44 protein-coding genes and 1 pseudogene are annotated in these 50,829 nt (G+C 75.6%); 37 read left to right on the forward strand and 8 right to left on the reverse strand.

Annotation, left to right across the window (positions count from 1 at the left end):
* Positions 1 to 69: 69 nt before the first annotated feature.
* The 3 genes from mshC (at position 70) to QNH85_RS20070 (ending at position 2,224) form a co-directional block, all read left to right on the forward strand.
* Complete coding sequence (gene mshC / locus QNH85_RS18130) at positions 70 to 1,323, forward strand: cysteine--1-D-myo-inosityl 2-amino-2-deoxy-alpha-D-glucopyranoside ligase (RefSeq protein WP_282948668.1); 1,254 nt, start codon at positions 70 to 72, stop codon at positions 1,321 to 1,323.
* A gap of 243 nt (positions 1,324 to 1,566) precedes the next feature.
* Positions 1,567 to 1,689, forward strand: a complete 123-nt coding sequence (locus tag QNH85_RS18135) for a hypothetical protein (RefSeq protein WP_282948669.1) — start codon at positions 1,567 to 1,569, stop codon at positions 1,687 to 1,689.
* Between the two features lie 217 nt (positions 1,690 to 1,906).
* Positions 1,907 to 2,224, forward strand: a complete 318-nt coding sequence (locus QNH85_RS20070) for an RNHCP domain-containing protein (protein ID WP_428830433.1) — start codon at positions 1,907 to 1,909, stop codon at positions 2,222 to 2,224.
* Positions 2,225 to 2,268: 44 nt separating this feature from the next.
* Here the strand turns inward: QNH85_RS20070 and QNH85_RS18140 are convergent, their stop codons facing one another.
* Complete coding sequence (locus tag QNH85_RS18140) at positions 2,269 to 3,132, reverse strand: PAC2 family protein (RefSeq protein WP_213283212.1); 864 nt, start codon at positions 3,130 to 3,132, stop codon at positions 2,269 to 2,271.
* 50 nt (positions 3,133 to 3,182) lie between these two features.
* Between QNH85_RS18140 and QNH85_RS18145 the strand changes: the two genes are divergently transcribed.
* The 4 genes from QNH85_RS18145 to QNH85_RS18160 are packed head-to-tail and all read left to right on the forward strand — an operon-like array spanning position 3,183 to position 7,524.
* On the forward strand, positions 3,183 to 4,886 hold the full coding sequence (locus QNH85_RS18145) for a bifunctional 3'-5' exonuclease/DNA polymerase (RefSeq protein ID WP_282948721.1): 1,704 nt from the start codon (positions 3,183 to 3,185) through the stop codon (positions 4,884 to 4,886).
* Between the two features lie 57 nt (positions 4,887 to 4,943).
* The gene (locus QNH85_RS18150) at positions 4,944 to 5,567 is read left to right on the forward strand and encodes a TetR/AcrR family transcriptional regulator (RefSeq protein ID WP_282948670.1); all 624 of its coding nucleotides are present in this window, start codon (positions 4,944 to 4,946) and stop codon (positions 5,565 to 5,567) included.
* Positions 5,564 to 6,622 carry a DMT family transporter gene (locus tag QNH85_RS18155; protein WP_282948671.1) on the forward strand — a complete coding sequence of 353 codons (1,059 nt, stop codon included), beginning with the start codon at positions 5,564 to 5,566 and terminating at the stop codon, positions 6,620 to 6,622. The genes QNH85_RS18150 and QNH85_RS18155 overlap by 4 nt, the downstream gene beginning before the upstream one ends.
* Positions 6,619 to 7,524, forward strand: a complete 906-nt coding sequence (locus QNH85_RS18160) for a 3-methyladenine DNA glycosylase (RefSeq protein WP_282948673.1) — start codon at positions 6,619 to 6,621, stop codon at positions 7,522 to 7,524. The genes QNH85_RS18155 and QNH85_RS18160 overlap by 4 nt, the downstream gene beginning before the upstream one ends.
* A 132-nt stretch (positions 7,525 to 7,656) precedes the next feature.
* Here QNH85_RS18160 and QNH85_RS18165 read toward each other — a convergent pair whose 3' ends face one another.
* Positions 7,657 to 8,850, reverse strand: coding sequence for an ROK family transcriptional regulator (locus QNH85_RS18165; protein ID WP_282948674.1), 1,194 nt, complete (start codon positions 8,848 to 8,850; stop codon positions 7,657 to 7,659).
* 117 nt (positions 8,851 to 8,967) lie between these two features.
* Between QNH85_RS18165 and QNH85_RS18170 the strand changes: the two genes are divergently transcribed.
* The 18 genes from QNH85_RS18170 to QNH85_RS18255 all read left to right on the forward strand — a co-directional run bounded on the left by QNH85_RS18170 (position 8,968) and on the right by QNH85_RS18255 (position 31,535).
* Positions 8,968 to 10,491, forward strand: a complete 1,524-nt coding sequence (locus QNH85_RS18170; RefSeq protein ID WP_282948675.1) for a sugar ABC transporter ATP-binding protein — start codon at positions 8,968 to 8,970, stop codon at positions 10,489 to 10,491.
* Between the two features lie 276 nt (positions 10,492 to 10,767).
* A complete protein-coding gene (locus QNH85_RS18175; protein WP_428830434.1) occupies positions 10,768 to 11,601 on the forward strand; it encodes an ABC transporter permease in 834 nt (277 codons plus the stop codon).
* 113 nt (positions 11,602 to 11,714) lie between these two features.
* Positions 11,715 to 12,770 (forward strand): substrate-binding domain-containing protein, encoded by a 1,056-nt coding sequence (locus QNH85_RS18180; protein WP_282948676.1) that lies wholly within the window; start codon positions 11,715 to 11,717, stop codon positions 12,768 to 12,770.
* Positions 12,771 to 12,873: 103 nt separating this feature from the next.
* Complete coding sequence (locus QNH85_RS18185; RefSeq protein ID WP_282948725.1) at positions 12,874 to 14,016, forward strand: Gfo/Idh/MocA family protein; 1,143 nt, start codon at positions 12,874 to 12,876, stop codon at positions 14,014 to 14,016.
* 233 nt (positions 14,017 to 14,249) lie between these two features.
* Complete coding sequence (locus tag QNH85_RS18190) at positions 14,250 to 17,648, forward strand: PQQ-dependent sugar dehydrogenase (RefSeq protein ID WP_282948677.1); 3,399 nt, start codon at positions 14,250 to 14,252, stop codon at positions 17,646 to 17,648.
* Between the two features lie 76 nt (positions 17,649 to 17,724).
* Positions 17,725 to 18,732: a sugar phosphate isomerase/epimerase family protein gene (locus QNH85_RS18195; protein WP_282948678.1), complete on the forward strand. Its 1,008-nt coding sequence runs from the start codon at positions 17,725 to 17,727 to the stop codon at positions 18,730 to 18,732.
* Positions 18,733 to 18,750: 18 nt separating this feature from the next.
* Positions 18,751 to 20,025: a hypothetical protein gene (locus QNH85_RS18200; protein ID WP_282948680.1), complete on the forward strand. Its 1,275-nt coding sequence runs from the start codon at positions 18,751 to 18,753 to the stop codon at positions 20,023 to 20,025.
* Positions 20,026 to 20,124: 99 nt separating this feature from the next.
* Positions 20,125 to 21,279, forward strand: coding sequence for a DUF916 domain-containing protein (locus tag QNH85_RS18205; RefSeq protein ID WP_282948681.1), 1,155 nt, complete (start codon positions 20,125 to 20,127; stop codon positions 21,277 to 21,279).
* A gap of 92 nt (positions 21,280 to 21,371) precedes the next feature.
* Positions 21,372 to 22,382, forward strand: a complete 1,011-nt coding sequence (locus QNH85_RS18210) for a sugar phosphate isomerase/epimerase family protein (protein WP_282948683.1) — start codon at positions 21,372 to 21,374, stop codon at positions 22,380 to 22,382.
* Positions 22,379 to 23,578, forward strand: coding sequence for an inositol-3-phosphate synthase (locus QNH85_RS18215; protein ID WP_282948685.1), 1,200 nt, complete (start codon positions 22,379 to 22,381; stop codon positions 23,576 to 23,578). The genes QNH85_RS18210 and QNH85_RS18215 overlap by 4 nt, the downstream gene beginning before the upstream one ends.
* Positions 23,575 to 24,507: an SCO3242 family prenyltransferase gene (locus QNH85_RS18220; RefSeq protein ID WP_282948687.1), complete on the forward strand. Its 933-nt coding sequence runs from the start codon at positions 23,575 to 23,577 to the stop codon at positions 24,505 to 24,507. Before QNH85_RS18215 ends, QNH85_RS18220 begins: the two co-directional genes overlap by 4 nt.
* The gene (locus tag QNH85_RS18225) at positions 24,504 to 25,403 is read left to right on the forward strand and encodes a sugar phosphate isomerase/epimerase family protein (protein WP_282948689.1); all 900 of its coding nucleotides are present in this window, start codon (positions 24,504 to 24,506) and stop codon (positions 25,401 to 25,403) included. The genes QNH85_RS18220 and QNH85_RS18225 overlap by 4 nt, the downstream gene beginning before the upstream one ends.
* Before the next feature lie 13 nt (positions 25,404 to 25,416).
* Positions 25,417 to 26,199, forward strand: coding sequence for an EboA domain-containing protein (locus QNH85_RS18230; RefSeq protein WP_282948690.1), 783 nt, complete (start codon positions 25,417 to 25,419; stop codon positions 26,197 to 26,199).
* Complete coding sequence (locus QNH85_RS18235; RefSeq protein WP_282948691.1) at positions 26,199 to 27,074, forward strand: TatD family hydrolase; 876 nt, start codon at positions 26,199 to 26,201, stop codon at positions 27,072 to 27,074. Before QNH85_RS18230 ends, QNH85_RS18235 begins: the two co-directional genes overlap by 1 nt.
* The gene (gene eboE / locus QNH85_RS18240) at positions 27,071 to 28,270 is read left to right on the forward strand and encodes a metabolite traffic protein EboE (protein ID WP_282948693.1); all 1,200 of its coding nucleotides are present in this window, start codon (positions 27,071 to 27,073) and stop codon (positions 28,268 to 28,270) included. The genes QNH85_RS18235 and eboE overlap by 4 nt, the downstream gene beginning before the upstream one ends.
* Positions 28,267 to 29,670: an alkaline phosphatase family protein gene (locus QNH85_RS18245; RefSeq protein ID WP_282948694.1), complete on the forward strand. Its 1,404-nt coding sequence runs from the start codon at positions 28,267 to 28,269 to the stop codon at positions 29,668 to 29,670. The genes eboE and QNH85_RS18245 overlap by 4 nt, the downstream gene beginning before the upstream one ends.
* Positions 29,671 to 29,725: 55 nt before the next feature.
* Positions 29,726 to 31,228, forward strand: a complete 1,503-nt coding sequence (locus QNH85_RS18250) for an RNB domain-containing ribonuclease (protein ID WP_346016343.1) — start codon at positions 29,726 to 29,728, stop codon at positions 31,226 to 31,228.
* A gap of 10 nt (positions 31,229 to 31,238) precedes the next feature.
* Positions 31,239 to 31,535, forward strand: coding sequence for a hypothetical protein (locus tag QNH85_RS18255; protein ID WP_213283688.1), 297 nt, complete (start codon positions 31,239 to 31,241; stop codon positions 31,533 to 31,535).
* Between the two features lie 34 nt (positions 31,536 to 31,569).
* Here the strand turns inward: QNH85_RS18255 and QNH85_RS19965 are convergent, their stop codons facing one another.
* The gene (locus QNH85_RS19965; protein WP_346016344.1) at positions 31,570 to 32,475 is read right to left on the reverse strand and encodes a nucleotidyltransferase domain-containing protein; all 906 of its coding nucleotides are present in this window, start codon (positions 32,473 to 32,475) and stop codon (positions 31,570 to 31,572) included.
* A 37-nt stretch (positions 32,476 to 32,512) separates the two neighbouring features.
* On the opposite strand from QNH85_RS19965, the gene pip reads away from it, so the two are divergent.
* Positions 32,513 to 33,457 (forward strand): prolyl aminopeptidase, encoded by a 945-nt coding sequence (pip, locus tag QNH85_RS18270; RefSeq protein ID WP_282948696.1) that lies wholly within the window; start codon positions 32,513 to 32,515, stop codon positions 33,455 to 33,457.
* 31 nt (positions 33,458 to 33,488) lie between these two features.
* On the opposite strand, the gene QNH85_RS18275 is transcribed toward pip, so the two are convergent.
* Both QNH85_RS18275 and QNH85_RS18280 read right to left on the reverse strand, forming a co-directional pair.
* On the reverse strand, positions 33,489 to 34,478 hold the full coding sequence (locus QNH85_RS18275; protein WP_282948698.1) for an aromatic acid exporter family protein: 990 nt from the start codon (positions 34,476 to 34,478) through the stop codon (positions 33,489 to 33,491).
* 196 nt (positions 34,479 to 34,674) lie between these two features.
* Positions 34,675 to 34,998 carry a hypothetical protein gene (locus tag QNH85_RS18280; RefSeq protein WP_282948700.1) on the reverse strand — a complete coding sequence of 108 codons (324 nt, stop codon included), beginning with the start codon at positions 34,996 to 34,998 and terminating at the stop codon, positions 34,675 to 34,677.
* 130 nt (positions 34,999 to 35,128) lie between these two features.
* On the opposite strand from QNH85_RS18280, the gene QNH85_RS18285 reads away from it, so the two are divergent.
* Genes QNH85_RS18285 through QNH85_RS18300 form a run of 4 tightly spaced genes read left to right on the forward strand, consistent with a single transcriptional unit; the run spans position 35,129 to position 38,771 of the window.
* Positions 35,129 to 35,833 carry a hypothetical protein gene (locus QNH85_RS18285; RefSeq protein WP_282948702.1) on the forward strand — a complete coding sequence of 235 codons (705 nt, stop codon included), beginning with the start codon at positions 35,129 to 35,131 and terminating at the stop codon, positions 35,831 to 35,833.
* Between the two features lie 2 nt (positions 35,834 to 35,835).
* Positions 35,836 to 36,681, forward strand: coding sequence for a bestrophin-like domain (locus QNH85_RS18290; protein WP_282948704.1), 846 nt, complete (start codon positions 35,836 to 35,838; stop codon positions 36,679 to 36,681).
* A gap of 50 nt (positions 36,682 to 36,731) precedes the next feature.
* Positions 36,732 to 38,102, forward strand: a complete 1,371-nt coding sequence (gene gad / locus QNH85_RS18295) for a glutamate decarboxylase (RefSeq protein WP_282948705.1) — start codon at positions 36,732 to 36,734, stop codon at positions 38,100 to 38,102.
* A gap of 30 nt (positions 38,103 to 38,132) precedes the next feature.
* Positions 38,133 to 38,771, forward strand: a complete 639-nt coding sequence (locus QNH85_RS18300; RefSeq protein ID WP_282948707.1) for a hypothetical protein — start codon at positions 38,133 to 38,135, stop codon at positions 38,769 to 38,771.
* Between the two features lie 305 nt (positions 38,772 to 39,076).
* Here the strand turns inward: QNH85_RS18300 and QNH85_RS18305 are convergent, their stop codons facing one another.
* On the reverse strand, positions 39,077 to 39,949 hold the full coding sequence (locus QNH85_RS18305; RefSeq protein ID WP_282948709.1) for a DUF2382 domain-containing protein: 873 nt from the start codon (positions 39,947 to 39,949) through the stop codon (positions 39,077 to 39,079).
* A 161-nt stretch (positions 39,950 to 40,110) separates the two neighbouring features.
* Positions 40,111 to 41,412 (reverse strand): cation:proton antiporter, encoded by a 1,302-nt coding sequence (locus QNH85_RS18310; protein WP_282948710.1) that lies wholly within the window; start codon positions 41,410 to 41,412, stop codon positions 40,111 to 40,113.
* 150 nt (positions 41,413 to 41,562) lie between these two features.
* Here QNH85_RS18310 and QNH85_RS18315 point away from each other — a divergent pair, with 150 nt between their 5' ends.
* On the forward strand, positions 41,563 to 42,276 hold the full coding sequence (locus tag QNH85_RS18315) for an HAD family hydrolase (RefSeq protein WP_282948712.1): 714 nt from the start codon (positions 41,563 to 41,565) through the stop codon (positions 42,274 to 42,276).
* Between the two features lie 75 nt (positions 42,277 to 42,351).
* Here QNH85_RS18315 and QNH85_RS18320 read toward each other — a convergent pair whose 3' ends face one another.
* The gene (locus QNH85_RS18320) at positions 42,352 to 43,293 is read right to left on the reverse strand and encodes a RecB family exonuclease (protein ID WP_428830435.1); all 942 of its coding nucleotides are present in this window, start codon (positions 43,291 to 43,293) and stop codon (positions 42,352 to 42,354) included.
* 73 nt (positions 43,294 to 43,366) lie between these two features.
* On the opposite strand from QNH85_RS18320, the gene QNH85_RS18325 reads away from it, so the two are divergent.
* The 6 genes and pseudogenes from QNH85_RS18325 to QNH85_RS18350 form a co-directional block, all read left to right on the forward strand.
* The gene (locus tag QNH85_RS18325) at positions 43,367 to 44,482 is read left to right on the forward strand and encodes a site-2 protease family protein (protein ID WP_282948714.1); all 1,116 of its coding nucleotides are present in this window, start codon (positions 43,367 to 43,369) and stop codon (positions 44,480 to 44,482) included.
* A 10-nt stretch (positions 44,483 to 44,492) separates the two neighbouring features.
* Complete coding sequence (locus QNH85_RS18330) at positions 44,493 to 45,554, forward strand: tRNA (adenine-N1)-methyltransferase (RefSeq protein WP_282948733.1); 1,062 nt, start codon at positions 44,493 to 44,495, stop codon at positions 45,552 to 45,554.
* Between the two features lie 133 nt (positions 45,555 to 45,687).
* A complete protein-coding gene (arc, locus tag QNH85_RS18335; protein ID WP_282948716.1) occupies positions 45,688 to 47,316 on the forward strand; it encodes a proteasome ATPase in 1,629 nt (542 codons plus the stop codon).
* Between the two features lie 111 nt (positions 47,317 to 47,427).
* A complete protein-coding gene (locus tag QNH85_RS18340) occupies positions 47,428 to 48,057 on the forward strand; it encodes a DUF4956 domain-containing protein (RefSeq protein WP_282948717.1) in 630 nt (209 codons plus the stop codon).
* On the forward strand, positions 48,054 to 48,821 hold the full coding sequence (locus QNH85_RS18345; protein ID WP_282948719.1) for a polyphosphate polymerase domain-containing protein: 768 nt from the start codon (positions 48,054 to 48,056) through the stop codon (positions 48,819 to 48,821). Before QNH85_RS18340 ends, QNH85_RS18345 begins: the two co-directional genes overlap by 4 nt.
* Positions 48,785 to 49,915 (forward strand): annotated as a pseudogene (locus QNH85_RS18350) (carbohydrate-binding domain-containing protein); the annotation flags it as partial. The gene QNH85_RS18345 and the pseudogene QNH85_RS18350, both read left to right, overlap by 37 nt.
* Positions 49,916 to 50,829 lie beyond the last annotated feature (914 nt).

Consider the following 50,829-nt stretch of genomic DNA (forward strand, 5'->3'; position numbering starts at 1 on the left):
GGCGTGGGGTCCGTCACGTGGGGTGGGCGGCGCGCGCCCGGCCCACGGGCAGCGGCTACGCTCGACGCCGTGCTCACCTGGCCCGCCCCGCAGATCCCGCAGCTCCCCGGCCAGGGAGGCCCCGTGCGGGTCCGGGACACGTCGACCGGTGAGCTCGTCGTCGCCGCACCGGGCCCGGACGCGACGGTCTACGTCTGCGGCATCACCCCGTACGACGCCACCCACATGGGGCACGCCGCCACGTACGTCGCGTTCGACCTGCTGGTCCGCGGCTGGCTCGACGAGGGCAAGCGCGTGCGGTACGCGTCCAACGTCACCGACGTCGACGACCCGCTGCTGGAGCGCGCCGAGGCGACCGGGGTGGACTGGCGGGAGCTCGCCGCCGACCAGACGGCGCTCTACCTGGAGGACATGACCGCGCTCGGGGTCGTGCCGCCGGACGTCTACACCGGCGCGGTCGAGTCCGTGCCCGACGTCGTGAAGGCCGTCGAGGCGATGCTCGCCGCCGGCGCCGCGTACGTCGTCGGCGTGCCCGACACCCACGGGGCCGGCACCGGCGACGTGTACGCCGACCTGTCCGCCGACCCCGGCTTCGGCGAGGTCGCCCGCCTGACCCGCCCCGAGATGGTGGACCTGTTCGCGGAGCGCGGCGGCGACCCGGCCCGGCCCGGCAAGCGCGACCCGCTGGACCCGCTGCTGTGGCGCGCGGCCCGCCCCGGCGAACCGTCCTGGGACGGCAACGACCTCGGCCCCGGGCGCCCCGGCTGGCACATCGAGTGCGCCGTGATCGCCCGCGACGGCATCGGCCTCCCGTTCGACGTGCAGGGCGGCGGGTCCGACCTGCGGTTCCCGCACCACGAGATGAGCACGTCGCACGCGCGGCTGCTCGGCGGCGGGCACGGAGCGCGCACCCACGTGCACACCGGCATGGTCGGGCTGCACGGGCAGAAGATGAGCAAGTCGCTCGGCAACCTCGTGCTCGTCTCCCGGTTGCGCGAGCAGGGCATCGACGCCATGGCCGTGCGGCTCGCGATCCTCGACCACCACTACGCGGCCGACTGGGAGTGGACCGACGAGGTCCTGCGCACCGCGCAGGCCCGGCTCGAGCGCTGGCGCGCGGCCGTGTCCGGCAACGGCGGGCCGGCCACCGAGGCGACCCTGGCGGAGATCCGGGACGCCGTCGCGACCGACCTGGACGCGCCGCGGGCGTTGCGGGCGGTCGACGCGTGGGCCGAGCGGTCGCTGGCCGGGGACGAGACAGAGGTCGGTGCCCCCGGCGTCGTCGCCCGCGCGGTGAACGCGCTGCTCGGGGTGCGGCTCTAGCGCATCGGCGCGGTCGAAGCGGGTCGCCACCCGCTTCGCGCTCGTGCACTCGCACGACCAGCGGCGCGCGGCGCGTGAAGCACCTCGCGGGCCACCACCGGGCGAGGAGCCGCCGCTCGTGCGAGTACGGACGTCCCTGACCAGTGTGGGACCTTCGTCCGCGGCGCACCTGCGATGCCCCGGTTCACTAGGCCACGAGCCGCTGCACAAAACCTGATTCAGGTGGAGTGATCGGAGCGTGCCGTGAGCAAGCGCAAGACCTTGACCCTGGAGGGGTCGATCGAGGACAACGCCGTCCGACCGATCGAGGACCCCGGCGACATCGACGTTCGTCGGTCCTCACCGCCTGAACCCGTCCACTTCTGAGCCGGGATCCACCTGGTGTAGACGGTGGACGCACGCGTGAAAGCGACCTGCGGATCCTTGAGGCGTTCTCGACGCCGCTCGCGGGGCGGGATGGGACTCGGCGTCGCGGCAACCGCCGTCATGTCGCCTCGAGTCGTTCTTCTCGGCGCGGCTCTCGGCATGATCGCGGGATCCCTTTGGTTCGCGACCCGCGGCGATCCCGACGTCGGGGGGTTCCGTGTCGAGGTCGACTGAGAACACCGCGTTCGACTGCGTGAACTGCGCGGCCGCTGTCGTCCCGCACCCGCTCGGCAGCTATCGAAATCACTGCAACCGGTGCTTGTTCTCGCTCCATGTGGACGGCTCGACGCCCGGGGACCGCAGTTCGCGGTGCGGAGGACTGATGGAGCCCGTCGGCATCGTGCATACCGGTCGGAAAGGCTTGATGGTGGTGCTCCGTTGCCGGGCGTGCGGCTTCGTGCGTCGCAACAGGACCGCCCCGGACGACGACATGGACGTCGTGTGCATGCTCATCGGGCGGCGAGTTGTCGGCTGAGTGCTCGCGCCATGTCGGTGGAGGCGTCGGCGCCCCGCAGGGGCTCAGCCGCCGATGCCCTTGTCCCGGCGGCGCAGGTAGCGCTCGAACTCCTGCGCGATCGCCTCGCCGCTCGCCTCCGGGAGCTCGGCGGTGTCCTTCGCCTCCTCGAGCTGGTGGACGTACTCCGCGATCTCGGTGTCCTCGCTGGCGAGCTCGTCCACGCCGTCCTGCCACGCCGCCGCGTCCTCGGGCAGGTCGCCCAGGGGGATCGGCTCGCCGGTCAGCTGCTCGATGCGGTGCAGCAGCGCGAGCGTGGCCTTCGGCGACGGCGGGTGCGCGACGTAGTGCGGCACCGCGGCCCACAGGGAGACGGTCTTCATGCCGCGCGCGGCGGCCTCGTGCTGCAGCACGCCGACGATGCCGGTGGGGCCCTCGTAGGAGTTGGCCTCGACGTCGAGCGCCTCCCGGACGTCGGCCTCCTCGCTGGTCGCCGTCACGGGGATGGGGCGCGTGTGCGGGACGTCCGCGAGCAGCGCGCCCAGGGTGATGACCGTGCCGACCCGCAGGCCCTGTGCGATGTCGAGCAGCTCGCCGCAGTACCGGCGCCAGCGCATCGACGGCTCGATGCCGTGGACCAGCACCACCTTGCGGCCGGCGCGCGGCGTCGTGGCCACGGCCACCGCGGTGGTCGGCCAGGTGATCTCGCGGCGGCCGTCCTCGCCGGCGCCGATCACGGGGCGGTTGACCTGGAAGTCGTGGTACTCCTCGGGGTCGAGCTCGTCGACCTGCTCCGCGCCCCAGACCTCGTGCAGGTGCTCGAGCGCCTGGCTGGCGGCCGACCCCGCGTCGTTCCAGCCCTCGAACGCCGCGAGCAGGATGGTCTCCTGCTCGGGGAGGGCCGCGGGGGTGTTCGCCTGCTCGGTCATCGGCCCAGCGTAGGACGTGCGGTGCCGCGGTGTCGGACCCGGCTGGGAGAATGGACGGCGTGCCGCTCGTCCTCGTCGCCGTCGACCCGGACCGACCCGGCGGTGCCGTGCTGCGCGAGGTCAGGGACGTCGCCGCCGCCGAGGCCGGCGAGGTCGCGCCGCCGGCCCGCGTCGCCGGTGCCGACCTGGCCGCCGCCGTCGCGGCGCGGGAGGCCGCCGGCGGGGCGCGCTGGGTGTGGGACGACACCGAGCACTGGTACCCGGACCTGCTCGCCGCCGGGGTGCGCGTGGAGCGCGCGCACGACCTGCGGCTGTGCCACACGATCCTGCGGCGCAGCACCCGGTGCGCCGGGACCGCCGTCGCCCGCGCCGCCGAGGGGCCGTGGGACCGGGCCGCCGCGGCGGGCGGGACCGGCCCGCACGAGCCGGACGAGCCGAGCCTGTTCGACGCCCTGCCGACGGCCGTGCCGGACGCCGCCCCCGACGTGCCGGCCGAGCTCCGGCGCCAGCTCGTGAGCCTGACCGAGGCCGGGGACGACGGGCGGCTGCGGCTGCTGCTGGCGGCCGAGTCCACCGGCGCGCTGATCGCCGCCGAGATGCGGCACGACGGCCTGCCGTTCCGGGCGGACGTGCACGACGCGCTGCTCGCCGGGCTGCTGGGACCGCGGCCGCACGAGGGCGCCCGGCCGGAGCGGCTGGCGGCGCTGGCGGAGCGGGTTGGCGCGGCGCTCGACCGGCCCGGCCTGAACCCCGACTCCCAGCCCGAGCTGCTGCGCGCCCTGCGGGCCGCGGGGCTGGACGTGCCGTCGACGCGCACGGCCGAGATCCGGGCGCTCGACCACCCGGTGCGCGAGCCGCTGCTGGAGTACAAGAAGCTCGCCCGGCTGCTGTCCGCGAACGGCTGGGCCTGGCTGGACCGGTGGGTGCACGACGGCCGGTTCCGGCCCGACTACGTCCCCGGCGGGGTCGTCACCGGGCGGTGGGCCAGCAGCGGCGGGGGCGCGCTCCAGCTGCCCGCGGTCATCCGCGACGCCGTGCGGTCCGACCCGGGCTGGCGGTTCGTCGTGGCGGACGCCGCCCAGCTCGAGCCGCGCGTGCTCGCCGCGATGTCCGGCGACGGCGCGATGGCCGCGGCGGGGCGGCACGCCGACCTGTACGCGGGGGTGGTCGAGGCGGGCATCGTCGCGGACCGCAAGCAGGCCAAGTACGCCATGCTCGGCGCGATCTACGGGGCCACCACCGGCGCGAGCGCGGTGCTGATGCCGCAGCTCGCGCGGGCGTACCCGCGGGCGGTCGCGCTGGTCGAGGAGGCCGCGCGCGCGGGGGAGCGCGGCGAGCAGGTCACCACGTGGCTCGGGCGGTCCTCCCCGCTGCCGAGCGGCGCGTGGCTCGCCGAGCGGCAGGCCGCCTCGGCGGAGGGGGCCGCGCCCGAGGACGTGCGGGCGGCGCGCCGGCGCTCGCGCGACTGGGGCCGGTTCACCCGGAACTTCGTCGTGCAGGGCACGGCGGCCGAGTGGGCGCTGTGCTGGATGGCCGTCCTGCGCCAGCGCGTGGCGGGCATGCCCGGCCGGCCGCACCTCGTGTTCTTCCTGCACGACGAGATCGTGGTGCACGCCCCCGCGGAGGTCGCCGAGGACGTCGCGACGGCCGTGCGGGAGGCGGCGGTCGAGGCCGGCCGGCTGCTGTTCGGGCCCACGCCGGTGGACTTCGCGCTCGACGTCTCGGTGGTGGACAGCTACGCCGACGCCGTGTGACGATCGGCGCAGTTGGGTAGACAGGTCTACCTAGTCAGGGGGCGCAGGATGCCGGGGATGACGACGGCGGCGGGTCCGACGACGACGGCGGGGACGACGAGCGCTGCTCGCCGGCGTCCCGCGCGCGAGCGGCTGCTCGCCGCCGCCGCGGACCGGTTCTACGCCGACGGCATCGCCGCGACCGGGATCGACACCATCACCGCCGACGCCGGCGTCGCGAAGATGAGCCTCTACAACAACTTCGCCTCCAAGGCGGACCTCGTCGCCGCGTACCTGGTGGCGCGGCACGCCGAGTGGCTGGACCTGTACGCGGCCCGGCTCGCCGCCGCGGGGGCCGACCCCCGCCGGCGGGTGCTCGCCGTGTTCGACGCCTACGCCGACCACGCCAACGCCGGGTACGCGCACGGGTTCCGGGGGTGCGGCCTGCTCAACGCCGCCGCGGAGCTGCCGGCCGGCGACCCCGGGCGCGCCGTCGTCCGGGCGCACAAGGAGGAGGTCGAGGGCCTGGTGGCCGGGCACCTGCGGGAGCTGCTGCCGGACGACCCCGCGCGCGTGGCCGAGCTCGCCGAGCACCTGGCCTTCCTGCTGGAGGGGTCCATGGCGCGCGCCGGGCTCGAGGGGGACGACCGGCGGCTGCGCCGCGCGCGCGACCTCGCGGCGGACCTGCTGGCCGCGGCATGACGGCGCCGTCCCCGGCGACCAGCACGGCGACCAGCACGGCGAGCGCGACGGCCACGACCGTGGCGGGGGGGCCGGGGCGACCGCACCCGACGCGCCCGGAGCGCGCCGTCGCCGCGGGGACGGCCGCGGTGCTCGCGGCGTCCGTGCTCTGGGGCACGACCGGCACCGCCGCCACGTTCGCCCCCGAGGTCGGACCGCTCGCGATCGGCGCGGCCGCGATGGGCGTCGGGGGACTGCTCCAGGCGGGGACCGCGCACCGGGCGATCGCCCGGCACCGCGCCGCCCTGGCGTCCCGGTGGCGGCTCGTCCTGCTCGGGGCGGTGGCCGTCGCGGTGTACCCGCTGGCGTTCTACACGTCGATGCACCTCGCCGGGGTCGCCGTCGGCACCGTCGTCTCGCTCGGGTCCGCGCCGCTGGCGTCGGCGATCATCGAGCGGGTGGTCGACCGGCGGCGGCTGTCCCGGCGGTGGGCCGCCGCGGCCGCGGTCGGCGTGGCGGGCATCGTGCTGCTGTGCGGGGCGCAGGCCCTCGGGGGCCCGGCGTCGGGGCCGGGTGCCGGTTCGGGTTCGGCTGTTGGCGCCGGGGTCGCCCTCGGGCTCGTGGCGGGCGCGACGTACGCCCTGTACTCCTGGGCCGCGCACCGGCTGATGCTCGGGGGCGTGCCGTCGCGCGCCGCGATGGGCGCCGTGTTCGGGGTCGGCGGGCTCCTGCTCCTGCCGGTGCTCGCGGCCACGGGCGCGCCGCTGCTCGCGTCCTGGGGGAACGCCGCGGTGGGCGGGTACATGGCGCTGGTCCCGATGTTCACCGGGTACGTGCTGTTCGGCTGGGGGCTCGCCCGGATCCCCGTCAGCACCGCCACCACGCTCACCCTGCTGGAGCCCGCGGTCGCGGCGGTGCTGGCCGTCGCGGTCGTGGGGGAGGGGCTGCCGGCCGTCGGGTGGGGCGGGGTGGCGCTGGTCGTCGTGTGCCTCGCCGTGCTGACGGTCCCCGGTCCGTCCGCGTCGCGGGCGGAGCGCCGGCTGTCGCGCCGGCGCCTCCTACGCTGGACCCCGTGACCGTCACCGTGCCGAGCCCGCCCGCGCCCCCCGGCGCGCCGGTGCTGCTGGACGAGGCGACGTGGCAGGCGCGGTCGGCCGAGCACGCCGCGCGCGCGGACGCGCTCACCACGGGGCACCGGGAACGCCGGGCCCGCGGCGAGCGGCACGCGGTCGAGGACTTCCTGTTCGAGTACTACCCGGCCAAGCCCGCGCAGCTCCGGCGGTGGCACCCCGGCGCCGGTGCCGCCCTCGCGCCCGGGGCCGAGCCGCCGCCGCACGCCGCCTGGCGCTGGTACCGCACCGCCGCCGACGGCACCGTCACGCTCGACGTGCCGGCGTTCCTCGCGGACCGGGGGAGCACCGCGCGCTACGTCCAGGGCCTGCTGTCCGCCACGGCGGCGCGCCCCGCGGCGACCGGGTGCTTCGGCCTGCACGAGTGGGCGATGGTGTACCGCGAGGGCGACGGCGAGCACCGGCACCGGCTGCCGCTGCGGCTCGGCGGCGCGGCGACGGACGCGGTGGTCGAGCGGCACCGGATCCGCTGCACCCACATCGACGCGTTCCGGTTCTTCACGCCCGACGCGGTGCCGCTGAACACGCTGCAGCCCACAAGGGACACCCAGGTCGCGATGGAGCAGCCCGGCTGCCTGCACGCGAACATGGACCTGTACAAGTGGGCGCTCAAGCTCGGGCCCGCCGTGCCCGGGGACCTGCTGCTCGACACGTTCGAGCTCGCGCGGGAGATCCGCGTGGTGGACATGCAGGCGTCGCCGTACGACGTCACGACCTACGGCCTCGAGCCCATCGCCATCGAGACCCCCGAGGGCAAGGCGGAGTACGTGCGCCGCCAGCGCGCCTTCGCCGCCCGGTCGCAGGCGCTCCGCACCCGCCTGCTGGCCGTCTGCGCGCGGCTGGTCTGACCCGCGGCGTCGGCGCCGCGCCGTCAGCACCGCGGCGCCGCGAGGTCGTCAGTCCTGCACGAGGTCGTCAGTCCTGCGGGACGACCTCGTGCGCGTGTGACGACCTCGCGGCCGGGCGACGGACCGGGCGGGTCAGGTCGTCCGCGCGTCCAGCAGCGCGTCGATCGCGGCCGGCGAGAGCACGTGGTCCACGGCCATCGCGCTCGCGCCGAGGATGCCGACCTGCGAGCGCGCCTGCGAGGTGACGATGCGCAGGTGCTGCGTCGCCAGCGGCAGGGACCGCTGGTACACGACCTCGCGGATGCCGGCGATCAGGTGCTCGCCGGCCTCGGCCACGACGCCGCCGATCACGACGAGCGAGGGGTTGAGCAGGCTGACGCAGGCGGCGAGCACCGAGCCGATCTCCCGGCCCGCCTGCCGGACGGCGCGCCCGGCCGCGAGGTCGCCGGCGCGCACGAGCGCCACGACGTCGGCGCCGTCGCGGGCGGTCAGGCCCTGGGCGGACAAGCCGTCGGCGAGCGCGCGGCCGCTGGCGACGGCCTCGAGGCACCCGAGGTTGCCGCACCGGCACGGCACGTCCTCGGCGCCGGGGACGGCGATGTGGCCGATGTCCCCGGCCGCACCCTGCGCGCCCCGGCGCAGCCGGCCGTCGGAGATGATGCCCGAGCCGATGCCGGTGGCGACCTTGACGAACAGCATGTCGTCCACGTCCGGCCAGGCGGTGCGGTGCTCGCCGAGGGCCATGAGGTTGACGTCGTTGTCGACCTGCACGTCGGCGCCCAGCGCGCGGGACAGGATGCCGCGGACGTCGACGTCGTCCCAGGCGGGCATGATCGGCGGGTTGATCGGCCGGCCGGTGGAGTGCTCGACGGGGCCGGGCAGGCCGACCCCCACGCCGGCGAGGTCGCCGGGGTCGCGGCCGGTCTCGGCCAGGAGCTTGCGGCCCTGATCGACCACCCACGCCAGGACGGTGTCGGGTCCGGCGGCGATCGAGAGCGGCTCCTCGGCCTCGGCCAGGATCGTGGACGCCAGGTCCGTGACCGCCAGGCGGGCGTGGGTCGCGCCCAGGTCGACGGCGAGGACCAGGCGGGCGGTCGGCCGGAACGCGAACGTGGTGGGCGGTCGGCCGCCGGTCGAGGACGCCTCGCCGGCCGGCTCGATCAGGCCCGCGGCCATGAGCTGGTCGACGCGCGTGGTGATGGTGGACCTCGCCTGGCCGGTCACGGCGGCGAGGTCGGCGCGGGTGCGCGGGCGCCCGTCGCGCAGCAGCTGGAACAGCTCGCCGGCGCCGGCGTGCCGCTGGGGGAGCCTGACCACGTCCTGCATGCCCGCCAGTGAACCAGAAAAGTACGGGGACTTGTGTCGGTCACGCTTCGGTAACTCCGACAAACTGGGACGAACTTATGATTGACGCCCGACGAAAGTCCGGTCTACGTTCGCCGCATGGTCAACGTGGACCCCCCGCAGCAGCCGCTGCTCGAGATGCGCGGCATCGTCAAGCAGTTCCCCGGAGCCCGAGCCCTCGACGGCGTCGACCTCGACGTCCTGCCCGGCGAGGTGCACTGCCTGCTCGGCCAGAACGGCGCGGGCAAGTCGACGCTCATCAAGGTGCTCGCCGGCGCCCACCAGCCGACCGAGGGCACGGTGCTCGTCGACGGCGAGCCCGTGACGATCCCGCACCCGGTCGCCGCGCTCCGGCTCGGCATCGCGACGATGTACCAGGAGCTCGACGTGGTCGGCGGCCTGACCGTCGCGGAGAACGTCTACCTGGGCCACGAGCTCGCCACGGCCGGGGTGTCCCGGCGCGGCGAGGTCCGCCGGCGCACCCGCGAGATCCTCGCCCGCCTCGGCCACCCGGAGATCTCCCCGGGGCGCGAGGTCGGCACGCTGCCCGCCGCCGCGCAGCAGATCGTGTCGATGGCCCGCGCGCTGTCGCACGACGCCCGCGTCATCGTCATGGACGAGCCGTCCGCGGTGCTCGACTCCGACGAGGTGCAGAACCTGTTCCGGGTGGTGCACGAGCTCACCTCGCAGGGCGTGGCGATCGTCTACATCTCGCACCGCATGGAGGAGATCCGGGCCATCGGCGACCGGATCACCGTGCTCAAGGACGGCCGCACGGTCGCCCGCGACCTGCCGGCCCGCGACACGCCGACCCGCGAGCTGATCCGGCTGATGACCGGTCGCTCCGTGGAGTACGCGTTCCCGGAGGCGACCGGCGTCCCGGCGGACGCCCCCGTGGTGCTCGACGTGCAGGGGCTGGCGCTGCGCGGGTCGTTCGCGGACGTGTCGTTCCAGGTGCGGGCCGGCGAGATCGTCGGGCTCGCGGGCCTGGTCGGCTCCGGGCGGTCCGAGATCCTCGAGACCGTCTACGGCGCCCGACGCGCCTCGGCCGGCACCGTCGCGGTCGCCGGCAAGCGGCTGCGGCCGGGCGAGGTGACGGCGGCCGTGCGCGCGGGCATCGGCCTCGCGCCCGAGGAGCGCAAGGCCCAGGGCCTGCTGCTCGAGGAGCCGGTCTACCGGAACATCACGCTGTCGACGTTCGAGCGGTTCGCGAAGGCCGGCTTCCTCGACGAGCGCGCGGAGCGCCGGGTCGCCCTCGAGCAGGCGGAGGCGCTCGACCTGCGCCCGGCCGGGGTCGAGCGCGCGATGCGGACGCTGTCGGGCGGCAACCAGCAGAAGGCGATGCTCGCCCGCTGGCTGGTGCACGGCTGCCGGGTCCTGCTGCTGGACGAGCCGACCCGCGGTGTGGACGTCGGCGCGCGCGCCGAGATCTACGCCCTGGTGCGCCGGCTCGCCGACTCGGGCGCGGCCGTCGTGGTCGTGTCCAGCGAGATCCCCGAGGTGCTCGGTCTGGCCGACCGGGTGCTGGTCGTCTCCGAGGGCCGGGTCGTGCACGAGGGCCCCGCCACCGCCATCGACGAGCACGCCGTGCTCGACTTCGTCATGGAAGGAAGTGCCGCGTGAGCGAGCACCAGCTCTCCGCCCAGCCCCCGGGCACGCCCGGGGCCCCGGCCGGGCCCACCGCGCCCGCCGGCAGCGCCGGCGCCACCCCCGTCCCCCGTCCGCGGACGAGTCCGACCGCGTCGAGCGCGTCGCCCGGGAGGGTGCGGGCCGCGCCGCCGCCGGCCGGGCCGCGGCGGCGCGGCCCGCACCCTCGGCCTGGTCATCGCCCTGGGCCTCATCGTCCTGGTCGGCTACATCACGGCCGGCAGCCGGTTCGCCAGCATCGACAACCTCCTGGTGATCCTCAGCCTCGCGTCCATCATCGGCGTGCTGAGCATCGGGATGACGTTCGTCATCACGGCGGGCGGCATCGACCTGTCGGTCGGCTCGGTCCTCGGCCTCGCGTCGGTGTGGGCGACGACGCTCGCGACGCAGCAGTACGGCTGGGTCGTCATGGTCGTCTGCGCGCTGGCGGTCGGCACGGGCGCCGGCCTCATCAACGGCGTCCTCATCGCGTACGGACGGGTGGTGGCGTTCATCGCGACGCTGGCGATGCTGGTCGCCGCCCGCGGCCTCGCCGAGCTGATCGCCCAGCGCCGCACGCAGCTGGTCCGGGTGCAGGGGTTCGAGGACACCTTCAAGGGCGACCTGCTCGGCGTGCCGAAGATCGTGTGGATCTTCGCGGTCGTCGCGGTCGCCGGCTGGTTCCTGCTGAACCGCACGACGTTCGGGCGCCGGACCGTCGCGGTCGGCGGCAACCCCGAGGCGGCCCGCCTGGCGGGCATCGCGGTCAAGCGGCACACGATGTACCTCTACGCGCTGGCCGGCCTCGCCGCCGGCATCGCCGCGGTGATGATGCTGGCCCGCACCGGCGCCGGCTCGTCGACGAACGGCCTGTACTACGAGCTGGACGCGATCGCCGCGGTGGTCGTCGGCGGGACGCTCCTGTCCGGTGGCCGCGGCACGATCGTCGGCACCGTGCTCGGCGTCCTCATCTTCGCGACGCTGACGAACCTGTTCATCCAGAACAACCTCGACTCGTCGGTCCAGCAGATCACGAAGGGCGCGATCATCGTGGTCGCCGTCCTCCTGCAGCAGCGCTTCACCACCCGGAACCCGCGGTCGACGTAGACCGCCGCACCGACCGTCCGACCCCCGAACGGCACCACCCCGCACGACGCGCCGGGCCCCCGCCCGGCCGCGCCATCCCGCTCCGCCCGCTGGACATCGTCGAAGGAGATCCCATGTCCGCCAGCCGCACCACGCGCCGCCACCGCACCCTCGCGTCCGTCGCCGTGCTGTCCGTCGCGTTCCTCACCGCGTGCACCTCGAACACGCCGACCGAGGAGGACGAGGGCGGCGCCGAGGCCGCCCCGGTCGCCGTCTCGGACAACGACGAGCCCGGCGACACGGTCGTCATCGGGTTCTCCGCCCCCGCGGCCGACCACGGCTGGATGGGCGCGATCACCGCGGCCGCCCAGGCCGAGGCCGAGAACTACGACGACGTCGAGCTCCGGGTCGCCGAGGGCACCAACGACGTCAACGTGCAGATCAGCCAGATCGAGGGCTTCATCAACGACGGCGTGGACGCGATCGTGCTCCTGCCGTTCGACGGCGGGGCGCTCACCGACGTCGCCACGCAGGCGATGGAGGCGGGCATCCCGGTGATCAACGTCGACCGGGAGTTCTCCAGCCCGTTCGCGTCGCGCGCCACGGTGCTCGGCGACAACTACGGCATGGGCGTCTCGGCCGGCACGTACATCTGCGAGCAGCTGGGCGACAACCCGGACGCGGTGGTCGCGGAGATCGCCGGCATCGACTCCCTGCCGCTGACGCAGGACCGCAGCCAGGGCTTCGCGGACGCGCTCGAGGGCTGCGGCCTGGACGTCGACAACCGCGTCGCCGCAGACTTCACCGTCCAGGGCGGCGAGCAGGCGGCGGCGAACCTGCTGCAGGCGGCCCCGCAGATCGACGCCATCTGGAACCACGACGACGACCAGGGCGTCGGCGTGCTGGCGGCCATCGAGAACGCCGGCCGCGACGAGTTCTTCATGGTGGGCGGCGCCGGCTCGGCGAACGTCATGCGGGAGATCCAGAGCGGTGACTCCGTGCTCCAGGCGACGGTCGTCTACCCGTCCACGCAGGCGGCGGACGGCATCAAGCTCGCCCGCCTGGTCGCGCACGAGAAGTCGCTGAGCGACCTGGCGTCCGCGGGGGTCCCGCGCACCGTCCAGCTCTACGCCCCGGTCGTCACGGCCGACAACGTCGACCAGTACATCGACTCGGCCTTCGAGTCCTGACCGGGCCGTCGCGGGGCCGGTCGTGCACCGGCCGGCCCCGCGGCGCCCACCCGAGGAGGGTCTCGTGACCGACGAGACGACGGCCGCGCCGATCGGCGTGGGCATGGTGGGGTACGCCTTCATGGGCGCCGCGCACTCGCAGGCGTGGCGCACCGCCCCGCGGTTCTTCGACCTGCCGCTGACGCCCGAGATGCGGGTGCTCGGCGGGCGGGACGCGGCGGCGGTGAAGGCCGCGGCGGACCGGCTGGGCTGGCGGGACACCGCCACGTCCTGGCAGGACCTGGTGCAGCGCGACGACGTCGACCTGGTCGACGTCTGCACGCCGGGGCACACGCACGCGGAGATCGCGATCGCGGCGCTGGAGGCCGGCAAGCACGTGCTGTGCGAGAAGCCGCTGGCCAACACGATCGCCGAGGCGGAGGCCATGGTCGCGGCCGCGGAGGCGGCGGCGGCCCGCGGGGTGCGGTCGATGGTCGGCTACACGTACCGGCGGGTGCCGGCCGTGCAGCTCGCCCGGCAGCTCGTCGCGGACGGCCGGATCGGCACGGTGCGGCACGTCCGCGTGCAGTACCTGCAGGACTGGCTCGCCGACGCCGACGCGCCGCTGTCGTGGCGGCTCGACAAGCAGGCCGCCGGGTCCGGCGCGCTGGGGGACATCGGCTCGCACGCCGTCGACCTCGCGCAGTTCATCACCGGCGAGCGCCTGACCGGGGTCTCGGCCCTGCTGGAGACCTTCGTGCACGAGCGGCCCGTCGCCGCCGCGTTCGCGGGCCTGCACGGCACGGGCGGGACGGAGCGCGGCCCCGTCACCGTCGACGACGCCGCGGTGTTCCTCGCGCGCCTGTCCGGCGGCGGGCTGGGGGTGTTCGAGGCCACGCGGTTCGCCACGGGCCGCAAGAACGCCATCCGCCTGGAGGTCAACGGGGAGCGCGGGTCGCTGTCGTTCGACTTCGAGGACATGAACGTCCTGCACTTCTACGACGCCACCGAGGACCCGGCCGTCGCGGGGTTCCGGCGGATCGTGGTGACGGAGCCGCAGCACGCGTACGTCGCGCAGTGGTGGCCCGCCGGGCACGGCCTCGGCTACGAGCACGCCTTCACGCACCAGGTCGTCGACCTGATCGGCGCGATCGCGGCGGGGCAGGACCCGACGCCGTCGTTCGCCGACGGGCTCGCCGTGCAGCGGGTGCTCGACGCCGTCGAGCGCAGCGCGGCGGACGACAGCCGCTGGGTGCCGCTCGGGTAGCCACCCGCCCGCGGGCCCGGCCCGCCGCAGACATCACCGATCGGTGCACCGCTCGAGGGGGAGAGGAGGTGGGGACCTGCGCCACCGGCCGGCAACGACGCCGGCCACGTGAGGAGGTCGGGTTCCTACACCGTGGGGACGACGCGAGAACCCGACCTCTGTGACGAGATCCCAGAGGAGCTGCATCACTCATGAATCGTACGCAGCCGCGCTCGCAGCGCGGCAGGAGATCGGTGGCTTTCACCCTCGCCGGAGTGCTGGCCGTGACCGGCATGGCGCTGGGCGCCGGGCCGGCCCTGGGCCACGACGGCGTGGACCACGGGGCCGAGCCGGGCGCGGACGCCGCGCTCGACTGGAGCAACTACGAGAAGACCACGCTGACGAAGGACGTCGGCGAGCCGCTGGACCTCGCGGTGCTGCCCGACGGGCGCGTGCTCCACACCGCCCGCAACGGCGACGTCCGCCTCACGGACCCGGCGACGGGCGTCACGAAGATCGTGAACTCGATCCCCGTGTACGCGAACTCCGAGGACGGCCTGCAGTCGGTGGGCATCGACCCCGACTTCGAGGAGAACAGCTGGGTGTACCTCGTGTACGCCCCGCCCGGGAACACGCCCCCGGGGTCGGCCCCCAACACGCTCCCGGCCGGCCAGGACGAGTCGTACTGGGACCAGTGGAAGGGCGTGAACCGGCTGTCGCGCTTCCAGTGGACCGGTGAGGGCCTCGACCTCGCCTCGGAGCAGAAGATCCTCGACGTCGAGGTGCAGCGCGGCCAGTGCTGCCACGTCGGCGCCGACTTCGACTGGGACGCCGAGGGCAACCTCTACCTGTCGACGGGCGACAACACCCCGGCGGGCACGCCCGGCGCGAACGGCTTCGCGCCGAACAACGACGCGCCCGGTATGAACCCCGGCTTCGACTCGCGCCGCGGCGCGGGGAACACGAACGACCTGCGGGGCAAGATCCTGCGGATCCACGTCGAGGAGGACGGGTCGTACACGATCCCGGAGGGCAACCTGTTCGCCCCCGGGACGGAGGGCACCCGCCCGGAGATCTTCGTGATGGGCGTGCGGAACCCGTTCAAGCTCGACGTCGACCCGGAGACGAACTCCCTCACGTGGGGCGACTACGGCCCGGACGCCACGGCGGCGGCCGCCGCGACCGCGGGCCGCGGGCCGATGGGCCTCGTCGAGTGGAACGCGACGAGCCTGGACGACCCGCACAACTCCGGCTGGCCGTACGTCACGGCCGACAACTTCGCGTACAACGACTGGGACTTCGCGACGAACACCCCCGGGGCGTTCTTCGACCCGGCGAACCTGAAGAACGAGTCGCGGTGGAACACCGGCCTGGTGGACCTCCCGCCGGCGCGGCCCGCCACGCTCTACTACGGCGACAACCCCGGCGACCAGCCGTGGGACGAGCTGGTGACGTTCGGCGCCGGCACCGGCCAGGGCCCGATGGGCGGGCCGGTCTACCACTACCCCGAGGGCGCCGGCCCCGACGCCTTCCCGGAGTACTGGGACGGCAAGGCGTTCTTCGGCGAGTTCTCCCAGGACTACCTCGCGGCCTTCACGGTGGACTGGGACGCGTTCGAGGTGACCCACATCGAGGACGTCACGCCGAACGCGGCGGCGACGGCCCCCGGGTGGCCCCCGATCGACAACCCGATGGACATCGAGTTCGGGCCCGACGGGTCGATGTACGTGCTCGACTACGGGGACGGGTTCTTCCGGGCGAACCCCGACGCGGGGCTGCACCGGATCAGCTACGCCGAGGGCAACAAGTCCCCGCGGGCCGCGTTCACCGCGACCCCGCGGTCGTCCTCGTCCGCGCCGCTCACGGTGGCGTTCGACGCCGCGGGCTCCTCGGACCCCGAGGGCAGCGCCCTGACGTACCAGTGGGACTTCGACGGTGACGGCACGTTCGACGCCACCGGCGCGCAGGCGTCGTACACGTACACGGCGCTCAAGGCGTACACGGCCCGGCTGAAGGTCACCGACCCGGAGGGCAAGTTCGCCCTGACCTCCCAGGCGATCTCGGTCGGCAACCAGGCACCCGAGGTCACGGTGGCCTACCCGGCCGACGGCGGCTTCTTCGACTGGGGCCAGGCGGTCCCGTTCAAGGTGACCACGCAGGACGCCGAGGACGGCACCGCCACCGACTGCTCGCGCGTGACCTGGACGTACGGCCTGGGCCACGACGAGCACGCCCACCCGGAGGTCTCGGGCACCGGCTGCACCGGCGCGTGGCGCACCGACCCGAACTCCCCGGAGCACGGGCCCGGCGCGCTGCTGTACGGCGCCGTCGTCGTGACCTACCGCGACGCGGGCGCCAACGGGCTGCCGGCGGCGACCGGCGAGGCCACGGTCCGCCTGAACCCGAAGCTGCAGCAGGCGGAGCACGCCACGCGGCAGGGCGTCACGGTGTTCGCCGACGAGACGGCTTCGGGCGGCAACGCGGTCCGCGGCCTCGGGTCGGGCGACAGCCTGAAGCTCGGCCGGGTCAGCTTCTCCGGCATCGACGGGGCGGTCGTCCGGGCGAACGGCGGCGGTCAGGTGCAGCTGCGGTGGGGTGCGGCCGACGCCGCGCCGTTCGCCACCGCGACGATCCCGGCGGGGGCGGGCTGGAAGGACGTGGCGATCACGTTCGACGCCCCCGACGGCACGGGCGACCTGTTCGTGACCTCCGGCGACGACCTCGCGGTGGACGCGATCACCATGACGGGTGCCGGCGTCGCGGACGTCACCGCCCCGACGGTCGCGCACACCCTGGCCCCGGCGGCGCCCACCGGCGTCGGCGGCGTCTACACCCAGCCCGTCCGCTTCGCCGTGCAGGCGGCGGACGACGGGGCGCTCGGCAGCGTGCAGTACTCGCGCGACGGCGGCGCCACGTGGCTGAACCTGGCGGCCAACCAGCAGTACGGCGTGACGTTCTCCGAGAGCGGCACGTACGACCTGCGGTACCGGGCGACCGACACCGGGGGCAACGTCTCCGCGGTCGGGCAGGTGGCGTTCACCATCGACCTGGACGCCCCCGAGGAGCCCACCGTCGACACCACCACCACGGCCACGGTGGCCGCGGCGCGGGTGCCGTACGGCGCCCCGGGTGCGGTCACGGTGACCGTGGGTGCCGGGGACCGCACCGCGGAGGGCGAGGTCGTCCTCACGGTGGGGGAAACCGAGGTCGGCCGCGGCACGCTCACGGGCGGCACCGCGACGATCCCGGTGGCACCGACGCTGGGGGTGGGCACCCACACGGTGACCGCGTCGTTCGTCGGCGGCGAGGTGTTCAAGCCGTCGTCCGGCACGGTCCGGCTGACGGTCGCGCGCACCACGTCGACGGTCACCGCGACGGTCTCGCCGAACCCGGTGAAGCCGGCCGTGGCGGCCAAGGCCACCGTGCAGGTCGTCGCGGCCAGCGGCGTCGTCCCCGGCGGGGACGTCACCGTGACGGTCAAGCGGAACAACGCGGTGGTGGCCACGGTCACCGGGACCCTCGACGCCACCGGCGCGAGCGTCGTCACCCTCGGGCGCCTGCCCGAGGGCACCTACAAGGTCGACGTCGCCTACGGCGGCACGGCCGGCATCGCAGGCAGCACCACCAGCACCACTCTCACCGTCCGCAGCTGACCGTCGCGCCGGCGGCCCGGGTCGGGTGAGCAGCACCCGACCCGGCCCGGGGCGCCGGCCGTCTCGAAGGAGAGACATGAACTCGCATCAGCACGACTCCCTGCCCGGCCGGCCGATGAGCCGCCGGTCGCTGATGAAGGCGCTCGCCGCCTCCACGGTGGCCGTCGGCGTCGGGACCGCCCTCGGCACGTCCGCCGCCGGGGCCGCGGGCACGCTGCCCGCCGCGGCACCGACCACCGGGCGCACCCGCCTGGTCCCGGCCAACCGCATCGGCATCCAGCTGTTCACGATCCGCGACAAGGTCAGCTCGCTCGGGTTCCGGGCGGTGTTCGAGGAGCTCGGCCGCATCGGCTACGCCGAGGTCGAGTTCGCCGGGTACACGCAGGGCAACGTCGGGGCGATCACCCCGGCGCAGATCCGGCAGCTGCTCGACGACAACGGGCTCAAGGCGGTGGGCAGCCACGTCAGCACGCAGCTGCTGCGCACGGACCTCGCCAACCAGATCGACATCGCGCACACGCTCGGCATGCCGCACCTCGGCACCGGCAACGCCCCGACGAACACGGCGACCAAGGAGGGCTACCTGGCCGCCGCGGAGGAGTGGAACACCTGGGGCGCCCAGGTGAAGGCCGCGGGGCTGAAGCTCTACCAGCACAACCACGACGGGGAGTTCCGGTTCGACCCGGTCGACCCGTCGGTCCGGCTCTACGACGTCTTCTACGACAACACCGACCCGGACCTGGTGTACCTGGAGATGGACATCTACTGGGCCTACGTCGGGCAGTTCAAGTACCCGGGGTTCGAGCCGGTCGACTACGTCCTGCGCAACCCGCGGCGCTACCCGCTGCTGCACCTCAAGGACGGCAAGGCCAACGGGGCCAGCGCCAACGGCTACGACATCATCGAGTTCGGCGCCGGCGACCTGCCCTACCAGCAGTTCCTGTCCCAGCTGCGCACGCGCGGCCAGCACTTCGGGCTGTACGAGCAGGACAACGCCGCCACCACGGCCGTCCCGCCGAACCCCCTGGACTCGCTGGGCAACGCCGACCGCAGCTACGACGCCATCGCCGGCCTGCGCGGCTGAGACAAGGGAGACACGGACATGAAGCGCATGTACTCCGTCCCGGCCGCGCTCGTGGGCGCGTTCGGGCTCGTCGTCCTCGGGTCGACGGTGGCGCAGGCGGCGACGACCGACTGCACCGCCGACCTGGGCGACCAGACCATCACCGGCGACCTCGTGGTCCCGGCCGGCGCGACCTGCGTCCTGGCCGGCGCCACCGTCGAGGGCAGCATCACCGTCCTCGCCGACGGCTGGCTCGACGCCACCTCGGTCACCGTCACCGGCGACGTCGTCGCGACCGACCCGTACGGGGTGCTGCTCGACGGCACCCGGGTCGACGGCGACGTCAGCGCCTACACCTCCGGGTCCCGGGTCGGGTTCCTCTACCTCAACGACCTGCACGTCGGCGGGAGCGTCGCCGCCGGCGGGCTGGACGTGGAGATCACGGGCTCGGACATCGCGGGCGGGGTCACCACGCAGGCCGCGACCTACGTCGACCTGCTGCAGACCGGCGTCAAGGGCGACGTGGCGATCGACGGCTCCGACTGGGGCGTGAACGTCGCCGGGGCCGTCGTCGGCGGCGGGCTGGCCGTCACCGGCAGCAGCCGCGACGTGCTCATCGGGGCCACCACCGACGGCGCCGCCGACACCTGGGGCAACACCGTGGGCGGCGACCTGACGCTGACCGGCAACACCGCGAACCTGCGGGTGGCCGGCACGACGGTCCTCGGCACGATCCGGCTCGCGGAGAACGACCCCGCGGCGGCGTTCGGTCCGGGCAACACCGCCGGCGCCGTCGAGGGCGACCACACCGGCGAGGTGCCGGGCGCGGTGGCCGAGGGCGACCAGGCCCTCGCCGTCACGGTCCCGTCGCAGCGGGCCGGTGAGCTCACCTGGAGCCTGGAGGGCACCTCCGGCCTGGTGAACCTGGGCGTCGCGCAGGAGCTCGAGGACCGGTACCAGGCCACGGGCGAGATCGTCCCGGTCCGGGTGCAGGACACCCGGGCGGGCGACCCCGAGTGGTCGATCACCGCGCAGGTCAGCGACTTCACCGCCGGGGACCGCACCCTGTCGGCGAAGTACCTGGGCTGGACCCCGGAGGTCCTCGAGAACGGCGGGGACGCCGTGGCGGGCCCGGCGGTGCCGTCCGGGTTCGAGGAGGGCGACGGCCTGTCCGTGGCCCGCACCCTCGCCGAGGCGGAGGCCGGGCACGCCCGCGGCTCCTCGCTCGTCGGGGCGGACCTCGACCTGCAGCTGCCGCTCGACGCCCCCGAGGGCACCTACACCGCGACGCTGACGCTCACCGCGCTCAGCTAGCACCCCCGTCCCGCCCCGCCCGCCCGGATCCTCGTCCCGGGCGGGCGGGGCGGGCACCACCGACCGCACCCGCCCACCCGCCCGGTCCCGAGGTGTCCCGTGAGCCCCACCCGCGTCCCCGCCGTGCTCGGCCTGCTGGCCGCCCTCGTCCTGGGGGCCGCGCCCGCCGCGCAGGCCGCCGTGTCTTCTGCGGCGCAGGCCGCCGTGCCGCCGCGGCGCAGGCCGCCGCCGACCCCGCGCCGCCCGCCGACCCCGCCGCTGCTGCCGCCGCCGCCCGCCGCGTCCACGCAGGTGTCCTGGGGCGTGCGGCCCGCCGACACCGTGCACGGCGCCGAGCGCCCCAACTTCGCGTACTCGCTCGCGCCGGGCGGCACCCTGTCCGACGCCCTGGTGGTGACCAACCGCGGCGACGCTCCGCTCGCGCTCGACGTGTACGCGGCCGACGGCTTCCTCACCGCCGACGGCACCCTGGACGTGCTGGAGGCGGGGGAGGAGTCGACCGCGCTCGGCTCCTGGGTGCAGGTCGCGACCCCCGAGGTCGTGGTCGCGCCCGGCGAGTCCCTCGAGGTGCCCTTCACCGTGACCGTGCCCGAGGGCGTCCAGCCCGGCGACTACGCCGCGGGCGTCGTGTCCAGCCTGCTCGTCGAGAACGCGGCGGGCGTGTCCGTCGACCGGCGCCTCGGCTCCCGCATGCACGTCCGCGTGGGCGGCGACCTGGCGCCGGCCCTGACGGTGAGCGACGTGCGGGTGGACTGGTCGGCCGGGTCGAACCCCGTCACCCCCGGCACGGCCGCGGTGACGTTCACGGTCACGAACACGGGCAACGCCCGCATCGCCCCCGCGGAGCAGGTGCAGGTCTCCGGGCTCATGGGCCTGGGCCGGGCCCGCGCCGCGGCGGTCGAGGTCCCGGAGCTGATCCCCGGCGCCTCCGTCGAGCGGACCGTCACGGTCGACGGCGTGTGGCCGCTCGTGCGGACCACCGCCCGCGTGGCGCTGGGCGGCGAGGTCGTGGCCCTGCCCGCCGCCGCCGGGACCACCACCGCCGCGGCCGAGCCGGCACCCGCGGTGCCCGGGGTGGTCGCGACCGCCGCCGACTGGGCCGTGCCGTGGCCCGCGCTGGCCCTGGTGGCCCTCCTGGTCCTGCTCGTGGTGTGGCGGGTCCGCGCCCGCCGTCGCCGCCGCACCGCCCACCAGCGCGAGGTCGACGACGCCGTCGCCGCCGCGCTCGCCCGCCAGGGGGCCGCCACGACGTAGCCCACGACGACCAGCCCGACAGCCCGCGCGCCTTGTCACACCGCGGCGCCGGCACGCACGATCGACCCACCGTTCTCGACGAGGAGACCGCCATGACCCGACCCATCACCCTGTTCACCGGCCAGTGGGCCGACCTGCCGTTCGAGGAGGTCGCCCGGCTCGCCGCCGAGTGGGGCTACGACGGCCTCGAGATCGCCTGCTGGGGCGACCACCTGGACCCCTGGCGCTGGGACGACGACGCGTACGTGCAGAGCCGGCTCGACATCCTCCAGAAGCACGGCCTGAAGGTGTGGGCGATCTCCAACCACCTCAAGGGCCAGGCCGTCTGCGACGACCCGATCGACCAGCGGCACCGCGACATCCTTCCCGACGTCGTGTGGGGCGACGGCGACCCCGAGGGCGTCCGGCAGCGGGCCGCGCAGGAGATGCAGCACACCGCGCGCCTGGCCGCGAAGCTCGGCGTCGACACCGTCGTGGGCTTCACGGGGTCGTCCATCTGGAAGTACGTGGCGATGTTCCCGCCGGTGTCCGCGGAGGCCGTCGAGGCGGGCTACCAGGACTTCGCCGACCGCTGGAACCCGATCCTCGACGTGTTCGACGAGGTCGGCGTCCGGTTCGCGCACGAGGTGCACCCGAGCGAGATCGCCTACGACTACTGGACGACCGTGCGGACCCTGGAGGCGATCGGGCACCGGCAGGCGTTCGGCCTGAACTGGGACCCGAGCCACATGGTGTGGCAGGACCTGGACCCCGTGGCGTTCCTCTGGGACTTCCAGGACCGGATCTACCACGTCGACTGCAAGGACACGAAGAAGCGGATGGCCAACGGCCGCAACGGCCGGCTCGGGTCGCACCTGCCGTGGGCCGACCCGCGCCGCGGCTGGGACTTCATCTCCACCGGGCACGGGGACGTGCCGTGGGAGGACGCCTTCCGGGTGCTCAACACGATCGGCTACACGGGCCCCATCTCGGTGGAGTGGGAGGACGCCGGCATGGACCGGCTGCTGGGCGCACCCGAGGCGCTCGCGTTCGTCCGGCGGCTGGCGTTCGACGCCCCGGAGGCGGCGTTCGACGCGGCGTTCAGCACGAAGGACAAGGCGTGACGGCCGCGGGGTCGGCGGGATCGACGGGGTCGACGGGACCGGGGCGCACCGGCCTGTGGCTGGTCGGCGCCCGCGGGTCGGTCGGCACCACGGCGGCCCTCGGGCTCGCGGCGGTCGCGGCCGGGCACGCCGCGCCGGACGGGTGCGTGACCGCGGCGGCGGCGTTCGAGGGGCTGCCGCTGCCCGGCTGGGGCCACCTGGTCGTGGGCGGGCACGACGTCTCGGACGTGTCGATGACCAAGCGGGCGGAGGCCCTCGTCGACGCCGGGATGATCCCCGCCGCGCTGCTCGCCGCGACGGCCCCCGCGCTCGACGCGGCCGACGCCGAGGTGCGGCCCGGGCACCGGGGGCTGCTGGCGCCCGGGCAGTCGCAGCAGCGGGTCGCGGAGCAGCTCGCCGCGGACATCACGTCGTTCGCGGACCGGCACCGGCTCGCGCGCGTGGTCGTCGTCGACGTGTCGTCCACCGAGCCGCCCGTGGCCCCCGCGCCGGAGCACGCCGACCCCGGGGCGCTGGCCGTCGCGCTCGCCGAGCCCGACCGCGTGGTCCTGCCGCCGTCGTCGGTCACCGCGTGGGCCGCGCTGCTGGCCGGCGCCGCCTACGCGGGGTTCACCCCCTCGGCCGGGATGGGCCTGCCGGCGCTCCAGCGGCTCGCGGCCGACCGCGGGGTGCCGGTCGCCGGGCAGGACGGCAAGACCGGGCAGACGTGGCTGCGCACGGTGCTCGCGCCGGCGTTCACCGACCGGGGGCTGCGCGTGCTGTCGTGGGCGGGCACCAACCTGCTCGGCGGCGGCGACGGCGCCACCCTGGCCGACCCGCAGGCCGTCCGGTCCAAGCTCGCGTCCAAGACCCGCGGCCTGCGCGACCTCACCGGCTCCGACGTCACGCCGCTGCACATCGACCACGTGCCCGACCTCGGCGACGTCAAGGTCGCGTGGGACCACGTGCACGCCCAGGGGTTCCTCGGCTCCCGGATCACGCTGCAGACGACGTGGTCCGCGTACGACTCGATGCTCGCGGCGCCCATGGTGCTCGACCTGGCCCGGCTGCTCGCGCTGGCGCACGCCGCCGGGGTGGCCGGGGTCGTGCCCGAGCTGGGGTTCTTCTTCAAGGACCCGTGGGGGTCGGACCGGCACGGCGCGGCGGACCAGGCGGCCGCGCTGGTCGCGTGGGCGCGGGTCGCGGGGGCGGCGTGACGCCCACGCTCCGCGACCACCTCGAGCTCGTCCGGGCGCCCGCGGCGCTCAGCGTCCTCGGGGACACCCTCGCGGGTGCCGGCGCCGCCGGTCACCCGCTGACCCCCCGCCGGCTCGCGCTGCCCGCCGCGTCGGTCTGCCTGTACGCGGGCGGCATGGCGCTGAACGACTGGGCGGACCGGGAGGTGGACGCCGTCGAGCGGCCCGAGCGCCCCGTCCCGTCCGGCCGGATCAGCCCGCCGCGGGCGCTCGCCGTGGCCGCGGGGCTCGGCGCCGCGGGGGTGGCCCTCGCCGCGGTGGGCGGCGGCCGGCGGGCGCTCGCCGTCGCCGTGCCGCTCGCCGGGTGCGTGTGGCTGTACGACGCGGTCCTCAAGGACACCCCCGCGGGGCCGGTCGCGATGGCCGCCTGCCGGGGGCTCGACGTCCTGCTCGGCGCCGGCACCGGGCACCTGCGCGCCGCCCTGCCGGCCGCCGCGGCGCTCGCGGCGCACACCGCCGGGGTCACGGTGCTGTCCCGCGGCGAGGTGCACGGCACGACCCCGTCCGTCGCCGGTGCCGTGGCCGCCGGGACCGGGGCCGTCGCCGCCGCGGCGCTCGCGGGCCCGCGGACCGGCGCGACCGGGTCCGGCACGACCGGGTCCGGCACGACCGGGTCCGGCACGACCCGCGCCGGTGCCCTCGCCACGGTCGCCGCGACGGCCGCCTACCTCGCGGCGTGCCTCCCGGCGCAGGCCGCCGCGGCGCGCGAGCCCACGGCCGCCCGGGCACGGTCCGCGACGGGTGCGGGCATCCGGGCCATGGTCCCGCTCCAGGCGGCGTGGGCGGCCCGCGCCGCCCGCCCGGCGACCGCCGCGGCGCTGGGCGTCGTCGCCGCCGCGGGCGCGCTGCTGCGCCGGGCGTCCGGCACCGGGGCGGTGAGCGAGACGTGACGGACGCACCGCGCCCCGGCCCGCTGCCGCTCGCGCTCGGGTACGGCACCAACGGCCTCGGCGACCACCCCCTCGGCGCGGCGCTCGACCTGCTGGAGGACGCCGGGTACGACGCCGTGGCGCTCACCCTCGGGTTCCCGCACCTCGACCCGTGGGTGCCGGCCGCCGACGTCGCGGCCGTCCGCGACCGCCTCGCCCGCGCCCACGGGGGACGCGGGATGCGGGTCGTCGTGGAGACGGGCACCCGGTACCTGCTCGACCCGCGGCGCAAGCACGCGCCCGCGCTCGTCGACGAGGACGCCGGCCCCCGCCTCGGGTACCTCCGCCGTGCGGTCGAGGTCGCCGCCGCGCTCGGCGCCCCGACCGTCCAGCTGTTCTCCGGGGTGCTCGCGCCGGGCGTCCCTGCGGACGTCGGCCGGGACCGGCTCCGTGCCCGCCTGCCCGGCCTCGTCGCCCACGCCGCGGACCACGGCGTGCGCCTCGCCCTCGAGCCCGAACCCGGGATGCTCGTCGAGACCGTCGCCGACGCCCTCGTGCTGCACGCGGACCTCGGCGGGCCGCCCGCCCTGGGGCTGACCGTCGACATCGGGCACTGCCTCGTCGTCGAGCCCGGTGGCGTCGCGGGCGCCCTCGCCGCCGCCGGCCCGCACCTGCACCACGTGCAGATCGACGACATGCCCGCCACCCACCACGAGCACCTGCCGTTCGGGCAGGGGGCGCTCGACCTGCCCGCCGCCCTCGCGGCGCTCGCGGCCGTGCCCGGCTACGACGGCGTCGTGTCCGTCGAGCTGCCGCGGCACTCGTGGGACGCGCCGCGCCAGGTGCGCGACGCGATGACCGCCCTGCGCCGCGCCTGGGCCGGCCGCCCCGACCCGGTACCCGTCCCCGCACCCTGAGAGGGAGGCCACCATGACGCCGACGACGTCGTCCGGCCCCGCAGCACCCACCGGCCCGCCCGGTTCCGACCCGCCGCCCACCGCGGTGGTGACCGCGGCGACCGCTCCCGCGACCGGCTGGCTGGCGCAGGCGCTCGCGGCGGTCCGGCGCGACCCGCGCGCCGCCGACGAGGCCTTCCCGCTCGCCGGGCGGCGCGTCGGCCGGGACCCGCTCCGCCCGGACTCGGACCCCGCGGGGACCGCGCACGGCACCGTCGACGACGCCGCGCGCGCCGCGGTGGTCGTCGCGCTCGCCGACGCCCACGGGTCCGACGCCCTCGCGCTCGCCGACCACCTCGTCGTCCTCTACCGGGACGGCGACACCGCCGAGCGGCGGGGTGTGCTGCGGGGCCTGGACGTGCTGACCGCGACCGCGCCCGGCCCGCTGCCCGGCCCCGTCGTCGCCGTCGGCCGAGACCTCGCGGGCGACGCGCTGCGGGCCAACGACACGTCCCTGGTCGCCGCGGCCGTCGGGCCGTTCGCCGCGGCGCACCTCGACCAGCACACCTGGCGGCACGCGGTCGTGAAGCTGGTGTTCCAGCAGACCAGCCTCGACGCCGTCGCCGGCCTGGACCGCCGCGCCGACGCGGAGCTCGCCCGGATGGCCACCGACCTCGCCGCGGAGCGCCGCGCCGCCGGCCGGCCCGTGCCCGACGACCTGGCCCGCATCGCGACGGTGCGCGCCGACCCGTCCTCCCCGCCCCACCAGCCCGGCCAGCCCGACCCCGACGACCACGCCGACCGTCAGGAGCCCTGATGCGCATCCTCGACCCGCACATCCACATGACCAGCCGCACGACCGACGACTACGAGGCGATGTACGCCGCGGGGGTCCGCGTCGTCGTGGAGCCGGCGTTCTGGCTGGGCCAGCCCCGCACCGGCGTGGGCTCGTTCACCGACTACTTCGACTCGCTGCTCGGCTGGGAGCGGTTCCGGGCGGCGCAGTTCGGCATCCGGCACCACGCCACGCTCGGCCTGAACCCGAAGGAGGCGAACGACCCGCGCTGCCGCGGGGTGCTCGACGTGCTGCCGCGGTACCTCGCGAAGGAGGGGGTCGTCGCCGTCGGGGAGCTCGGGTACGACGCGATGACGGAGGCCGAGGACGAGGTGTTCCGCCGGCAGCTGGAGCTGGCGGGGGAGGCCGACCTGCCGGTGCTGGTGCACACCCCGCACCGCGACAAGCAGGCCGGGACCCGCCGGACGCTGCAGGTCGTCGCCGAGTCGGGCCTCGCGCCCGGGCGGGTGCTGGTCGACCACCTCAACGAGACCACCGTCGCCGCGGTGCTCGACGCCGGGGCGTGGGCCGGGTTCTCCATCTACCCGGACACCAAGATGGACGAGGGACGCATGGTCGCGCTGCTCCAGGAGCACGGCACCGAGCGGATGATCGTGAACTCGGCGGCCGACTGGGGCCGGTCGGACCCGCTGAAGACGTGGCGCACCGGCATGACCATGCTCGAGGCCGGCTTCACCGAGGACGACGTGGACCAGGTGCTGTGGCGCAACCCCGCGGCGTTCTACGCGCAGTCCGGCAATCTCGTCCTGGACCCCGTGCCGGGCTTCGTGCCGGGCCGGGCGCCGGAGCCCGCGACCTTCGAGGGCTCCTCCGTGCTGCGGGGCGTGCGCGCATGACGATGCGGCTGTCCTACTGCACCAACGTCCACCCGGCCGAGGACCTCGACGGCGTCCTCGACCAGCTCGCCCGGTACGCGGGGCCGGTGCGGGAGGCCGCCGGGCTCGGCACGCTCGGGGTCGGGCTGTGGCTGCCGGCGACGCTCGCGCACCGGCTGGCGGGCAGCCCGGACGACCGCGCGCGGCTCCGGGCGGCGCTGGCCGAGCAGGGGCTGACCGTGCACACCCTCAACGCGTTCCCGTACGGCGGGTTCCACGCCGAGGTCGTCAAGCACGCGGTGTACTCGCCGACGTGGGCGGAGCCCGAGCGCGCGGCGTCCACGCTCGCCTGCGCCGAGGTGCTCGCCGACCTGCTGCCCGAGGGCGTCGACGGGTCCATCTCCACGCTGCCGCTCGCGTGGCGGGAGCCGTGGTCCCCGCAGCAGGACGCCGCGGCCACCCGCGCGCTGGCGGACCTGTCCCGTGACCTGCGCCGCCTGGCCGGCCGCACCGGCCGGACGGTCCGGCTCGCGATCGAGCCCGAGCCGGGCTGCGTGCTCGACACCGTCGACGACGTCGTCGGCTGGCTCGCCGCGCGGACCGGCACCGGGCCGGGGCAGATCGACCCCGAGCACGTAGGCGTCTGCCTCGACACCTGCCACCTCGCCGTGTCGTTCGCCGACCCGGCCGCGGCCGTCCGGCGGATCGAGGACGCGGGGCTCCGGGTGGTGAAGGTGCAGGCGTCCGCCGCGCTGCACGTCGCGGACCCCGCGGACCCGGCCGCCCGCGCCGCCGTCGCCCGGTTCGCGGAGCAGCGGTACCTGCACCAGGTGCGCGAGTCCAGCGGCGGGGCGGTGCACGCCGCCGACGACCTGCCCGAGGCCCTCGCGGACCTGCCCGGCGCCGGACCGTGGCGCGTCCACGTGCACGTGCCGCTGCACCACCGCCCGGCCGAGCCGCTGGCGTCCACCACGGACGTGCTCCGCGACGCCGTGGCCGCGGTCGCCGGGACCCGGCACGGCGCCGACGCGCACCTCGACGTCGAGACGTACACGTGGTCGGTGCTGCCCGCCGGGCTGGCCGCCCGCGCGGCGGACGACCTGGTCGCCGGGATCGCCGCCGAGCTGCGCTGGGCGGTCGAGCACCTGAGCACCGCCGGGCCCGCGCCAGCCGCACCCGCGCCCGTACCCGCCACCACCGCCCGGAGGTCCGCGTGAAGCCGCTCGTCCTGCTCGACGTCGTCGGGCTCACCCCGCGCGCGCTCGCGCACATGCCCCGCCTCTCGCGGATGGCCGCGGGTGGCTGGCGGGCCGGCCTGGACACCGTGCTGCCCGCGCTCACCTGCTCGGTGCAGTCCACGATGCTCACGGGCCTGCCGCCGTCGGGCCACGGCGTCGTCGGGAACGGCTGGTACTTCCGCGACCTCGGCGAGGTGCACCTGTGGCGGCAGCACAACCGCCTGGTCGCGGGGGAGAAGGTCTGGGAGACCGCCCGCCGCGCCGCCCCCGGGTACTCCGCCGTGAACGTGTGCTGGTGGTACGCGATGGGGATGACCACCGACGTCACCGTCACGCCGCGGCCGGTCTACCACGCGGACGGCCGCAAGTCCCCGGACGCCTACGTGCGGCCGCCGGCCCTGCACGACGAGCTCGTGGGGCGGTTCGGCGACTTCCCGCTGTTCCAGTACTGGGGGCCGACCGCCTCGATCACGTCGAGCCGGTGGATCGTCGAGGCCACCCGGCACCTCATGGCGACCCGCGCCCCGGACCTCACCATGGCGTACGTCCCGCACCTCGACTACGACCTCCAGCGGTACGGCCCGCTCGACCCCCGCGCCGACGCCGCCGCCGCCGAGCTGGACGCCGCGCTCGCCCCGCTGCTCGACGACGCGGAGGCCCGCGGGGCGACCGTCCTGGCGGTCTCCGAGTACGGCATCGAGCCCGCCGACCGGCCCGTGCACCTGAATCGGCTGCTCCGCGAGGAGGGGCTGCTGCAGGTGTACACCCAGGCCAACGGCGAGCAGCTGGACCCGTGGACGTCGCGGGCGTTCGCCGTCGCGGACCACCAGGTCGCGCACGTCTACGTCGCCGACCCCGGGGACGTCCCGCGGGTCGCGGACCTGCTGCGTGGCGTACCGGGCGTCGACGAGGTGCTCGACCGCGCCGCGCAGGCCCGGTACGGCCTGGACCACGAGCGGTCCGGCGAGCTGGTCGTCGTCGCCGAGCCGGGCGCGTGGTTCACCTACCCGTTCTGGCTCGACGACGACCGCGCGCCCGACTACGCCCGCGGCGTCGACATCCACCGCAAGCCCGGGTACGACCCCGCGGAGCTGCTGTTCGCCGACCCGCTCGCGAAGGCCCGCGCCGGGCTCAACCTGGTGCGCAAGAAGCTGGGGCTCCGGTACGCCATGTCGACGACCCCGCTGGACCCCGGCGGCGTCCGCGGCACGCACGGGCGGCTGCCCTCGGCGGCGTCGGACGCCCCGGTGGTCCTGTGCTCCGACCCGGACGTCCCGCCGACGGTCGCGGCGGCCCTCGCCGCGGGGCGGGGAGTCCCGGCGGCGGGGGTGCGGGCGGCGGTCCTGGAGCTCCAGGGCCTGGGTGCCCTGACGCGCTGAACCGGGGGCTGGCGGGCGGCGCGCGCCCGTCAGCCCCGCGTCCTAGGCTCGCGACGTGCCCCGACGCCACGTCCGCCTGCATGCCGCCCCGGTCCACGACGACCGGGTGGGCGACATCGACGCCGCCGTGCGCGAGGGGCTCGCCGCCCTGCGCGCGGAGCTCGACGTCCCCGACGCCTTCGGCCCCGAGGTGCTCGCGGAGGTCGCCGCCGTCACCGCGGCGGGCCCCGCGTCCGACCGCGCCGACGCCACCGACGTCCCGTTCGTGACGATCGACCCCGAGGGGTCCCGCGACCTCGACCAGGCGGTGCACATCGAGCGGCGCGGGGACGGGTTCCGCGTGCGGTACGCCATCGCGGACGTCGCCGCGTGGGTGCGGCCCGGTGGCGCGATCGACGCGGAGGCGCGCCGCCGCGTCGAGACCCTGTACGCCCCCGACGGCCGCACGCCCCTGCACCCGCCGCAGCTGTCCGAGGGGGCGGCGAGCCTGCTGCCCGGCCAGGACGCCCCGGCACTGCTGTGGGACATCGAGCTCGACGCCGCCGGCGAGCCCACCGCGTTCCGGGTCGGCCGGGCGCTGGTCCGCAGCCGGGCGCAGCTGACGTACGAGGGGGCGCAGCGGTCGCTGGACGACGGGTCGGCCGACGGCACCCTGGTGCTGCTCCGCGAGGTGGGCGGGCTGCGGCAGGCGGCCGAGGTGGCGCGGGGCGGCCTGACGCTGCCGGTCCCGGAGCAGGAGGTCGAGGTCGACGCCCGCGGCGCCTGGACCCTGCGGAGCCGCACGACGCTGCCGGTCGAGGAGTGGAACGCCCAGATCTCGCTGCTCACCGGCATGTGCGCGGCCCGGCTGATGCTGGACGGGCGGATCGGTGTGCTGCGCACCCTGCCGCCGCCGGACCCCCGGGACGTCGCGCGGCTGCGGCGCACCGCGCTGGCCCTCGGCGTCGCGTGGCCCGACGGGGCCGATCACGCCGCGGTCGTGCGCGGGCTCGACGCCGGCGTCCCGGCGGAGGCGGCCCTGCTGACGGAGGCGACGACCCTGCTGCGCGGTGCCGCCTACGTCGCGTTCGACGGGGAGGTGCCCGAGCAGGCGCTGCACGCGGCGATCGCCGCTCCGTACGCGCACACCACCGCGCCGCTGCGCCGGCTGGTCGACCGGTTCGTGGGGGAGACCTGCGTGGCGCTGTCGGCGGGGACCGAGGTGCCGGACGACGTCCGCTCGGCGCTGCCGCTCCTGCCGGACCTGATGGCCGGCGGCGACCGGCGCGCGTCCGCGTACGAGCGCGGGTGCGTCGACCTGGTCGAGGCCGCGCTGCTGGCCGGCCGGGTGGGCGAGGAGTTCGACGGCGTCGTCGTCGACGTGAAGGAGGACGGGTCGAGCGGGGTCGTGCAGCTCCGGGAGCCGGCGGCCCGCGGGCGGCTCGAGGGGGCCGGCCTGCCGCTCGGGCAGGGGGTGCGCGTGCGGCTGACGGGCGCCTCGCCGGTCGACCGCACCGTGCGGTTCGTGCTCGACGGCGTCCCGTCGGGCTCCGGTGGCGCTCCGGCCGCGGACGTCTAGCGTCGGACGCATGCCCCGACCGACGTCAGCCGCCGTCGCCGCGAGCGACCAGTGGACCGATCCCGACGGCTACCGCATGCCCGGCGGCGAGGTGCACGCCTGGGAGTCCGGCCGGAACGAGACGCTGTGCGGACTGTCCCTGTACCGGTCGTCGCTCCTGCGGTTCCCGCACGTCACGTGGGCCGACGTGCAGCCGGCCACCGGACGGGACGCGGACCGGGTCGCTCGGGTGTGCCCGAAGTGCGCGGCGGGGATGGGCCGACGGCGGGACGAGAAGCCGTGGAAGCGGGTCGACCCGCGGCCGTGAGAGCCGCGACGTCGGGGCGCGCGGTGCCGGCGCGTCAGAGCTCCCGCAGCTCCGCCGTGCGCTCGCCGCCCGCGTCGCCGGTGTTCACCGTGCCGCGCGGCTCGATCAGGATCGCGGCGACCTCGCCGTCCGCGCGCGGGCAGTGCTCGACGCCGCGGGGGACGACGAAGGTGTCCATCTGGCCCAGGTGCACGTCGCGGTCCCGCAGCTGGATCGTCAGCGCCCCGCTGACCACGAGGAACAGCTCGTCGGTCTCGGGGTGGCTGTGCCAGACGAACTCGCCGTCCAGCTTCACGACCTTGACGTCGTAGTCGTTCACGCTCGTCAGCCGGTGCGGCTGCCACGGCTCCGCGACCGCGTCGAGGGCCGTCAGCACGTTGCGCACGTCGTCCGTCATGCCGCCGACCGTAGCCGACGCGCCCGGGGGGCCCAGACGGTCGAGGGCGCCGAGCCCGTCGACCGCGTCGAGCGCGTCGATCCCGTCGAGCACCGCGAGGTCGTGCCGGTCCTGGTCGCGGAGCGGGTACCCGGCGTGGAACGCGCGCTGCTGGGCCACGGACAGGCACGGCACCGCGCGGCCCGACACCGTCCCGGTGGTCAGCGCGTCCGGCGGGTAGTCGAAGTGCGCCCCGTCGAGCCCCGCCTGCCGGCCGTGACCCGCGGCGTCGAACGCGACCGGGTGCACGTCGACCCAGCCGCGGCCGTGCGCCGCGTACTCGACCCGGACGGGCAGCCAGTCCGTCTCCCGCCTGTACCCGAGGTCGGCCAGCGCGTCGAGGGCGGGGCCGAGGTCGTCCGCGTGCACGGCGAGGTCCAGGTCGCGGTGCGGGCGGGTCTGCGCACCGGCCAGCGCCGCGACGCCCCAGCCCCCGGCGACCCAGCAGCGCACGCGCCGTCCCTCGAGCGCGTCGAGCACCCGCAGCACCTCGTCCAGGTCCACGGCACCGACGCTACCGGCGTGCGGCAGACTCGGGTCCGTGAGCGCGCCGGGGCCCGTCCAGCCGTACGACACGGGCATGCTGCCGGTCGGGGACGGGCACGAGCTGTACTGGGAGACGGTCGGTCACCCGGCCGGCTCGCCCGCGGTGTACCTGCACGGCGGCCCGGGCAGCGGCTGCGGCACCGGCGCACGGGCGCTGTTCGACCCCGCGCGGTACCGGGCGGTGCTGGTCGACCAGCGCGGTGCCGGCCGCAGCCGGCCGCTCGCCGACGAGCCGGGGACGGACCTCGGCACGAACACCACCGCCCACCTGGTGGCGGACCTCGAGCGGCTGCGCGCGCACCTCGGGATCGACCGCTGGGTGGTGGCCGGGGTGTCGTGGGGCGTGACGCTCGCGCTCGCCTACGCGCAGGCCCACCCGGACCGCGTGCGCGGCATGGTGCTCGGCGCGGTGACCGCGGGCACGCAGCGGGAGATCGCGTGGCTCACCCGCGACATGCGCCGGGTCTTCCCGCGTGAGTGGGACGAACTGGTGCGGGCGCTGCCGCCGTCGCTCCGGGACGGCGACGTCGCCGACGGCTTCGCGCGCCTGCTGTCCGACCCGGACCCGGCCGTGCAGGCGGCGGCGGCCCGGGCGTGGTGCCGGTGGGAGGACACGCACGTCTCCCTGGCGCCGGGGTGGTCGCCGGACCCCCGCTACGACGACCCCGCGTTCCGCCTGCGGTTCGCGCGGCTGGTGACCCACTACTGGGCGCACCGCTGCTTCCTCGCGGACGGGCAGCTCCTGCGCGACCTGCCGCGGATCGCGCACGTGCCGGCGGTGCTCCTGCACGGGCGCCTCGACGTCAGCAGCCCGCTGGACACCGCCTGGGACCTGCACCGCGGCTGGCCCGCGAGCAGGCTCGTCGTGCTCGACGGGGTCGGTCACGGGGGCGGCGCGCTCACCCGCGCGATGCGGGAGGCGCTGGACGACCTGGCCTGACGGGCCGCGCTGAGCGGGGGCCGGCCCGTGCTCAGCCGGTGAGCAGGGGGGTCAGCGCCACCACGACGGCGTCCGCCGGCAGGGTCGTCCCGCCGGCCCGTGCCCGCGCCGCGGCGACCGCGTCCCCGGCGTCGTCGAGCGCACCGGCCAGCCGCGCCGCCGCGTCGTCGTCCGTGCCGTCCTGGCGCAGCGCCCGCACCACCGCCGCCCCCGCAGCGACGGCGTCGGCCACGGCGGCCCGCACCTCGGGGTCGCCGGCGCTCGTGGCGAGCGGGCGCGTGGCGTCGGGGACGGCGTCGAGCGTCGCGGCGGTCTCCAGCGTCCGCGTGACGTCGAGGGCCACCCCGGCGGCGCGGTCGAGGGACCGGGCGTGCCGGTCCTGCCGCTCCCGCCAGGACCGGTAGTGCCGGGCCGTCCAGTTCGCGCGCGCCGCGTCGCGGGCCTCCGCCGCTGCCGACGCGGCGTGCGCGCGTGCCGTCCGGAGTCCCCGGTCGGGCGGCACCGCCGCGTCGTCCCGCACCGCGTCGGCGAGCGCCTCGAGGTGCCCGGCGACCTCGGCCTGCAGCGCGTCGAGGGCGCGCTCGGCGGGCGTCAGCGGCAGCGGGGGAGCGAGGGCGTTGACACCCACGCCGATCATCGCGCCCAGCAGGGTGAGGCCCACGTACGCGGAGACGTAGCCGACGGGGTCGGCGGCGCCGATCACCAGCACGAACAGCGCGGACGTCGGCACCCAGGACCCCAGGTCGCCGAGAACGCGCCAACCCGACAGCAGCACGCCCACCAGCACGACCACCGCCAGCGCCGGCAGCTGCGCCAGCGGGCGGGCGTCGACGGCCCGTGCGACCACCGCGCCGAGCGCGATCGCCAGCACCGCCTGCGCGGACTGCAGCGTCGACCCCCGCACGGTCACCGACGTGGCCACCACCGCGCCGAGCGGGGCGTAGTACGGGTACTCGCTCCACGGACCGGGGACGAGCCCGACGGCCAGCCACGCCAGCACCGCCGCCCCGGTGGTGCGCACCGCGCGCGCGATCCACGGCCGCCGGGCGAGGGCGTCGGCGATCCTGCGGGCAGCCGCGCGGGAGGCGGTCGGGAGGCCGGCGGGGAGGGGGGCGGGGGTCGGGCAGCCGGGCGCGGGAGGAGGGCGGGCGAGCGGGAGTCATCCCCTCCACCCTGACGCGCCGGCGCGACCCCCGCACCCAGGGACGCCGCGCGCGTCAGGCGCGGGTGGCGGCCGTCCGCGCCCGCCGCCGGAGCACGACCGCCCGCAGCACGGCGTGCAGGCCGACGTCCAGCCACGCCGCGCCGAGGGAGGTGAGCAGCACGAGAGCGGTCGGCCACGTCGACGGGTCGAGGGCGAGCAGCACGCCCGACCACGGCAGCCCGAACAGCAGCACGACGAGCAGCGCGATCCCGGCGCCGATGTTGGCGTCCTGCGTCGGCTGCAGCGCGAGCACGACCAGCACGACCGTGAGCACCAGGACGACGGCGGCGTGGGCGAGGAGCAGGCGGGGGGCGCGGCGGGGCGCTCGGTCGGTCACCCGCCCATCCTGCCCGGTCGGCGTACCGGACGGGGCGAGGCGCAGCCTCACTCGCTGCAGGTGACGCGCGGCCCGCCGCTGCCGGACCAGTGTGGGTCCCGGGACCGGACGGACGGTGAGGGGGTCGACGATGGCGACGACCTCCCCGCCGCGCGCCGCGCCTGCCGACGACCCCGCCGAGCGGACGCGCCGGCGCCTGGAGCTGGTCGCCGCGGTGCTGCTGGCCGTGGCGACGGTCGCGACCGCGTGGTCGGCGTTCCAGAGCGCGAAGTGGGGTGGGGTGATGACGACGTCGTACAGCGCCGCGGGCGCCGCCCGCACGGAGAGCAACCGGTCCGCCACGCTCGCCGGCCAGCAGACGATCATCGACGTCCAGCTCTTCACGGACTGGCTGGAGGCGCTGGCGACGGAGAGCGGGGACGTCGGCCCGCCCGCGCGGTACGAGCCGGACCCGGCCGCCTACTCGGGGTTCCTGTTCGACCGGTTCCGGGAGGAGTTCCGGCCCGCGGTGCACGCGTGGCTCGCGGAGGACCCGGCCGCGAACCCCGACGCGCCGCCGAGCCCGTTCGCGATGGACGAGTACGTGCTGGCCGCCACGCAGGACGCGGAGCGCCGGGAGGCCGACGCCGACGCCGCGGCCGCGCGGGCGCAGCAGGCGAACGCCACGAAGGACAACTACGTGCTCGCGACGGTGCTGTGCGCGTCGGTCCTGTTCTTCGGCGGCATCGGGGCGCGCCTGTCGTCCACCCGTCGCCGGGCGGTGATGGTCGCCCTGGCCGCGGTGGCGCTCGTGGCGACCGTCGTCGTGCTGGCCACCTACCCGGTGCGGGTGTGACGGTGAGCATCCTCCTCGGCGCGCTCCTGACCGCGGCGGCCACCGCGCTGGCGGTGACGGCGATGCTGCTCGTGCGGCGCCGCGCCCCGGAGGGCAGCCGGTTCAGCGACGGCGACCGCGCGTCGGGCGTGTTCGGCGTGGTGGCCACGGGGTTCTCCGTGCTGCTCGGGTTCATCGTGTTCCTCGCGTTCCAGTCGTACGACGAGGCGCGCAGCGGCGCCGAGGAGGAGGCACGGATCGTCGCCCAGCAGATCCAGACCGCCCAGTTCCTCGGCGCGGACGAGGGCGCCGAGCTGTCGGGCGAGCTGGTCTGCTACGCCCGGTCCGTCGTGCACCAGGAGTGGGCCGCGATGGCGTCGGGCACCCTGGGTGACGCGATCAACCCGTGGGGCGTGCGCATGTTCCAGACCGCGCGCGACGTCGTCCCCGCCTCCGACACCGAGCAGTCCGCGTACGACCGGTGGATGGACCAGACGGGGGAGCGCGAGCAGGCGCGGCTCTCGCGCGTGCACGGCGCCGAGGGCCTGATCCCGGTGCCGCTCTGGCTCGTGCTGTTCGTGGTGTCCGCGACGATCTTCGTCTTCCTGCTGTTCTTCGCCGACTCCGCGGAGCGCCGGGCCACCCAGGGCCTGCTCATGGGCAGCGTCACGCTGGTCATCACGCTGCTGCTGTGCCTGCTGGCCTTCTTCAACCACCCGCACGGGAACCAGGTCGGCAAGCTCCAGCCGACCGCCATGGAACGCACCCTCGTCCTGATCGACCTCGAGTCGCAGGCCGCGGGGGTCGACCTCGATCCGCCGTGCGACGAGCACGGCACCGCCGCCGGCGACGCGGGCGAGCGCCCGTGACTCCGGCACCGTCGCGGCGCACCGCCGCGGCGCCGACGAAAGAGGACGCGATGAGCAACGACCAGCACGTGCTGCGACCGACCTACACCCGCGACCCGATGCGGTCGGTCACCCCGCGCTCCGTCCTGCCCGAACGGGAGATGGAGCCCACGTCCGCGTACCAGCTCGTCCACGACGAGGTGATGCTCGACGGCAACGCCCGGCTCAACGTGGCGACCTTCGTCGCCACCTGGATGGGGGACGAGGCGGACCGGCTGTACGCCGAGGTCTACGACAAGAACATGGTCGACAAGGACGAGTACCCGCGCACCGCCGCGGTGGAGGAGAACTGCTGGCGGATCCTGGCCTCGCTCTGGCACGCGCCCGACGCGGAGTCCACGATCGGCACGTCCACGATCGGGTCGTCCGAGGCGTGCATGCTCGGCGGCCTCGCGTTCAAGCGCCGGTGGCAGCTCGCGCGGCGCGCCGCCGGCCTGGCCACCGACCGGCCGAACCTGGTGATGAGCTCCGCCGTCCAGGTCTGCTGGGAGAAGTTCTGCAACTACTTCGAGGTCGAGCCGCGGTACGTCCCGCTCAGCGAGGAGCACCCGTGCCTCGACGGCAGCGCGATCGACGCGTACGTCGACGAGAACACCATCGGCGTGGTCGCCATCATGGGCGTCACCTACACCGGCATGTACGAGCCGGTCCAGGAGATCGCCGCCGCGCTGGACGCCCTGGAGGCACGGACCGGCCTCGACGTGCCGATCCACGTCGACGGCGCGTCCGGCGCGATGATCGCCCCGTTCCTGCAGACCGACCTCGCGTGGGACTTCCAGCTCGAGCGGGTGCACTCGATCAGCACCTCCGGGCACAAGTACGGCCTCGTGTACCCCGGGGTCGGGTGGGTGGTGTGGCGCACCGCCGACGCCCTGCCGGAGGAGCTGATCTTCCGGGTCAGCTACCTCGGCGGCGACATGCCCACCCTCGCGCTGAACTTCTCCCGGCCCGGGGCGCAGGTGCTGCTGCAGTACTACCAGTTCCTCCGGCTCGGCCGGGAGGGCTACACCGCCGTCCAGCAGGAGTGCCAGGACGTCGCGATGTTCCTGGCGCACGGCATCGGGGAGCTGGACGCCTTCGACCTGTGGAACGACGGCTCGGACATCCCGGTGTTCGCCTGGCGGCTCGCGGCCGGCCACACCGGGAACTGGAACCTGTACCACCTGTCCGACCGGCTGCGGATGAAGGGCTGGCTGGTGCCCGCGTACCCGATGCCCGACGACCTGGGCGACATCACGGTGCAGCGCGTCGTCGTGCGGAACGGCTTCAGCCGGGACCTCGCGAACGACCTGCTGAACGACATCCGGGTCGAGACGGCGTGGCTCGACAGCCTCACGTCGCCGATGCCCGCCCAGGCGCAGGCGACCGGGTTCCACCACTGAGGGGAACGGGGGCCGGGCGGAGGTGCCACGGTGACCACGCAGGCTCCCGGCACGGTCCGGGCGCGACGGCTGCGGCGCGAGGCGTGGGGCTTCGTCGCGGGCTCCCTGTGCTTCCTGCTCGGGGCGCTCCCGCCCTACGCGGACCGGGTGGGGGCGGTCGCCACGGACGCGACGTTCGTCGTCGGGTCGGTGTTCTTCACGACCGCGGCGGTGATCCAGCTCGTGCTGAGCGGCCGCCGCCCGCCACGCCGCGGGACGGCACCGGCCGACCGGTGGGACTGGTGGGGGTCGGCGGTGCAGCTCGTGGGGACGCTGCTGTTCAACGTCAGCACCGCCGTCGCGCTCGCCGCCGCCCTGGACGACCCCGGCCGGATGGGCGCGGGGTGGCGGCCCGACGCCTACGGGTCGGCGGCGTTCCTCGTGTCCAGCGCGTGCGCGGTCGTCGCGACGCGGGACCGCGGGGACCTGTGGGACACCGACGCGCGCACGTGGCACGGGACGTGGCTCAACGCCGCGGGCTCGGTCGCGTTCGCGGCGTCGGCGGTCGGCGCCTACGTCGCCCCCGGCGACGCCTCCGAGCTCAGCGCCTGGTGGGCGAACGCCGGGACGGCCGTCGGGGCGGTCTGCTTCCTGGTCGCCGCGCTGCTGTCGCGCCGGTCCGCCGGCTGACAGGACAGGTCCGGCCCCGGCGGCTCAGCGGCCGCCCGGACCGGTCATCGCGTGCACCACGGCCGCCGGGCAGTCCGGGTCCGGGAGCACGACCGCCCGCAGGTCGACGGAACGGATGCAGGTGCACGGGACGAGGCTCATGGCGGGCTCCGCAGGCAGGTGCGCCGCCCCGGTGACGGCCGCGCTGATGCCCTCGGTATCGGCACCGTGCGCCCGTCCGCGAGGAGTCCGCGCCCGGACGCGCCGCGGCCTCCACCCCCCAGGGGACGGGGACGGAGGCCGCGGCCGTGCTCCCACCTGCCGGGTCAGGGCCGGCCGGTGGCCTCGGTGCCGTGCGTGCCCTCCGCGTCGAGCTCCTCGTGGCGGACAGCCTCGGTCACCTGGGTCTCCTCGGTGACGGCGTCCTTCTCGAGCCGGACGCGCTCGACCGGGACGGTCTCCTTCTCGACGACGGGCCGCTCCTCGGTCAGCACGACCTCGTGCTCGGACTCGGTCAGCTCGGGGCCGGACAGGGCGTCCCCGCGGTTCGCGTCCGTGATGGGCTCGCGCTCCAGCCGGACCTCCTCCCGCGTGACCGGGACGGTCACGGTCTCCTGGTCCGTGACGACGTACTTCCGCAGCCGTGCGCGGCCCGCCTCGCGGCGCTCCGTGCCGACGTGCAGGCGCTCCTCGGACACGGTCATCGCGTCGTCGCCGGTGTCGCGGGTGCCGGACGCGGCGGTCATGTCGTCCCGGGTGGTGTCGCCGGCCGTGTCGCGCTCCGTGTCCCGCGCGGTGTCCCGCTCCGTGTCCCGGCCGACACCGGCGTACGTGCCGGTCCCGGCGTCCCGGGTCTGCCGCGAGGCGTCGTCGTCGGTGCCGCCGCCGGACGCCATGCCGTAGTGGCGGTACAGCGCCTGCTCCTCGTCCGGGGACAGATGACCGTCGACGTCGACGCGCGGCGCGTCCTTCACCTGGGCCTTCGTGTACGCGACCCGCAGGGCGTCGCCCTCGACCGTCGCGCCCTGGAGCGGCACGAACGACTCCGAGGTGCCGAACAGGCCGGTGTGCACGGTGACCCAGTCGGGCTCGCCCGTCTGGTCGTCGAGGTACACCTGGCCGACCTTGCCGATCTTGTCCCCGTGGCTGTCCGTGACGGTCCCGCCGGAGATGGTCTGGATCTGGTCCTGCGTCAGCATGGTGCGCTCCGATCCGCGGACGGTCGTGACGTCCCTCTGCTCGAGAAGTGATCGCCGTCGCACTGCGCCCATTGCAGGTCCGTCCGCGGGGCCCCGCAACCGGCCGGGACGCGTCGGCGGGCGCTGTCGCGTCGCCTCGCAGATGAGCCGCCGAAAACTCGTCAGACCGGTGTCACGGGGATCTCGTCGTCGCCGCGCCCGGCCTCCGAGGCGCGGCGCGCGCGGCTGCGGTCGAGCCAGCGCATCGCCGGTGTGGACGCCACGCCGTGGACGAGCACGGACCCCACGACGACGAGCGCGGCGACCGCCCAGAGCCGCTCCTCGTCCGGGAAGTCGCCGTGCTCCAGCGCGTACGCGACGTAGAAGAACGTGCCCACCCCGCGCACGCCGAAGAACGCGACGACCCGGCGCTCCCAGGGCCCGGTGCGTCCCCCGAGCAGGGCGACCCAGCCGGCCAGCGGCCGCACCACCAGCAGCACCGCCAGCGCGACGAGCACCTCGACCCACCCGACCCCCGCCAGGACGCCCCGCACCAGGGCACCGCCGAGCAGCACGATCACCGCGACCGTGAGCAGCCGCTCGACCTGCTCGACGAAGCTGTGCAGGACCCGGTGGTAGCTGTGGTGCCGCTCCGCCGTCCGCAGGGTCACGGCGCAGACGAACACCGCGACGAACCCGTAGCCCTCCGCGAGCTCCGTCGCGCCGTACGCCAGGAAGGTGGCGGCGACCGCGACGAACCCCTGCGCGTGCTCGGTGAGCCGCACCCGGTCCGCGAACGCGGAGAAGAACAGCCGGCCGAGCAGCCAGCCGACGACGATGCCGCCGAGCACCCCGATGCTCAGCCGCCACAGCACGTCCACGAGCAGCCAGTGCCCGAGCCAGCCGGCCGGCGCGAGCCCCGCCAGGCTCACCGCGATCGCCGCGTAGGTGAACGGGAACGCGAGGCCGTCGTTGAGGCCGGCCTCCGACGTCAGGGCGAACCGCGCCTCGTCGTCCACCGCGCCGGGGTCGTCGACCGGCTCGCTGACCTGCACCTCCGTGGCGAGCACGGGGTCCGTGGGCGCGAGCACGGCGCCCAGCAGCATCGCGCTCGCCGCGCCCAGGCCCAGCACGCCCCACCCGAGCGCCGTCACCGCGACCATCGACAGCGGCATCGTGATCGCGAGCAGCCGCCAGGTCGTGCCCCAGGCGCGCCGGCCGGGCGGGCGGTTGATCGCGAGCCCCGCGCCCATCAGCGACACGACGACGCAGACCTCGGTCAGGTGCAGCGCGACCGCGCCGTGCTCGACCGGGTCGGGGTCCGGCAGACCCGGCATCAGCCAGAACGCGAGGGCCCCCGCGCCGAGGAACACCGTCGGCATCGACAGCGGGAAGCGGCGCAGCGCGCGCGGCAGGACGGCGGCGGCGAGCGTCGCCACCCCGATCGCGAGGAACCCGGCCGCGGTGCCGTCGAGGGCGATCACCGCGCAACGGTAGGCCCGCGGCCCCCGCACGGCGCGCCGGCTGCGGGGACGCCGGCTGCGGGGACGCCGGCCGTTCACCGTCCCGTCGCCGCCGCCGGTTAGCCTCGTGGTGCGCACCGCCCGGTGCACCCCCGCGAACGGAGCCCCACGTTGAGCCTGCGTCCCGACGACACCGCCGCGGTCACCGCGCCCGGCACCGCCACGCTCCCCGCAGCCGTGCTGTGGGACATGGACGGCACCCTGGTGAACACCGAGCCGCTGTGGATGGCCGCCGAGACCGAGCTGGTCGAGTCCTGGGGCGGCACCTGGACGCACGAGGACGGGCTGACGCTCGTCGGCAACCCGATGAAGGTGTCCGGCGCGATCCTGCAGGGCCGCGGCGTGGGGCTGACCGTCGACGAGATCGTCGACTTCCTCAACGGTCGCGTCGCCGCGGCCGTCGCGGAGCGGACGCCGTGGCAGCCGGGTGCGCGGGAGCTGCTCACCGCGCTGGCGGAGGCCGGCGTGACGCAGGCGCTCGTCACGTCGTCCTACCGGGAGCTCGCGGACCCGTTCGCCCGCGTCGCCGGGGTGTTCGCCGCGGTCGTCGCGGGGGACGAGGTCGAGCGGCCCAAGCCGGACCCGCAGCCGTACCTCCTGGCCGCCGAGCGCCTCGGGGTCGACATCGCGGACTGCGTGGTCGTCGAGGACTCGCCCGCCGGCATCACCTCCGGCGTGGCCTCGGGCGCGCACGTGCTCGCCGTCGAGGTGTTCCGCGAGCTGCCGGACCTGCCCGGCCTCAGCACGACCGGGTCCCTCACGGACGTCACCGTCGCCGACCTGGGCAGCATCGGCGCGGGGAGGGTGCTCGACCTCCTGCACTGAGCGTCCCGCCGGAGTGCGAGCCGGCGGCGCTCAGGACGCGGGCGCTCAGGCCGCGGGCGCTCGGGCCACGGCCGCTCAGGACGCGGGCGTCAGGACCCCCGGGTCGGGCGGCGGCGCGATCGGGGTGATCCCGATCGCCCGCTCGACGGCGCCCTCGGGGATCTCCGGCGGCGTGCCGCCCCACGCGGGGCACACGGCCTGGTGCGCGCACCAGTCGCACAGCCGGGACTTCCGCGGTCGCCACTCGCCGGTGCGGGCGGCCTCCTCGATCTGCCCCCAGAGCGACCGCAGCCGCAGCTCCAGGGTCCGCATCTCCGCCTCGGACGGCGCGTGCCGCAGGATCTGTCCGTCGCCCAGGTAGACGAGCTGCAGCATCTTCGGCAGCACGCCGCGCTCGCGCCACAGCACGTAGGCGTAGAACCGCATCTGGAACAGCGCGGACCCCTCGAAGCCGGGGTTCGGCGACTTCCCGGTCTTGTAGTCGACCACCCGCAGCGCACCGTCGGGCGCGACGTCGAGCCGGTCCACGATGCCGCGCAGCTGCGGGCCGTCCTCCATGAGCGTCCGGACCGCGAGCTCCCGGTCGCCGGGCTGCAGGCGGTTCGGGTCCTCCAGGGTGAAGTACGTGTCCAGCAGCAGGCGGGCGCTCCCGATCCACGCCTCGCGCTCCTCGTCGGTCGCGAACAGCGTCACGACCTCGGGCGAGCGCTCGAGCAGCCGGTCCCAGGCCTCCGGGACGAGGGCGTGCGCCGCCGCCGGGGTGCGCTCGCCCAGCGGGAGGTCGTACAGCCGCTCCAGCACGGTGTGCACCATCGTGCCGCGGGCGGCGGCGAGGCTCGGCGGCTCCGGCCGCTTGTCGACCACCCGCAGGCGGAACAGCAGCGGGCACTGCTGGAAGTCGTTCGCGCGCGACGGCGACAGGCCCGGGACCCGGGGCTCGGCAGCCACCTCGACGTCCCCGGCGTCGGCGCCGTCGGCGGACACGGGGGCGAGGAGCTGCGGGTCGGTGGTCGTCACGGTGACGAGCCTAGGCGGCACCACCGACACGCCCCGCACGGCCGTCCCAGGTCCGCCCCGTAGCCTGACCCGCGTGGCGGAGAGAACGCGGGGCTGGGTCGTCGGACGAGTGGCCGGGGCGCCCGTCGTCCTGACCCCGAGCAGCCTGCTGATGGTGGGCCTCATCGCCCTGCTGTTCGCACCCACCATCCGGGCCCGCGCCCCGTGGCTCGGCAGCGGCACCACCTACGTCGCGGCGCTGGTCGTCGCCGCGCTGCTGCTCCTGTCGATCCTGGTGCACGAGCTCGCGCACGGGCTGACCGCCCGGTCCCGCGGCCTGCAGGTGCAGGAGTACGCGCTGACGCTCATCGGCGGGCACACCGCGTTCGGCGGCCGGATCACCCCGCTGACCGGCGGGCTGGTCGCGGTGGTCGGCCCGGTCGCGAACCTGCTGCTCGCCGGCGTGCTGCTCCTGCTCGGGCAGCTCGCCGAGCCCGGGGGCGTCGCCGCGCTCGTGCTCGACGCCGGCGCGTACAGCAACGCGTTCGTCGGGCTCTTCAACCTCGTGCCGGGCCTGCCGCTCGACGGCGGCCAGGTGCTGGAGTCCGTGGTGTGGGGCCTCACCGGCGACCGGCGCCGCGGGACGCTCGTGGCGGGCTGGGCCGGCCGGGTCGTCGCCGTGGTGTTCGTCGTGTGGGTCCTGCTGCTGCCGCTCGCCCGCGGGGGCCGGCCCGACCTGATCGGCGTCGCGTGGGCCGCGGTCGTCGGCGCGTTCCTGTGGTCCGGTGCGACCCAGGCGATCAGGACAGCGCGGACCTCGCGGGCCGTCGACGCCCTGCACGTCGGCGCGGTCGGCGTCCCGGCGGTGGGCGTCCCCGCTACCGCGGTCCTCGCCCAGGCGGACGCCGCCCGCGGGCAGGCCGGTGCCGACGCCGTCGTGCTGCTGTCCCCGGACGGGCGCCCCGCGGCGTACGTCGACCCGCAGGCGGCGAACGCCGTGCCGGCGGCGGACCGCTGGCAGGTGCCGCTCACCGCGGTCTCGGTCACGCTGCCGGCGGGGGCGGTGCTCGACGCGTCGCTGCGGGGCACCGACCTGGTGCAGGCCGTCGCCGCCACGTCCCGCTTCGCGCCCGTCATGGTCGCCGTCCAGGACGGGCGCGTCGTCGCCCTCGTGCGCAGCGCCGACGTGGCGAGCGCGCTGCGCCCGTGAACCGCCGTCCCTGAGCCGACGCCCCCGAACCGGCGCCGCTGGACCCGCGCCCTGGACACCGGCCCGGACCGCGCCTCCTAGACTCGGTCCCCGTGACCGACCAGACCCCCGCGGCCGCCTGCACACGATCACGCTGGCGCCGGGCGCGACGTTCCACACCCACAAGGGCTACTTCCGGCACGACGAGCTGATCGGCGCGCCCGAGGGCACCGTCGTGACGAGCAACGGCGGCGTCGAGTACCTCGCCCTGCGTCCGCTGCTCAGCGACTACACGCTCTCGATGCCGCGCGGCGCCGCGGTGGTCTACCCGAAGGACGCGGGCCAGATCGTCGCGATGGCCGACATCTACCCGGGCGCCCGCGTCGTCGAGGCCGGGGTCGGCTCCGGCGCGCTGACCCTGTCCCTGCTGCGCGCGGTCGGCGACGGCGGCCGGCTGCACTCCATCGAGCGCCGCGAGGACTTCGCCGCGATCGCCCGCGGCAACGTCGAGACGTTCTTCGGCGGCCCGCACCCCGCCTGGCGGCTGTCCGTGGGCGACCTGTCCGACGTGCTGCCCGTCGCGGAGGCCCCCGGCGAGGTCGACCGGGTCGTGCTCGACATGCTCGCGCCGTGGGAGAACCTCGACGCCGTCGCCACGGCCCTCGCACCGGGCGGCGTGCTCATCGCGTACGTGGCGACCGCCACGCAGCTGTCCCGCCTCGCGGAGGACGTCCGGGCCGACGGCCGGTACACCGAGCCGCAGGCGTGGGAGTCGATGGTGCGCGGCTGGCACCTGGAGGGCCTGGCCGTGCGGCCGCAGCACCGGATGATCGGCCACACCGGGTTCCTGCTCACCACCCGGCGCCTCGCGGACGGCGTCGAGCCGCCGCTGCGCAAGCGCCGCCCCGCCAAGGGGTCGCAGCCGGGGGAGGCCGCGCTGGTCGACGACGCGGGCGACGTCGTCAGCAGCCGCTCGTTCCAGGACATCCCCGACGCGGAGTGGACGCCGGAGGCCCTCGGCGAGCGCGCCGTGTCGGACAAGAAGGTCCGCCGGGTGCGCCGCGACGTGGGTCAGGGCCCCGAGCAGGACTGACCGCAGGACTGACCTCAGGACGACCCGAGCTCGCCCGGCGAGGCGCCCGTCCTGCGATTGACACGTGTGGTTAGGGTTCCCCCACGAACACCGCACACCGCCGTGAGGTCGACCCGCGATCGGAGGTACCGCGATGACGGAACCGACAGCACGCGACCTGCAGCGCGAGCTCGCGCTCCTGGCCGCCAAGAACGAGCGCATGTCCGACGCGCTCGTGGCGGCGCGTGACCAGATCATCGAGCTCAAGCGCCAGATCGACGACCTCGCGAAGCCTCCGGGCACGTTCGCCACGTTCCTGACCGCCCGCGAGGACGGCACCGTGGAGGTCGTCTCCTCGGGCCGCAAGATGCACGTCGGGACCAGCCCCGCGGTCGACGTCCACCGGCTCCGGCCGGGCCAGGAGGTCATGCTCAACGAGGCCCTCACCGTGGTCGAGGCCGGCGGGTACGAGCAGGTCGGCGAGCTCGTCACCGTCAAGGAGCTCCTGGGTCACGACCGCGCCCTGGTCGTCGGCCGCGGCGACGAGGAGCGGGTGGTCCGCCTCGCCGGGCAGGTGCGCGACGGCTCCGTGCGCGTCGGGGACGCGCTGACCGTCGAGGCCCGCAGCGGGTTCGTGTTCGAGCGGGTGCCGCGCGCCGAGGTCGAGGACCTCGTGCTCGAGGAGGTCCCCGACATCGACTACCGGGACATCGGTGGCCTGGGGCCGCAGATCGAGGCGATCCGCGACGCGGTGGAGCTGCCGTTCCTGCACCCCGAGCTGTTCCGCGAGCACGGGCTCAAGCCGCCGAAGGGCGTCCTGCTGTACGGCCCGCCCGGGTGCGGCAAGACGCTGATCGCCAAGGCGGTCGCCCACTCGCTCGCCGCCACGTCGGCCGCCGCGCGCGGCGAGGAGCTCACCGAGGCGAAGTCGTACTTCCTCAACGTCAAGGGCCCCGAGCTGCTCAACAAGTACGTCGGCGAGACCGAGCGGCACATCCGGCTGATCTTCTCCCGGGCGCGCGAGAAGGCGTCGCAGGGCCACCCCGTCGTCGTGTTCTTCGACGAGATGGAGTCCCTGTTCCGCACCCGCGGCACCGGCGTGTCCAGCGACGTCGAGACGACGATCGTCCCGCAGCTGCTCGCCGAGATCGACGGCGTCGAGCGCCTGGAGAACGTCATCGTCATCGGCGCCTCCAACCGCGAGGACATGATCGACCCCGCGATCCTGCGGCCCGGCCGCCTGGACGTGAAGATCAAGATCGAGCGCCCCGACGCCGAGGGCGCCCGCGAGATCTTCGCGAAGTACCTGACGCCGGACCTGCCGATCCACGCCGACGACCTGGCGGAGCACCACGGCTCCGCGCGCGAGGCCGTCGAGGCGATGATCTCCCGCGCCGTCGAGCGGATGTACTCGGAGAACGACGAGAACCGGTTCCTCGAGGTCACCTACGCCAGCGGCGACAAGGAGGTCCTGTTCTTCAAGGACTTCAACTCCGGCGCCATGATCCAGAACGTCGTGGACCGTGCGAAGAAGTCCGCGATCAAGGACCTGCTCGCGACCGGCCAGCGGGGCCTGCGCGTCGAGCACCTGCTGACGGCGTGCGTCGACGAGTTCAAGGAGAACGAGGACCTGCCGAACACCACCAACCCCGACGACTGGGCGCGCATCTCCGGCAAGAAGGGGGAGCGCATCGTGTTCATCCGCACGATCGTCCAGGACAAGAAGGGCGAGGAGGCCTCGCGCCGGATCGAGAACGTCACGAGCACGGGGCAGTACCTCTAGGTCGCGATCCACACGCGGCCCTGACGCCCCGCACAGCGGCGGCACAGCAGCGGGCGGCTGGATGGTCGTACCCGGTTCACCGGGCGTTCATCCCCGACCCGCGAGGTGCCCATGCCTGCCGCTGCCCTGTTCGCCGCCGACCTCGTCGCCATCGGCGTCCTGACGTTCGCCCTGTACTTCCCGCGCCACCGGAGGCGTGACCTCGTCGTCGCCTTCCTGGGGGTGAACGTCGGCGTCCTGGCCGTCGCCGGCGCGCTGTCGTCCAGCACCGTGGGCGCGGGGCTAGGGCTCGGGCTTTTCGGCGTGCTGTCGATCATCCGGCTGCGGTCCTCCGAGATCGACCAGCGGGAGGTCGCGTACTACTTCGCGGCGCTGGCGCTCGGGCTGATCGGCGGGCTCGGCGGCTCGCTGGGTGTGACGGCCCTGGCGCTGATGGCGCTCGTCCTCGTCGCGCTGCTGGTCGGTGACCACCCGCGGCTGCTGCACCGGTACCGGCAGCAGGTGGTCGTGGTGGACCGGGCGTTCGGCGACCACGCCGCGCTCGTCGCGCACCTGGAGCGGCTGCTCGGCGCCCGGGTGCACAGCGCGACCGTGCAGCGCCTCGACCTGGTGGACGACACGACGGTCGTCGACGTCCGGTACGCCGAGCTGCCGCGCAGTGCCCCCCTCGAGGAGCTCGTCGCCGTGACGCACGGGCCGGGCGAGGCCGCCCCGTCCGCGCTGTCGGCGGTGTCCCGGTGACGGGCGTGTCCCTGGCGCACCTGCCCGGGATCGACCTCGCCGAGCTGCAGGAGACCGCGGCCCTGCAGACCCGCGTCGACCGCAAGTACGTTCTGCCGCTCGCCGCCCTGCCCGCCGTGCTGCGCGCCCTCCCGGACGGCACGCGGCGCCTGGTCATCGACGGCCGGGACACGTTCGGTTACGAGTCGGTCTACTTCGACACCCCGGACCTCGACGCCTTCCGCCTCGCCGCCGGACGACGCCGCCGCCGGTTCAAGGTGCGCACCCGCACGTACCGGGACACCGGCGGGTGCTGGCTCGAGGTGAAGACCCGGGGCGCCCGCGGCACCACGGTCAAGGACCGGCGCGAGCACGACCCCGCCGCCCGGGCCAGCATCGGCGACGCCCTCGGCTTCGTGCTCGACACCCTGCGCCGGCAGGGCGTCGGCGTGCCGGAGGTCGACGGCGCGACCGTGCTCCGGCCGACGCTCACCACGCAGTACCGGCGCCGCACCCTGCACCTGCCCGACGGCGCCCGCCTGACCGTCGACACCGGCCTCGAGTGGCTCGGGCCCGGCCCGTCCGGGCCGAGCGCCGCCGTCCCCGCGCACGCCGTCGTCGAGACGAAGAGCGTCGCGGGTGCGTCGAGCGCCGACCGGGCGCTGTGGGCCCTGGGCCACCGCCCGTCCCGCATCTCGAAGTACGCGACCGGGCTCGTGGTCCTCGACCCGGCGCTCGGCGGCCGGCCATGGCGGCGCACCGTGCGCCGGACCCTGGCCGGCTGACCGCTGCGCGGCCCTCGTCTCGCTGCACCTGCTGCACCTGCTGCACCTGCTGCACCCGCGGCACCCCGTCACACCCCCTTCCACCCCTGGAGATCCCCGTGCGCCGTCCCCGTCCCGTCCTCGCCGTCCCCGCCGTCCTGCTGAGCCTCCTGCTGACCGGCTGCGCGGCCGACGCCGTCGCCGGGACCACCTCCCGGTCGGACAGCGGGGACACCGCCGTCGCCGCGGTCCCCGCCGGCGCCACCGCGGAGGAGGTGCTCGCCGCGAACACCGAGGTGCACGACGTGCAGGATGCGGGCAGCACCGCGGCGACCATCACGCTCGAGGGCGACGCCGCCACGACCGACGCCGACGGCGTCACCGTCGACGACTCGGTCGTCACCATCACCGCGGGCGGCACGTACACGCTCAGCGGCACCCTCGACGACGGGCAGGTCGTGGTCGACGCCGGCGAGGCCGTCGTGCACCTCGTCCTGGACGGGGCGGACCTCACGTCGTCGACGGGCGCGCCGCTCGTGATCAGCAGCGCCGGGGCGGCCGTGGTCGAGCTCGCGGACGGTTCGGAGAACACGCTCGCCGACGCCCCCGCGTACGCGGACGCCGAGGGCGAGGACGTGCCGAACGCGGCCCTGTTCAGCACGGCGGACCTCACGATCACCGGCACGGGGGCGCTCACCGTCACCGGGAACGCGAACGACGGCATCGCGAGCAAGGACGGCCTGGTGATCGCGTCCGGGGACCTCACCGTCGAGGCCGTGGACGACGGGATCCGCGGGAAGGACTACCTCGTGGTGGACGGGGGCACGGTCCGCGTCACCGCCGGCGGCGACGGCCTGACGTCCGACGACACGGACGACGCCACCGCGGGCTTCGTCGCCGTCGCGGGCGGTGACGTCGCGGTGACCGCCGGCGGCGACGGCGTCGACGCGGCGACCGACGTGGTCCTCACGGGCGGCACGCTCGACGTCGAGTCGGGCGGCGGCAGCGGCGCGACGCCCGCGGACGACGTCTCCGCGAAGGGCGTGAAGGGCACGGCGGTGGTCGTCGTCGCCGGCGGCACGACGACGGTGGACGCCGCGGACGACGCCGTGCACTCCGACGGCGCGGTGTCCGTCACCGACGGCGACCTGACCGTCTCGAGCGGCGACGACGGACTGCACGCCGACGTGTCGCTCGACATCAGCGGGGGCACCGTCGACGTCGCCACCTCGTACGAGGGGCTCGAGGCGGAGGCGATCACCCTGGCCGGCGGCGAGGTCACCGTGGTCGCGTCCGACGACGGCGTGAACGCCGCGAGCAGCGCGACCGGCTCCACCGAGGACGCCCAGGGCGACTGGGCCGGTCCGCAGGGCGAGTCGACCGGGGCGGCGAGCCTCGTGATCACCGGCGGCACCGTCGACATCGACGCGGGTGGTGACGGACTCGACGCCAACGGCACGCTGACGATGAGCGGCGGGACGGTGGTGGTGAACGGCCCGACCAGCGACGGCAACGGTGCGATCGACGCGGACGGCACGCCGTCGGTCACCGGCGGCACGCTGGTCGCCGCGGGCTCCTCCGGCATGGCGATGGCGCCCGGCACCGACGGGCAGGGCTGGGTCGCCGCGACCTTCGACACCGCGCAGGCCGCGGGGACGACGCTGGCGGTCGTCGACGCCGACGGCACGGTGGTCGCGACGTTCACCCCGGCGAAGGACATCAGCTCGCTCGTCGTCTCGGCGGCCGGCCTCACCCTCGGCGAGACGTACACCGTCGTCGCGGGGACGACCGGGGCGGGCGACGCGTTCGCGGGGTACACCGCGAACGGCGACGCCTCCGGGGGGACCGAGGTGGCGAGCGTGACCGCGGGCGAGCTCACCGGCGGCGGCATGGGCGGCGGCACGGGCGGCGGCGTGCACGGCGACGACGTGGCTGGACAGCAGCATCGGGTTGGCGTTCGGGCGGCCGGGCTGCAGCACGCCGTACTCGGTCTCGATCCCCATCACGCGGCGCACGGTCACACGGGCCA

Source organism: Cellulomonas endometrii, assembly GCF_949769265.1.
Lineage (GTDB): Bacteria > Actinomycetota > Actinomycetes > Actinomycetales > Cellulomonadaceae > Cellulomonas > Cellulomonas endometrii.

What these genes read in the sequence shown, in the direction of transcription:
- QNH85_RS18140 (WP_213283212.1), bottom strand. Translation starts at nt 3,132, where the DNA reads ATGACCGAGCAGGCGAACACCCCCGCGGCCCTCCCCGAGCAGGAGACC.
- QNH85_RS18145 (WP_282948721.1), top strand. Translation starts at nt 3,183, where the DNA reads ATGGACGGCGTGCCGCTCGTCCTCGTCGCCGTCGACCCGGACCGACCC.
- QNH85_RS18150 (WP_282948670.1), top strand. Translation starts at nt 4,944, where the DNA reads ATGACGACGGCGGCGGGTCCGACGACGACGGCGGGGACGACGAGCGCT.
- QNH85_RS18155 (WP_282948671.1), top strand. Translation starts at nt 5,564, where the DNA reads ATGACGGCGCCGTCCCCGGCGACCAGCACGGCGACCAGCACGGCGAGC.
- QNH85_RS18165 (WP_282948674.1), bottom strand. Translation starts at nt 8,850, where the DNA reads ATGCAGGACGTGGTCAGGCTCCCCCAGCGGCACGCCGGCGCCGGCGAG.
- QNH85_RS18170 (WP_282948675.1), top strand. Translation starts at nt 8,968, where the DNA reads ATGGTCAACGTGGACCCCCCGCAGCAGCCGCTGCTCGAGATGCGCGGC.
- QNH85_RS18180 (WP_282948676.1), top strand. Translation starts at nt 11,715, where the DNA reads ATGTCCGCCAGCCGCACCACGCGCCGCCACCGCACCCTCGCGTCCGTC.
- QNH85_RS18185 (WP_282948725.1), top strand. Translation starts at nt 12,874, where the DNA reads ATGGTGGGGTACGCCTTCATGGGCGCCGCGCACTCGCAGGCGTGGCGC.
- QNH85_RS18195 (WP_282948678.1), top strand. Translation starts at nt 17,725, where the DNA reads ATGAACTCGCATCAGCACGACTCCCTGCCCGGCCGGCCGATGAGCCGC.
- QNH85_RS18200 (WP_282948680.1), top strand. Translation starts at nt 18,751, where the DNA reads ATGAAGCGCATGTACTCCGTCCCGGCCGCGCTCGTGGGCGCGTTCGGG.
- QNH85_RS18210 (WP_282948683.1), top strand. Translation starts at nt 21,372, where the DNA reads ATGACCCGACCCATCACCCTGTTCACCGGCCAGTGGGCCGACCTGCCG.
- QNH85_RS18230 (WP_282948690.1), top strand. Translation starts at nt 25,417, where the DNA reads ATGACGCCGACGACGTCGTCCGGCCCCGCAGCACCCACCGGCCCGCCC.
- QNH85_RS18235 (WP_282948691.1), top strand. Translation starts at nt 26,199, where the DNA reads ATGCGCATCCTCGACCCGCACATCCACATGACCAGCCGCACGACCGAC.
- eboE (WP_282948693.1), top strand. Translation starts at nt 27,071, where the DNA reads ATGACGATGCGGCTGTCCTACTGCACCAACGTCCACCCGGCCGAGGAC.
- QNH85_RS18255 (WP_213283688.1), top strand. Translation starts at nt 31,239, where the DNA reads ATGCCCCGACCGACGTCAGCCGCCGTCGCCGCGAGCGACCAGTGGACC.
- QNH85_RS18285 (WP_282948702.1), top strand. Translation starts at nt 35,129, where the DNA reads ATGGCGACGACCTCCCCGCCGCGCGCCGCGCCTGCCGACGACCCCGCC.
- gad (WP_282948705.1), top strand. Translation starts at nt 36,732, where the DNA reads ATGAGCAACGACCAGCACGTGCTGCGACCGACCTACACCCGCGACCCG.
- QNH85_RS18305 (WP_282948709.1), bottom strand. Translation starts at nt 39,949, where the DNA reads ATGCTGACGCAGGACCAGATCCAGACCATCTCCGGCGGGACCGTCACG.
- arc (WP_282948716.1), top strand. Translation starts at nt 45,688, where the DNA reads ATGACGGAACCGACAGCACGCGACCTGCAGCGCGAGCTCGCGCTCCTG.
- QNH85_RS18340 (WP_282948717.1), top strand. Translation starts at nt 47,428, where the DNA reads ATGCCTGCCGCTGCCCTGTTCGCCGCCGACCTCGTCGCCATCGGCGTC.